This window comes from Sciscionella marina DSM 45152 (assembly GCF_000379465.1).
Classification (GTDB): Bacteria; Actinomycetota; Actinomycetes; order Mycobacteriales; family Pseudonocardiaceae; genus Sciscionella; species Sciscionella marina.
On record NZ_KB905447.1, the window covers coordinates 227,633 to 282,669 of the forward strand.

At 68.9% G+C, this 55,037-nt stretch carries 60 protein-coding genes and 1 pseudogene (2 of these 61 running past the window's edge); 36 read left to right on the forward strand and 25 right to left on the reverse strand.

All coding sequences use genetic code 11. From position 1 onward, the window contains the following. From A37U_RS0138680 to A37U_RS0138695, 4 genes are all read left to right on the forward strand, one after another. Nucleotides 1–555, forward strand: the 3' end of a protein-coding gene (locus tag A37U_RS0138680; RefSeq protein WP_020502020.1) for a S9 family peptidase. Its footprint begins 1,374 nt before the window's first position; 555 of the gene's 1,929 nt are visible here — the last part of the coding sequence; the start codon falls outside the window, past its left edge; the stop codon is at nt 553–555. Then, nucleotides 552–1,463 carry a S66 peptidase family protein gene (locus tag A37U_RS0138685; RefSeq protein ID WP_020502021.1) on the forward strand — a complete coding sequence of 304 codons (912 nt, stop codon included), beginning with the start codon at nt 552–554 and terminating at the stop codon, nt 1,461–1,463. The genes A37U_RS0138680 and A37U_RS0138685 overlap by 4 nt, the downstream gene beginning before the upstream one ends. Nucleotides 1,464–1,682: 219 nt before the next feature. After that, nucleotides 1,683–2,552 carry a helix-turn-helix transcriptional regulator gene (locus tag A37U_RS0138690; RefSeq protein WP_020502022.1) on the forward strand — a complete coding sequence of 290 codons (870 nt, stop codon included), beginning with the start codon at nt 1,683–1,685 and terminating at the stop codon, nt 2,550–2,552. 116 nt (nt 2,553–2,668) lie between these two features. Next, entirely contained in the window at nt 2,669–3,520 is an 852-nt protein-coding gene (locus tag A37U_RS0138695; protein ID WP_020502023.1) for an oxidoreductase, read from the forward strand. 15 nt (nt 3,521–3,535) lie between these two features. On the opposite strand, the gene A37U_RS0138700 is transcribed toward A37U_RS0138695, so the two are convergent. Together A37U_RS0138700 and A37U_RS0138705 are read right to left on the reverse strand one after the other, a co-directional pair. Then, entirely contained in the window at nt 3,536–4,477 is a 942-nt protein-coding gene (locus A37U_RS0138700) for a zinc-binding dehydrogenase (RefSeq protein WP_020502024.1), read from the reverse strand. Nucleotides 4,478–4,511: 34 nt separating this feature from the next. Continuing rightward, on the reverse strand, nt 4,512–4,868 hold the full coding sequence (locus A37U_RS0138705; protein WP_020502025.1) for a hypothetical protein: 357 nt from the start codon (nt 4,866–4,868) through the stop codon (nt 4,512–4,514). A 587-nt stretch (nt 4,869–5,455) separates the two neighbouring features. On the opposite strand from A37U_RS0138705, the gene A37U_RS47555 reads away from it, so the two are divergent. The 4 genes and pseudogenes from A37U_RS47555 (at nt 5,456) to A37U_RS0138720 (ending at nt 7,486) form a co-directional block, all read left to right on the forward strand. After that, entirely contained in the window at nt 5,456–6,484 is a 1,029-nt protein-coding gene (locus A37U_RS47555; RefSeq protein ID WP_157183309.1) for a tyrosine-type recombinase/integrase, read from the forward strand. Nucleotides 6,485–6,505: 21 nt separating this feature from the next. Continuing rightward, a pseudogene (locus A37U_RS50720) lies at nt 6,506–6,691 on the forward strand (MerR family transcriptional regulator); the annotation flags it as partial. A gap of 64 nt (nt 6,692–6,755) precedes the next feature. Next, nucleotides 6,756–6,914, forward strand: coding sequence for a zinc-binding dehydrogenase (locus tag A37U_RS50725; RefSeq protein ID WP_276143830.1), 159 nt, complete (start codon nt 6,756–6,758; stop codon nt 6,912–6,914). Between the two features lie 98 nt (nt 6,915–7,012). After that, nucleotides 7,013–7,486, forward strand: coding sequence for a DUF4396 domain-containing protein (locus A37U_RS0138720; protein WP_020502028.1), 474 nt, complete (start codon nt 7,013–7,015; stop codon nt 7,484–7,486). Between the two features lie 23 nt (nt 7,487–7,509). Here A37U_RS0138720 and A37U_RS0138725 read toward each other — a convergent pair whose 3' ends face one another. Then, nucleotides 7,510–8,559, reverse strand: a complete 1,050-nt coding sequence (locus tag A37U_RS0138725) for a phosphotransferase family protein (protein WP_020502029.1) — start codon at nt 8,557–8,559, stop codon at nt 7,510–7,512. Between A37U_RS0138725 and A37U_RS0138730 the strand changes: the two genes are divergently transcribed. From A37U_RS0138730 to A37U_RS0138750, 5 genes are all read left to right on the forward strand, one after another. Continuing rightward, complete coding sequence (locus tag A37U_RS0138730) at nt 8,558–10,051, forward strand: amidohydrolase (protein WP_083934231.1); 1,494 nt, start codon at nt 8,558–8,560, stop codon at nt 10,049–10,051. The genes A37U_RS0138725 and A37U_RS0138730 overlap by 2 nt on opposite strands. 294 nt (nt 10,052–10,345) lie before the next feature. Next, nucleotides 10,346–10,750, forward strand: a complete 405-nt coding sequence (locus A37U_RS0138735) for a helix-turn-helix domain-containing protein (protein ID WP_020502031.1) — start codon at nt 10,346–10,348, stop codon at nt 10,748–10,750. Continuing rightward, entirely contained in the window at nt 10,743–11,546 is an 804-nt protein-coding gene (locus tag A37U_RS0138740) for an alpha/beta fold hydrolase (RefSeq protein ID WP_020502032.1), read from the forward strand. Before A37U_RS0138735 ends, A37U_RS0138740 begins: the two co-directional genes overlap by 8 nt. A gap of 4 nt (nt 11,547–11,550) precedes the next feature. Continuing rightward, on the forward strand, nt 11,551–12,087 hold the full coding sequence (locus A37U_RS0138745; protein WP_020502033.1) for a hypothetical protein: 537 nt from the start codon (nt 11,551–11,553) through the stop codon (nt 12,085–12,087). Then, entirely contained in the window at nt 12,088–13,248 is a 1,161-nt protein-coding gene (locus A37U_RS0138750; RefSeq protein WP_020502034.1) for an MAB_1171c family putative transporter, read from the forward strand. Between the two features lie 2 nt (nt 13,249–13,250). On the opposite strand, the gene A37U_RS0138755 is transcribed toward A37U_RS0138750, so the two are convergent. Beyond that, nucleotides 13,251–14,480, reverse strand: a complete 1,230-nt coding sequence (locus A37U_RS0138755; protein ID WP_020502035.1) for an SGNH/GDSL hydrolase family protein — start codon at nt 14,478–14,480, stop codon at nt 13,251–13,253. A gap of 120 nt (nt 14,481–14,600) precedes the next feature. On the opposite strand from A37U_RS0138755, the gene A37U_RS53300 reads away from it, so the two are divergent. The 4 genes from A37U_RS53300 to A37U_RS0138775 all read left to right on the forward strand — a co-directional run bounded on the left by A37U_RS53300 (nt 14,601) and on the right by A37U_RS0138775 (nt 18,186). Next, nucleotides 14,601–14,939 carry a cysteine hydrolase family protein gene (locus A37U_RS53300; RefSeq protein ID WP_020502036.1) on the forward strand — a complete coding sequence of 113 codons (339 nt, stop codon included), beginning with the start codon at nt 14,601–14,603 and terminating at the stop codon, nt 14,937–14,939. After that, on the forward strand, nt 14,900–15,157 hold the full coding sequence (locus A37U_RS53305; RefSeq protein WP_020502037.1) for a cysteine hydrolase family protein: 258 nt from the start codon (nt 14,900–14,902) through the stop codon (nt 15,155–15,157). Before A37U_RS53300 ends, A37U_RS53305 begins: the two co-directional genes overlap by 40 nt. Nucleotides 15,158–15,232: 75 nt before the next feature. After that, the gene (locus A37U_RS0138770) at nt 15,233–15,826 is read left to right on the forward strand and encodes a TetR/AcrR family transcriptional regulator (RefSeq protein WP_020502038.1); all 594 of its coding nucleotides are present in this window, start codon (nt 15,233–15,235) and stop codon (nt 15,824–15,826) included. A gap of 47 nt (nt 15,827–15,873) precedes the next feature. Beyond that, nucleotides 15,874–18,186 (forward strand): MFS transporter, encoded by a 2,313-nt coding sequence (locus A37U_RS0138775; protein WP_157183310.1) that lies wholly within the window; start codon nt 15,874–15,876, stop codon nt 18,184–18,186. Between the two features lie 24 nt (nt 18,187–18,210). Here the strand turns inward: A37U_RS0138775 and A37U_RS0138780 are convergent, their stop codons facing one another. Continuing rightward, complete coding sequence (locus tag A37U_RS0138780; protein ID WP_020502040.1) at nt 18,211–19,191, reverse strand: CobW family GTP-binding protein; 981 nt, start codon at nt 19,189–19,191, stop codon at nt 18,211–18,213. 119 nt (nt 19,192–19,310) lie between these two features. Here A37U_RS0138780 and A37U_RS0138785 point away from each other — a divergent pair, with 119 nt between their 5' ends. Further along, on the forward strand, nt 19,311–19,934 hold the full coding sequence (locus A37U_RS0138785) for a hypothetical protein (protein WP_020502041.1): 624 nt from the start codon (nt 19,311–19,313) through the stop codon (nt 19,932–19,934). Here the strand turns inward: A37U_RS0138785 and A37U_RS0138790 are convergent. Next, nucleotides 19,921–20,244, reverse strand: a complete 324-nt coding sequence (locus A37U_RS0138790; RefSeq protein ID WP_020502042.1) for a putative quinol monooxygenase — start codon at nt 20,242–20,244, stop codon at nt 19,921–19,923. The genes A37U_RS0138785 and A37U_RS0138790 overlap by 14 nt on opposite strands. Beyond that, the gene (locus A37U_RS52395; RefSeq protein ID WP_020502043.1) at nt 20,241–20,396 is read right to left on the reverse strand and encodes a hypothetical protein; all 156 of its coding nucleotides are present in this window, start codon (nt 20,394–20,396) and stop codon (nt 20,241–20,243) included. The genes A37U_RS0138790 and A37U_RS52395 overlap by 4 nt, the downstream gene beginning before the upstream one ends. Before the next feature lie 34 nt (nt 20,397–20,430). Between A37U_RS52395 and A37U_RS54260 the strand changes: the two genes are divergently transcribed. From A37U_RS54260 to A37U_RS0138810, 3 genes are all read left to right on the forward strand, one after another. Beyond that, entirely contained in the window at nt 20,431–20,727 is a 297-nt protein-coding gene (locus tag A37U_RS54260) for a non-oxidative hydroxyarylic acid decarboxylases subunit D (RefSeq protein ID WP_240437813.1), read from the forward strand. A 161-nt stretch (nt 20,728–20,888) separates the two neighbouring features. Next, the gene (locus A37U_RS0138805) at nt 20,889–21,818 is read left to right on the forward strand and encodes an NAD-dependent epimerase/dehydratase family protein (RefSeq protein ID WP_026198070.1); all 930 of its coding nucleotides are present in this window, start codon (nt 20,889–20,891) and stop codon (nt 21,816–21,818) included. Nucleotides 21,819–21,890: 72 nt separating this feature from the next. Beyond that, a complete protein-coding gene (locus tag A37U_RS0138810) occupies nt 21,891–22,658 on the forward strand; it encodes an SDR family NAD(P)-dependent oxidoreductase (protein WP_020502046.1) in 768 nt (255 codons plus the stop codon). Nucleotides 22,659–22,661: 3 nt separating this feature from the next. Here the strand turns inward: A37U_RS0138810 and A37U_RS0138815 are convergent, their stop codons facing one another. From A37U_RS0138815 to paaZ, 7 genes are all read right to left on the reverse strand, one after another. Next, nucleotides 22,662–23,744: a branched-chain amino acid aminotransferase gene (locus A37U_RS0138815; RefSeq protein ID WP_020502047.1), complete on the reverse strand. Its 1,083-nt coding sequence runs from the start codon at nt 23,742–23,744 to the stop codon at nt 22,662–22,664. 49 nt (nt 23,745–23,793) lie between these two features. Next, on the reverse strand, nt 23,794–24,846 hold the full coding sequence (paaE, locus tag A37U_RS0138820; RefSeq protein ID WP_020502048.1) for a 1,2-phenylacetyl-CoA epoxidase subunit PaaE: 1,053 nt from the start codon (nt 24,844–24,846) through the stop codon (nt 23,794–23,796). Beyond that, nucleotides 24,846–25,355 (reverse strand): 1,2-phenylacetyl-CoA epoxidase subunit PaaD, encoded by a 510-nt coding sequence (paaD, locus tag A37U_RS0138825; protein ID WP_020502049.1) that lies wholly within the window; start codon nt 25,353–25,355, stop codon nt 24,846–24,848. Before paaD ends, paaE begins: the two co-directional genes overlap by 1 nt. After that, complete coding sequence (paaC, locus tag A37U_RS0138830; RefSeq protein ID WP_020502050.1) at nt 25,352–26,263, reverse strand: 1,2-phenylacetyl-CoA epoxidase subunit PaaC; 912 nt, start codon at nt 26,261–26,263, stop codon at nt 25,352–25,354. Before paaC ends, paaD begins: the two co-directional genes overlap by 4 nt. An 88-nt stretch (nt 26,264–26,351) precedes the next feature. Further along, on the reverse strand, nt 26,352–26,645 hold the full coding sequence (gene paaB / locus A37U_RS0138835; protein ID WP_020502051.1) for a 1,2-phenylacetyl-CoA epoxidase subunit PaaB: 294 nt from the start codon (nt 26,643–26,645) through the stop codon (nt 26,352–26,354). Continuing rightward, nucleotides 26,642–27,583 (reverse strand): 1,2-phenylacetyl-CoA epoxidase subunit PaaA, encoded by a 942-nt coding sequence (paaA, locus tag A37U_RS0138840; protein ID WP_020502052.1) that lies wholly within the window; start codon nt 27,581–27,583, stop codon nt 26,642–26,644. Before paaA ends, paaB begins: the two co-directional genes overlap by 4 nt. Beyond that, nucleotides 27,580–29,616, reverse strand: a complete 2,037-nt coding sequence (gene paaZ, locus A37U_RS0138845; protein ID WP_020502053.1) for a phenylacetic acid degradation bifunctional protein PaaZ — start codon at nt 29,614–29,616, stop codon at nt 27,580–27,582. Before paaZ ends, paaA begins: the two co-directional genes overlap by 4 nt. 179 nt (nt 29,617–29,795) lie before the next feature. Here paaZ and paaI point away from each other — a divergent pair, with 179 nt between their 5' ends. Genes paaI through A37U_RS0138860 form a run of 3 tightly spaced genes read left to right on the forward strand, consistent with a single transcriptional unit; the run spans nt 29,796 to nt 32,114 of the window. Next, entirely contained in the window at nt 29,796–30,188 is a 393-nt protein-coding gene (gene paaI, locus A37U_RS0138850) for a hydroxyphenylacetyl-CoA thioesterase PaaI (RefSeq protein WP_020502054.1), read from the forward strand. 4 nt (nt 30,189–30,192) lie between these two features. Then, nucleotides 30,193–31,512, forward strand: coding sequence for a phenylacetate--CoA ligase PaaK (gene paaK, locus A37U_RS0138855; RefSeq protein WP_020502055.1), 1,320 nt, complete (start codon nt 30,193–30,195; stop codon nt 31,510–31,512). After that, entirely contained in the window at nt 31,509–32,114 is a 606-nt protein-coding gene (locus tag A37U_RS0138860) for a TetR/AcrR family transcriptional regulator (protein ID WP_020502056.1), read from the forward strand. The genes paaK and A37U_RS0138860 overlap by 4 nt, the downstream gene beginning before the upstream one ends. Nucleotides 32,115–32,126: 12 nt before the next feature. Here the strand turns inward: A37U_RS0138860 and A37U_RS0138865 are convergent, their stop codons facing one another. Then, a complete protein-coding gene (locus A37U_RS0138865) occupies nt 32,127–34,007 on the reverse strand; it encodes a primary-amine oxidase (RefSeq protein WP_020502057.1) in 1,881 nt (626 codons plus the stop codon). A gap of 139 nt (nt 34,008–34,146) precedes the next feature. On the opposite strand from A37U_RS0138865, the gene A37U_RS0138870 reads away from it, so the two are divergent. From A37U_RS0138870 to A37U_RS0138885, 4 genes are read left to right on the forward strand one after another with little or no spacing between them, the layout of a single operon-like run. Beyond that, complete coding sequence (locus tag A37U_RS0138870; protein WP_020502058.1) at nt 34,147–34,734, forward strand: TetR/AcrR family transcriptional regulator; 588 nt, start codon at nt 34,147–34,149, stop codon at nt 34,732–34,734. Between the two features lie 43 nt (nt 34,735–34,777). After that, nucleotides 34,778–35,083 carry an ArsR/SmtB family transcription factor gene (locus A37U_RS0138875; protein WP_020502059.1) on the forward strand — a complete coding sequence of 102 codons (306 nt, stop codon included), beginning with the start codon at nt 34,778–34,780 and terminating at the stop codon, nt 35,081–35,083. Continuing rightward, nucleotides 35,068–35,457, forward strand: coding sequence for a VOC family protein (locus A37U_RS0138880; protein WP_020502060.1), 390 nt, complete (start codon nt 35,068–35,070; stop codon nt 35,455–35,457). The genes A37U_RS0138875 and A37U_RS0138880 overlap by 16 nt, the downstream gene beginning before the upstream one ends. Further along, nucleotides 35,458–36,024, forward strand: coding sequence for a GNAT family N-acetyltransferase (locus A37U_RS0138885; RefSeq protein WP_020502061.1), 567 nt, complete (start codon nt 35,458–35,460; stop codon nt 36,022–36,024). It abuts the gene before it with no gap. Here the strand turns inward: A37U_RS0138885 and fahA are convergent. The 4 genes from fahA to A37U_RS0138905 all read right to left on the reverse strand — a co-directional run bounded on the left by fahA (nt 36,021) and on the right by A37U_RS0138905 (nt 40,981). Then, a complete protein-coding gene (fahA, locus tag A37U_RS0138890) occupies nt 36,021–37,205 on the reverse strand; it encodes a fumarylacetoacetase (RefSeq protein WP_020502062.1) in 1,185 nt (394 codons plus the stop codon). The two genes, A37U_RS0138885 and fahA, sit on opposite strands and share 4 nt — an antisense overlap. Next, nucleotides 37,202–38,050 carry a hypothetical protein gene (locus A37U_RS0138895; protein ID WP_020502063.1) on the reverse strand — a complete coding sequence of 283 codons (849 nt, stop codon included), beginning with the start codon at nt 38,048–38,050 and terminating at the stop codon, nt 37,202–37,204. The genes fahA and A37U_RS0138895 overlap by 4 nt, the downstream gene beginning before the upstream one ends. Then, nucleotides 38,020–39,210, reverse strand: a complete 1,191-nt coding sequence (locus A37U_RS0138900; RefSeq protein ID WP_020502064.1) for a homogentisate 1,2-dioxygenase — start codon at nt 39,208–39,210, stop codon at nt 38,020–38,022. Before A37U_RS0138900 ends, A37U_RS0138895 begins: the two co-directional genes overlap by 31 nt. Before the next feature lie 121 nt (nt 39,211–39,331). Then, entirely contained in the window at nt 39,332–40,981 is a 1,650-nt protein-coding gene (locus A37U_RS0138905; RefSeq protein WP_020502065.1) for an AMP-binding protein, read from the reverse strand. A 115-nt stretch (nt 40,982–41,096) separates the two neighbouring features. Here A37U_RS0138905 and A37U_RS0138910 point away from each other — a divergent pair, with 115 nt between their 5' ends. After that, a complete protein-coding gene (locus A37U_RS0138910; protein WP_026198072.1) occupies nt 41,097–41,924 on the forward strand; it encodes an enoyl-CoA hydratase family protein in 828 nt (275 codons plus the stop codon). On the opposite strand, the gene A37U_RS0138915 is transcribed toward A37U_RS0138910, so the two are convergent. Further along, nucleotides 41,887–42,759 carry a helix-turn-helix domain-containing protein gene (locus A37U_RS0138915; RefSeq protein ID WP_020502067.1) on the reverse strand — a complete coding sequence of 291 codons (873 nt, stop codon included), beginning with the start codon at nt 42,757–42,759 and terminating at the stop codon, nt 41,887–41,889. The two genes, A37U_RS0138910 and A37U_RS0138915, sit on opposite strands and share 38 nt — an antisense overlap. 100 nt (nt 42,760–42,859) lie before the next feature. Between A37U_RS0138915 and A37U_RS0138920 the strand changes: the two genes are divergently transcribed. Beyond that, nucleotides 42,860–43,567 carry an SDR family NAD(P)-dependent oxidoreductase gene (locus tag A37U_RS0138920; RefSeq protein WP_020502068.1) on the forward strand — a complete coding sequence of 236 codons (708 nt, stop codon included), beginning with the start codon at nt 42,860–42,862 and terminating at the stop codon, nt 43,565–43,567. A 1-nt stretch (nt 43,568) separates the two neighbouring features. Here the strand turns inward: A37U_RS0138920 and A37U_RS0138925 are convergent, their stop codons facing one another. From A37U_RS0138925 to A37U_RS0138935, 3 genes are read right to left on the reverse strand one after another with little or no spacing between them, the layout of a single operon-like run. Then, entirely contained in the window at nt 43,569–43,871 is a 303-nt protein-coding gene (locus A37U_RS0138925) for a hypothetical protein (RefSeq protein WP_020502069.1), read from the reverse strand. A 22-nt stretch (nt 43,872–43,893) separates the two neighbouring features. Then, complete coding sequence (locus A37U_RS0138930; protein WP_020502070.1) at nt 43,894–45,021, reverse strand: acyl-CoA dehydrogenase family protein; 1,128 nt, start codon at nt 45,019–45,021, stop codon at nt 43,894–43,896. Then, the gene (locus tag A37U_RS0138935) at nt 45,018–47,396 is read right to left on the reverse strand and encodes a bifunctional salicylyl-CoA 5-hydroxylase/oxidoreductase (protein ID WP_026198073.1); all 2,379 of its coding nucleotides are present in this window, start codon (nt 47,394–47,396) and stop codon (nt 45,018–45,020) included. The genes A37U_RS0138930 and A37U_RS0138935 overlap by 4 nt, the downstream gene beginning before the upstream one ends. 66 nt (nt 47,397–47,462) lie before the next feature. Between A37U_RS0138935 and A37U_RS0138940 the strand changes: the two genes are divergently transcribed. Further along, the gene (locus A37U_RS0138940) at nt 47,463–48,221 is read left to right on the forward strand and encodes an SDR family NAD(P)-dependent oxidoreductase (protein WP_026198074.1); all 759 of its coding nucleotides are present in this window, start codon (nt 47,463–47,465) and stop codon (nt 48,219–48,221) included. A gap of 50 nt (nt 48,222–48,271) precedes the next feature. Continuing rightward, the gene (locus tag A37U_RS0138945; RefSeq protein ID WP_040590014.1) at nt 48,272–48,679 is read left to right on the forward strand and encodes a RidA family protein; all 408 of its coding nucleotides are present in this window, start codon (nt 48,272–48,274) and stop codon (nt 48,677–48,679) included. A gap of 206 nt (nt 48,680–48,885) precedes the next feature. Here A37U_RS0138945 and A37U_RS0138950 read toward each other — a convergent pair whose 3' ends face one another. After that, entirely contained in the window at nt 48,886–49,713 is an 828-nt protein-coding gene (locus tag A37U_RS0138950) for a PaaX family transcriptional regulator (RefSeq protein WP_020502074.1), read from the reverse strand. A gap of 41 nt (nt 49,714–49,754) precedes the next feature. Between A37U_RS0138950 and A37U_RS0138955 the strand changes: the two genes are divergently transcribed. Next, a complete protein-coding gene (locus A37U_RS0138955; RefSeq protein ID WP_020502075.1) occupies nt 49,755–51,152 on the forward strand; it encodes an amidase in 1,398 nt (465 codons plus the stop codon). On the opposite strand, the gene A37U_RS0138960 is transcribed toward A37U_RS0138955, so the two are convergent. Further along, a complete protein-coding gene (locus tag A37U_RS0138960; RefSeq protein WP_020502076.1) occupies nt 51,153–52,169 on the reverse strand; it encodes an Lrp/AsnC family transcriptional regulator in 1,017 nt (338 codons plus the stop codon). Between the two features lie 129 nt (nt 52,170–52,298). Between A37U_RS0138960 and A37U_RS0138965 the strand changes: the two genes are divergently transcribed. The 3 genes in view from A37U_RS0138965 to A37U_RS50740 are tightly spaced (at most 33 nt apart) and all read left to right on the forward strand, a layout consistent with a single transcriptional unit that may run on beyond the window. After that, complete coding sequence (locus tag A37U_RS0138965; RefSeq protein ID WP_026198076.1) at nt 52,299–53,489, forward strand: M20 metallopeptidase family protein; 1,191 nt, start codon at nt 52,299–52,301, stop codon at nt 53,487–53,489. A gap of 7 nt (nt 53,490–53,496) precedes the next feature. After that, nucleotides 53,497–54,816, forward strand: coding sequence for an MFS transporter (locus A37U_RS0138970; RefSeq protein WP_020502078.1), 1,320 nt, complete (start codon nt 53,497–53,499; stop codon nt 54,814–54,816). A gap of 33 nt (nt 54,817–54,849) precedes the next feature. Continuing rightward, nucleotides 54,850–55,037 carry the start of a nitrilase-related carbon-nitrogen hydrolase gene (locus A37U_RS50740; RefSeq protein WP_205623120.1) on the forward strand. The gene runs 550 nt beyond the window's last position, so only the first 188 of its 738 coding nucleotides appear in the window; its start codon is at nt 54,850–54,852; the stop codon falls past the right edge of the window.

Consider the following 55,037-nt stretch of genomic DNA (forward strand, 5'->3'; position numbering starts at 1 on the left):
TGGGGCGTTGTCGACCTCGCCGATTGCGCCACTGTCGTCGCGGCGCTCGGCCGGGAGGGCACCGCCGATCCGGGCCGGTTGGCGATCCGCGGTGGTTCGGCGGGCGGATACAGCGCGGCGCACGCGATCGCGACCACCGGCACCTACCATGCGGCGACCGTGCGCTTCCCGGTGATCGACATGCTGCGCTTCGCCGAAGGAGACACCCACGACTTCGAGTCGCAGTACCTGCACTCGCTCGTCGGCGCGCTCCCCGGGCACGAGCAGCGTTACCGGGACCGTTCGCCGATCACCCACGTCGGAGAGGTCCGCGATCCGGTGCTGGTGCTGCAGGGCGACGAGGACGCGATCTGCCCACCGGAACAGGCGCGGGCGTTCAGCGCGGCGCTCGGCGGCACCGGGATCCCGCACGCCTATCTGGAGTTCGCCGGGGAACAGCACGGTTTCCGCAAGGCCGCCAACATCATCACCGCGATGTGTGCCGAACTGTCCTTCTACGGCCAGGTGTTCGGTTTCGTCCCGCCCGCCGTGGAACCGATCGAGCTGCGGAAGTGAGCACGCGCCTGCCGCGGTTGCGCGCCGGTGACCGGATCGGGCTCGTCGCCCCCTCCGGACCGCTGCCGCCGGGACAGCTCGCGGAAGGCGTGGCACACCTGCGGTCCTGGGGCCTGGAGGTCGTGCTGGGCGCGCACCTGAACACGCGGCACGCCGAGCTCGGCTATCTGGCGGGCACCGACGCCGAGCGGGCGCGGGATCTGCACGAGCTGTGGACCCGGCCGGACATCCGCGCCGTGTGCTGTGCGCGGGGCGGCTACGGCGGCCAGCGGATGGCGACCGCGCTCGACCTGACCGCGCTGCGGGCGGCGGGGAACCGCTTGCTGATCGGGTCCAGCGACGCCACCCTGCTGCACGAGCACCTCGCCGCCCGGTTCGGGTTCGCCAGCCTGTTCGCGCCGATGCCGGTCACCGACGCGTTCCGCACCGAACCCGAGGTGCGTGAACACCTGCGCCGTGCGCTGTTCGAACCGGCTCCGGTCGTGCTGCATGGCGCGCCGATCGGCCCCGTCCGGCCGGTGCGCGGGAGCACGGTCGGCGGCACCGCGAGCCTGCTCGTCTCCACCGTGGGCACCCCGCTGCAGGTGCGTCCGCGCCCCGGTTCGATCGCCCTGCTCGAGGACGTGACCGAATCCCCCTACCGGCTCGATCGCATCCTCACCCAGCTCGTGCAGTCCGGCTGGTTCGACTCGGTGGCCGGGATCGGGATCGGCAGCCTGCACAACTGTGGTGAACCGGCCGCGGTGCGGGCGGCGGTGTGCTCGGTGCTCGAACCGCTGGGCCTGCCGATGCTGTGGGGACTCGAATTCGGGCACGCACCGGGGCAGCACACCGTGCCGCTCGGCACGCCCACGGTCCTGGATCCCCGCGCGGGAACACTCACGATCGAACCGGCCCTGACGGCATAGGCAGGCGATCGGAGGTGCACCCCTTCGGCCGTCCCCGAGCGACAGCGATCGCGCCGCCAGCGTCAGCACCGAGTACTTCGGTACCGCCCCAACCCCAGTGCGGGCCCGGCCTGCGAGACGAAGATCGCGATCACGACCTGTTCGCACGACCCGCTGTGTAGTACTGGCAGGGCCAGCCAGGCCCTTGGTGAGCGACTCCGCGGAGAGCAGACTTCAATCATGGGCAACAACGACTTGGCCGGATTCCTGCGGGCCCGCCGTGCGGGACTGACACCGGACGAGGTCGGTCTGCCGGTCGAGTTCGGCACCGGTCGCCGGGTCACCGGTCTGCGGCGCAGTGAGGTCGCGCAGCTGGCCGGGGTGAGTACCGAGTACTACACCCGCCTGGAGCAGGGCCGCGCCCGGCAGCCCTCCGAACAGGTGCTGCATGCCCTCGCCGAAGCACTGCGGTTCGACGACATCGAGCGGCGGCACCTGTTCGCGCTCGCGGGCGGCGCCGCCGGGCGCAAGGACCGGTCCGAGCACCCGGCACGGCTGCGACCGGCGCTGCGCCAGGTGCTGGACTCGATGGATCTGGCTCCCGCCTTCGTCAACGACCGGAACCTCACCGTCCTCGGCGGGAACACGTTGTGGGCCTTGCTGTTTCCCGATGTGGCCGCCATGCCGCGCCGGGAACGCAGCATGGCGCGCTGGACGCTGCTGGATCCGCGCGCTCGCCTGGTGTGGCGCGACTGGGAACGGGTCGCCCGCGACTACGTGCACGGCTTACGGCTGGCCGCCGCCGCACAGCCGCGAAACCAGCACATCGCCAACCTGATCGGTGAGCTGATGATGCGCTCCCCCGAGTTCCCGGCCTGGTGGTCGGAACACCGCGTCCAGGAACGCAGCACCGGCCTCAAACACCTCCGCCACCCTGTCGCCGGTGACCTGGAACTGCAGTACGAGATCTTCACCTCGGTCGCCGATCCGGGCCAGTCGCTGGTCGTCTACAGCGCACCGTCCGGCTCGCCATCTCAGGAACGCCTGCGGCTGCTGGCCAGCTGGGGCAGCGAGCCGGCCACCACGGGGGACACCGCCGCCGAGTCCTGACGCTCACCGGACACACCGACACCACCCGGACCCGGCCCCGCCGTATCCGCGGGGTCGATGCCGCCGTGCCCACGCACGCCCTGCGGCCGGACACCCATCCACGAAAGGAACCCGTAGTGAGCAAGACATTCCTGATCACCGGCGTCAGCACCGGCCTCGGACTGGCGATCGCCCGCCGAGCCCTGGCAGCCGGGCACCGGGTCGCCGGCACCGTGCGCACCGAGCAGCATGCCGCCGAATTCCGGGCGCTGGATCCCGACCGAGCCCGCGCCTTCATCCTCGACCTGTCCGATACGGACCGGATCGAGACCACGGTGCGGGCCGCCGAAGCGGAACTGGGACAGATCGACGTGCTCGTGGCCAACGCGGGCTACGGGCTCGAAGGCACCTTCGAAGAGTCCTCGATGGCCGAGCTGCGCCACCAGTTCGAGATCAACGTATTCGGCACGGTCGCGACCCTCAAAGCGGTTCTGCCCGGCATGCGGGAACGGCGGGAGGGCCAGATCTTCGTCATCACCTCGATGGGCGGGCACACCACCTTCCCCGGGCTCGCCTTCTACGAGGGCAGCAAACACGCCATGGAAGGCATCACCGACACCCTCGCCCAGGAGGTCGCCCAGTTCGGCGTGCGGGTCACCGCCGTGGCTCCCGGCGCGTTCAAGACCGACTGGGCGGGCAGGTCGCTGGTCCGCGCACCACGCAGTATCGCCGACTACGACGAACTGTTCGACCCGATCCGCTCCCGCCGCCAGGCCCTCGCGGGTCAGGGCATCGGTGACCCCGACCGTGCGGGCGAGGCCATCCTCACGCTTCTGGACGTGGAAAAGCCGCCCGTGCATCTCCTGCTCGGCTCGGACGCACTGCGCCTGGTCACCGCCGGGCGCCGGCGCGTCCAGGAGGACATCGACACCTGGGAGGAACTCAGCCGCTCCACCGACTCCACCGAAGGCGGGGTGACAGTCGGCTGAGCACGGCCGCCCCGGTCAGCCGACGACCAGCAGCGTCTTCCCGGTCGTGGCACGGGATTCGATCGCCGTATGCGCCTTCGCGGCCTCGGCGAGGGCGAACCGCTGCCCGATCACCGGATGCAGCACTCCGGCGGCCGCCTGCCGCAGCGCCGCCCGGGTGAGGGCGCGCATATCGTCCGGATCGGGCACTTTCCAGGACAACACGGTCGGCCCGGCGTCCTCGGGCACCTCCGCGGGGCGGCCACTGGATCCGCCGTACGGCACGAACCGGCCGCCTTCACCGAGCGCGGTGAAGGCGGCCTCGCCGAGTTCCCCGCCGACCCCGTCGAACACCACATCCACCGGCCCGATCCCGCCGGCCCAGCCGGGCTCACGGTAGTCCACGCCATGCGCGGCACCGAGTTCCCCTGCCATGGCGAGCTTCTCCGGGCCTCCCGCGGCGGCGATCACTTGCGCGCCCGCCTCCGCGGCCAGCTGGACCAGCAGGTGGCCCACCCCGCCGGCCGCGGCGAGCACGAGCACCCGTTCCCCTTTCCGGATGCCCGCTTCACGCGCCACATAGTTCGCGGTGCGCCCGTCCGCGAGCAGTGCGGTCGCCTCGTCCAGACCGAGCCCGTCCGGTACCGGGATCAGCCCCGCGGCGGAGACCGCGACCTCCTCCGCGTACCCGCCCGTTCCCCCGGTCGCGGTGACCACGCGGGAGCCGAGCCAATCGGGATCGGCTCCCGGTCCGAGCCGCGTGACGATCCCGCCGACCCCGTTACCCGGAACGAACGGCGGCCGCAGCCCCGCGAACGGCCCGATCGCCTGCCCCGCTCTGGTGACGGTCTCCACGAAGGTGATGTTCGCGAACGACACCCGAACCACGACCTGTCCGGTCTCCGGGACCGGATCCTGGGCGGTTCCGATCCGCAGCATCTCGGCGGGCCCGAACTCCCGCAACCACACGGCATCCATACCCGGAAGCCTGGTTCCTCAAGTGTGGTCGAGGTCAATGAGCAGGCGGGGAGAGCTGGCTCACCTCGGTGCCCGCGACGCCCGCGACGTCCGCGGTGTCCGCGACCTCGGCGGCGAGCCGTTCCAGGGTCCCGCTGATCTCCGACTGGGCCTGTTCGACGGCGGCCGCGATCCGGGCACGCTCGTGCCCGGAAAGTTCCTCCTGCTGCTCGCAGGCGTAGCCCACTTCGACGGGCACGATCGCGGCGACCGGACGGCGGTTCGCGCCGCGGACGATGAACGTGACATGCCCTGCTCGGGCGTCGTCCCACACATCCATCTGCTGGCTCTTCAGCTCCGTGGAGGTCAGTTCCCGAGGGGCGATCTTCTGGCGCGTGACTCCGGTAGGCATGGTCGGATCGTACTACTCGACGGCCGAGAAGTCCGTGACAGACTTTTCGCCTCATAGCTCGACCTTCTGGTCCGTTTACTGCATAATCCCGGTTATGTGGTTACCAGACCAGACCTCCTCATAACGGACCTAAAGGATGACACGGACCAGATGCACCTGTCAGACACATGTCTCTACACACCAGAAAAACGATACAACGATCACGCTGCGGCATTTATGGTAACGCCATCAGAAGAATCTTGAAGTGCTACTAGTCTATTGTCAAAATAGAGGTTTAAAACTTCAAATAGCTACGTCCTGGTTATTGTAAAGCCGATGCATCAACAGTTCATGAACAGACATTCCGGTATGACACTGTATTCGAGCATGCTGTTCTGAAACCGTTGACGGACCATGACAGAAATCTGCGTCGGTTGCGTTGAAGAGTGTTCATAATCAATTGGTTAGGATTCTTATCGAACGGACCAGACAGACGACTCGTTCATCGCACTCCAATAGTCGGACCACTAGCGCTAACGGTCCGCTATGATGCCGATCCAAGAGTGAAGATCTCCGGTACGTTTGTCCAAGACGGGGAGGCCGCGCCGATGACCGATCTGCCGTTCCGGCCCGGACCGGCAACGGAACCCCCACGGCCGGTGGAGGTCTACCTGGCGCCCACCGGGTATCGCCTCGATCAGCTCGTGGTGTCCTTCCTGGCGGATCCGCGATTCGGGGCGAACACCGCCGAGGCCTATCGCCGTGACCTGCGGACTTTCCTGCAGTGGTGCGACCGGAACGAACTGGACCCGCTCACCCTGGGGCTGCCCGAGGTCAATGTGTTCAGCACCTGGCTCAAGCAGACCCCGAGCGAGCGCACCGGCAGGGTTCGTTCGGATCGCACGATCGCCCGTGCGGTGAACGCGATCTCGAGCTTCTACACCTACCTGAACCGTGCCGGGGCGATGCACTATCAGCCCGCCGCCGGGGCCGGGCGCCCCAGAGTAGAGCGAAAGCAGTCCAGGACCCGCCCGCTCACCGAGCAGCAGGCTGCGGACCTGTGCCGGCTCGCCCCGGGCAAGGCCCCGCGCACCTGGCCGCCGGGGTGCGCCCAGCTGACCATGCACCTGCTGGTGGACCTCGGCGCGCGGGTTTCGGAGATCTGCAACGCGGACCTCGGGCATCTCGGCTACCGGGTGGACGGCACCGGCACCGAATGGCGGGTGATCGAACTGCACATGAAGGGCGGCAAACTGCGCTACCGGCCCGTCCCACTGCAGCTCGCTCCCCTGCTCGACAGCTGGCTCGCCGAACGGATCGCGGCACCGCACCAGCGGGCGCTGCTCGTCGACCGGGACGGTGACCGCATCACCCGCGCCCAGGTGGGCACCCTGGTGAAAACCCTTGCCGCGGCCGCGAATGTGCCACAGCCACACGAGATCAGCCCGCACTCGGCGCGGCACGCCTTCAACACGATCGCCCGGCTGCGCGGCGCCTCCCTTGAGGGGCGCCAGCACGCGCTCGGTCACGCCTCGCCGGAGACAACCCAGCTCTACGACCACGCGGGCGAGTCCCTGGCCTCCGATCCGGCCCATCTGGTCGCCTCCGCGACGTTCACCGCACCGGCCGAACGGTAGGCCGAGCGTGAGCTTCCGGCCATGCGGATCGGCGAACTGTCCAAGCGCACCGGGGTGAGCCCGCGCTCGCTGCGGTACTACGAAGAGCAGGACCTGCTGACCAGCTCACGCTCGGAAACGGGGCAACGGCACTATTCCGCGGCCGGGATGCAACGCGTCCGGCTGATCCGGCAGTTGTTCGACGCGGGTCTGTCCAGCCGGATGATCGCGATCGTGCTGCCGTGCGTGGAAACCCCGGCGATGCGGGCGTGGGCGTTTCATCGAGCGTCACCTGGACCGCGAGAGCCTCGAGCGGTCCGCCCGACTGGCGCTGGACGGTGCCCTCGCGCCGGTGATCACGGCGGTCCATCCACCCTCCGCCGCTGCGGCCGCCCTCGCGACCGTCGAGAACGGGCATGCTTCGGGAAAGGTCGTCATCACGATGCCCTGAGCGGGACCGGGCTTCCGGCAACCTCCGGAGACCTCGATCACGAAGCTGTCATACCTATACCCCCTAAGGGTATATTGACGAGATCGAAGGAGGTCGTTATGCCCGAGGTTTCCGCCACTTGGCAGAACACATCCTGGAAGAGCGCCGCACAGGCCACCCTGCACTGCCTCACCGGCTGCGCCATCGGTGAGGTCGGCGGCATGGTTATCGGTACCGCGGCCGGGCTGAGCAACGGTGCGACGATCGTGCTCTCGGTCGCCCTCGCCTTCGTGTTCGGCTACGCCCTGACCATGCGCGGGGTCCGGCGCAGCGGCCTGAGCCTGCGCCAGGCACTGCGCATCGCACTCGCCGCGGACACGGTCTCGATCCTGGTGATGGAGCTGATCGACAACCTGTTCATGGTGATCGTTCCCGGGGCGATGAGCGCGGGCCTGCTCACCGCGCTGTTCTGGTCGTCCCTGGCCGGTTCGCTCGTGCTCGCCTTCCTCATCACGACCCCGGTCAACCGCTGGATGATCAGCCGGGGCAAGGGGCATGCCGTGGCACACGCACACCACCACGGCCACGCCTGAGCGGGCCGCATTCGAGACCGGGCTCAGTGCTCGCCGGTGCGCGCCGCGAGCCCGTTCTCGATGAGCCGCAGCACGATGTCCCCCATCTGTTCGAAGCCGGCGCCGACGGTGCCGCCGGTACTGAACCGGTAGTGGATGCCTTCGAGGATCACCGCGAGCTTGTAGCAGCCGAGCGCCACGTACCAGTGCAGTTCGCCGATATCGGTGCCGGAATAGCGCGCGTAGTGCTCGGCGAGCTCGGCGAAGGTGGGAAACCCCGAGCGCTTGGTCAGTCCGCCGGTGATCGGGTCCGCCGAGTTGTCCGACTCCCCCGTCCCCGTCCAGTAGACGTACAGCAGGCCGAGATCGGCGAGCGGATCGCCGAGGGTGGCCATCTCCCAGTCGAGCACGGCGGTGATCTCCAGCGGATCCGCCCGCACCAGTGCGTTGTCCAGGCGGTAGTCGCCGTGCACGATCGCGGCCCTGCGTGATTCGGGAAGGTTGGCGCGCAGCCAGGAAGCCAGTTCCTCGATGCCCGGCAGTTCCCGGCTGCGGGAGGACTCGAGCTGCTTGCCGAACCGGTCGAGCTGGCGGCGCAGATAGCCGTCGGGTTTGCCGAATTCGCCGAGACCGACCCGGTCCGGATCGATGGCATGTAACTCCGCCAGCACCTCGACCAGGCGCAGGGAAACCGCGCGGGCCTGTTCGTCGGACATCCATGCGGCGTCCTCGAGGGAGCGCATCGCCACCCCGTCGACCCGCTGCATGAGATAGAAGGGCGCACCCAGCACCTCGGCCTCGGTGCACAACAGTTCGGTGTGCGGCACCGGAACCAGGGTCGTTTCGAGGGCGCTCAGCACCCGGAACTCGCGGCCCATATCGTGCGCGGTCGCCAGCACATGGGACAGCGGCGGACGGCGCAGCACCAGCTCCCGCTGCCCATCGGTGACCACGTACGTCAGGTTCGACCGCCCGCCCGCGATCAGGTGCCCGGAAAGTTCCCCGGTGAACAGGCCCGGTCGCGCGGTATCCAGGTATCCACGGAGTGCGGCAAGATCAAGTCCGGGCAGCGCGGACGCGGTGTCCTCTGTCATGGACGGACACGGTACCGACCAGCCGGTATGTCCGGCAAGAGAGGTGGTGCACGAGGTGGGCGATGCGGTGCTGCTGCGCGGTGTGCGAGTCGGAAGCGAGGGGGCGGTCGCGGATGTGCGACTGGCCGATGGGCGGATCGCCGCGATCGAGGAACCCGGTGCCGGGGCAGAGGGCGCCGAGGTGTTCGAGGGCGGCACCCTGCTCCCCGGGCTCGTCGACGGGCACGCGCATCTGTTGCAGTGGGCGCAGTTCCGCAGGCGGATCGACCTGTCCGGCGCCGCTTCGGCGGACGCAGCGGCGCAGCTGATGACCGCGGGGCCGCCGGACGGTGAGCTACTGCTCGGCGCCGGGTTCACCGACGGTCTGTGGCCGGACAGCCCGCACAAGAGCACCCTAGACGTGGTCGTCGGCGATCAGCCCGCCGTGCTGTTGAGCAGGGATCTGCACACCCTCTGGTGCAACTCCCCCGCCCTGCGGCTGCTCGGCAGGGACCATCCGAGCGGGGTGTTCGTCGAGGACGAATGCATGCGGATCACCGCGGAACTGCCCCGGCCCGCACTCATGGTCACCGACAAGTGGGTACTGGAGGCCACGGAGGCCGCTGCCACGCGCGGGGTCACCGCGATCAGCGACTACGAGTTCACCGATACGGTGGCCGACTGGACCCGGCGCCTGGAGATCCGCCCGCCGGGCACCCGGGTGCGATGCGTGCTCGCCAGGTACCTGCTCGAGCAGGCGATCGAGCGCGGACACCGCACCGGGATGCCGATCGCCGAACTGCTCACCGTCGGCCCGTACAAGCTGTTCGTGGACGGTTCGCTGAACACCAGGACCGCGTTCTGCCTCGAGCGGTACCCGGGAACAGAGAGCACCGGCGAACTGGTCACGCCGCCGGACGAACTGGAACCGCTCGTGCATCGCGCGGTAACCGCGGGCATCACCCCCGCGCTGCACGCCATCGGGGACGCCGCCACCCGGATCGCCCTGGACGCCTTCGAGCGCTGCGGGAGCGGCGGGCGGATCGAACACGCTCAGCTGGTCGCCGAGGCGGACCTGGCGCGGTTCGCGCGGCTCGGGGTGACGGCGAGCGTGCAGCCGGGGCACTGTCCGGACGACCGGGATGTGGCCGAGCGGTACTGGGCGGGTCGGACCGCGCATGCCTACCCCTACGCGGCGCTACACCGTGCGGGCGCCCGGCTGGAGTTCAGCTCCGACGCTCCGGTCGCCCCGCTCGACCCTTGGGATGCGATCGCCTCGGCGGTCACCAGGACCGATGACGAACGGCCGCCGTGGCATCCGGAGCAGTGCCTGCCGCTTCCGGTGGCACTGGCCGCGGCGGCGGGCGGGCGCACCGCGATCCGCGAAGGGGACCCCGCCGACCTCGTGCTCACCTCGGTCGATCCCGCCGAGCTCGATCCGCGGGGACTGCGCGAGATCCCGATCCGCGCGACCTTCCTGGCCGGCGTGCCCAGCTACCGGGCCGAAGGCTGAGCAGCACGCCGAAGACGCCGGTGCCGATCACCCCCATCAGGTCGGCACCGGCGTCTTCGGTCGGTGTCCCGCTCCCACGTACCGATCGGGACATCCGCGCCGGCGACTGTCACCGGCACTGACGGACCAGCAGGGGCGCCGGTCCGCGCGAAGGAATACCGTCAATCTGACTGGTATACTTGACACCGCTCGATTAACGTAGGGTGTACTTGACTGAATGTCAAGTATGCCGTACATGCGAGGTATCGCGTATGGGTCGCACGACGCCCGTGCGCGTGAGAGAGGGGTAAGCGGATGGCCGGGGAACAGGGATCGGAGAACGCCTTCGCCACCAGACTTCAGCGTCTCTTTGCAAGCGTACGGCGCGAGGACGGCACCAAATACGGTAAGGCGGAGGTCGCGGCGGCCGTGGGAATTTCGCGCGGATACCTCTACGAATTGCTCAACGGCAAGTACGATCCGGGCTACACACTGGTAGAAAGGATCGCCGGCTTCTTCGAGGTTCCGTTGGAGTACTTCAGTTCTTCCGCGAAGGGGCAGGAGCTGAACCGCCAGTACGAGCTGCTGGCCAAGCTGGGGGCGGAGAAGGTCGACCGACTGGCCACCCGGGCCAGTCAGCTCTCCCCCGAAGGCCTGCGCTCCGTACTCGAATACATCGATTTCCAGGCCAGCCGAGACCGAGGAGAGGCCCGTGAGTGAAGTGCGGTCGGGAACCGTGGATGTGCGTGGCGCCCAGCTGTACTACGAGGTTCGGGGGCAGGGCGATCCGCTCTTGCTGATCCAGGGTGGGATCAGCGACGCCGCCGCCACGGCACAACTGGCCGCCGAGCTCGCCGAGCGGTACCAGGTGATCAGCTATGACCGCCGCGGGATCTCGCGCTCGACCGCCGCGGGGGACGTGCCGGTCACGATGCCCCAGCACGCCGAGGACGCGGCCCGGTTGCTGGAAGCCTGCACCGATCGGCCCGCCCGGGTTCTCGGATCCAGCATCGGCGCGGTGATCGCACTGCACCTGGCCGCCGAACATCCCGGGCGGGTGGCGACCGTGATCGCCCACGAGCCGCCGCTGTCCAGCGTGCTGCGTGAGCAGGACCGCGAGGCGGAACTGGACACCGTCGCCGAATTGGCCCGTACCGATGTCCGTGGCGCGATCCGGCACATGGTGACCATCTCCGCACACCAGGGCGAACCCGAGGAGGGCGCCCGGCCGGGAAAACCCGCCGGGGACCCGAACGCCAACCTGGAGTTCTTCTTCGCGCACGATTTCCCGGCTGTGCGGGCCTCGGCACTGCGCGCCGAGCAGCTCGCCGCGGTGCCGGTGACCGTCCGGCCGACCGGCGGCAGTGAGGGGGCGAGCCGCTGGGAGTACCGGTGCGCGCAGCAGCTCGCGAAGGAGCTGGACGGCACGTTCACCGAGGTACCGGGTGGCCACATGGCACCGAGCAGTCATCCGCGGGGTACCGCGGAGGCGGTACGGCGACTCCTCGCCGAGTGATCCCGTGCGGGCGGACAGCGGGCGGCGCTGGCGCAACGATCTGCAGCTGCGGCAGGGCGTCAAGCAGTTGCTGCGGGAACTCGAGATCGGGGCGCCGCTCGATGTTCCGCTGCTGTGCGCCCGGCTGGCCGAACACCGCGGGCGCCCGATCCGGCTGATGCCCTATCCCCTGCCGACTCCGGGCGCGTTCGGCCTGTGGATCGGGACTGCCGAGGAGGACTACGTCCTCTACCAGCGTGATACGACTCCCGCGCACCAGGAACACATCATCCTGCACGAGCTGGGCCACATCCTCAGCGACCACGGCAGCGATGAGGACGATGATGACATCTGGGCGCAGATCTTTCCCGACATCCCCATCGAGGTGGTGTTGCGGGCGTTGCGCCGCGAAGGGTATGACGCGGTCGCCGAACGCGAGGCCGAGATGGTCGCGACCGTGATCAAGGAATGGGCGGTCCTGCTCGACCGGCTCGACACCAGGCGCAAACACCGGGCGGATCCGGTCAGCGGTGCGTTCGACGATCACCAGGGGTGGCTGTAGATGGTGGCCGCCCTCATCATGTGGTGCGCGGCCCTCGCCGCCGCGGTGTGGAAGGGTTCGCAGCTGGCGCGCATGCCAAGGGATCGCGGCCTGTTGATCGTCACCATCTGCACGGTCCTGGTCGTGGCCGCGCTCACCGCGCAGCTCATGGTCAGCATTCCCGTCCTCGCCGGAAGTTTCCCCCGGCAGGCCCCGGTACTGATCGAGTTCGTCCTGCTGACCCTCTTCTTCGCGTTACTGCTCGGACTCTTGCGGTCGGTGCGCGCCTCGCCGACTTCCGGGGCGCGCGGCTATGTCGAGCTCGGCGTGGCGCTCGCGGTCAGCGCAGCCCTGACCGTGATCTTCTTCGGCACGGCGCTGACCGGTGGGGCGAACTACGGCGACTACACCGAGACCGCGGGCCCCGCAGGGGTGCTCGCCTTCCACCTGATCGGGAACCTCTACATGGCCTACGCGACCGCGTACGGCGCCTGCCTCGCCTGGTCCGCGGCTGCGGTATCGGTCACGCCACCGACAAGGCTCGGGCTCCGCGTCGCTGCCGTGGGACTGGTCATCTGCTGCCTCGGTACGCATCTGCCGCGGGTGCTCTCCACCGGCGGACGGCTGCTCCTGCGCACGTCCCTCGTCCCGGGCACCTCCGTGTGGACCTCGCCGCTGCTGGCGATCGGAGTCGGGGTCTTCTTCCTCGGAGTCGGCTATCCCGGCGCCCGAACCGGTATCGCCAAGGCGCGGATGTGGGTCGAGGCGCGGCGTCACTACGCCCAGCTGGGTCCGCTGTGGACGGTGCTCTATCGGCAGTTCCCCACCATCGCGCTGTTCCCGCCGTCCGGTCCGGCCAGGGAACGGCTGCGGCTACGGCACATGCGGCTGCGTTATTACCGGCGGGTCATCGAATGCCGCGACGGATTGGTGTGTCTGAGTCCGTACATGGCCACCCCGGTGCGCGCAAGCGACTCCCCCGCCCGGCAGGCGAGTCTGATCCGCGAGGCGCTGGAACATGAAGCGCTGGACCGCTGCGCCCCGGACGGGCACCTCGCCGCCCCATCGGTCATCGCACCACCCGAGGGCACCGGAATGGACAGCGATGTGCGGGCGATTCTCGCACTGTCCCGGGCACTGGACCGAGCCGAGCGCGCGAAGGCCGGACAGTCCACCGCTTAGGATCACAGCTTTCCGAGATCGATCGCCCCGGCCATCACGCGATAGCCGCGATCGTTCGGGTGCAGCGCGTCCCCACTGTCATAGGCGGGATTCAGCTTCCCCGGATGCGCGGGATCGCGCATCACCCGGTCGAAGTCGGCCACCGCGTCATAGGCGCCGGAATGCCGGATCCAGTCGTTGACCCGTTCCCGGACGAGTTCGCCCTGCGGGCTGTAGTAGTCCGCCCCCTGGAACGGGAGCAGCGTCGCACCGAGCACCGTGATTCCGCGTGCCCGTGCCGCATGGATGAGCCGCTGGTATCCCGCGATCAGCTGCCGCGCGGTGACCCTCGTGTTCGGCAGGAGACATTCCGAGGCCTGCGCGCTCGCCCCGATATCGTTGATCCCCTCGAGGATGATGGTGCTGCGGACACCCGGCCGGTCGAGCACATCACGGCCGAACCGGGCCAGCGCCCGCTCGCCGAAACACGGGGAATCGTGCAGCACCCGGTTCCCGCTGAGCCCGGAATTGAGCACGGTGTCGGTACTGCCCGCCGCCCTGAGCCGTTCGGCGAGCTCGTCCGGATACCGGTTGTCGGCGTCCACCGTCGAATTCGTCCCATCGGTGATCGAGTCCCCGAACGGCACGACCGCGGCCCGCTGTCCGGCCGTGCGCACATCCACCCCGTCCAGGAAGTACCAGGAGGTGCCGCGGTCGGTGAACGCCGAGACCCCGGTGTCCGCCGTGTGGTCCCCCTTCGCGCGATAGCCGGTGGCGCGCGCTTCCGGGTGGTTGGTCGCCGGTCCGGTCGCTCCCGCGAAGTACAGGTTCACGGTCAGGGAATCCAGCGGGTGCACCGGGATCGTGGCCGGATCGCTGCGCAGCCGGGCACCCTCCGGCAGCACGGCGGAACGGGAACCGCCGAAGGTGAGCGGGCGCGGATCGGTCACCGCTCCCGCCTTACCGGCGTACCCGATACTCGCCCCGGTCAGCCGAAGCGGCGTGGTGCCGTATCGGTTGGACAACCGCACCCGGACCTGTGGTCCGCCCGCATCGACCCGGATCACCTGACGGATCGTGTCGTTCCGGAAACCCTTCGCGGATCCGTTGTCGACCGAAGCGGGCAGCGGCGCACTGTCCGGGACCGCCCATCCCGCGCTCCAGGACTGCGCGGGCATGGGTGCCGCGCTCGCACCACCACCGGCGACCAGAAGCGCACCGAACACCGCGGCCAGATACCGAAATCGACGCATTTCCGCACCCCAAACGCAGTCCGAAGAGTCTCCGGAGATCCTAGGCGAACACGGTGGAAAACGGAATGTCCCAGGAATTGAGTTGAACTCAACCATACTTGAGGTTCTATCGTCGGCAGCATGACCAATGCGCTGATCGTGGTGGACATGCAGAACCTGTTCGTCGAGCTCGTGTCGGGAGAATTTCCCAAGATCGTGTACGCGGTGAACGAGCAGATCGCGGGTGCGGTCGCGCGAGGTGATCCGGTGTTCTACAGCCGGGACTACGCGCCGGTGGACCTGCCCGAGGGCGATCCGCGGGGGCGGACCCTGCTGCATCCGGAACTGGATGTGCGCGGCGAGGTGTTCGAGAAGGGGCCGGGCAACCGGGGTAATTTCTCCGCGTTCCTGCTCGCTCCGGTGCTCGAACCGCAGCAGCCGTGCGCCGAGGGGCCCTCGGTCCACTGCTCGGGGCGCTGACCCAGTTCCGGCCGGATGCGGTCACCGTGGCCGGTATCGCCGCGGACGTCTGCGTCGCCGCCACCGCCAGGGATGCGCTGCGCCTCGGTTACCCGGTCACCGTGCCGCTCGAGGCGACCGCTTTCGTGCACGCACATCCGGACGGGGACGCCGCCTCGGTCGCCGAGTTGCGCGCGGCCGGGGTCATGGTGACGCAGGACGCACACCGAAACGGTTGAGTTTCGATAGGGGCGGGCGTAGCGTAGTCAAGTGTACGAAACCGTTTCGGTTCGTTAGGGGCGAAGGGAGCAGCCGTGGAAAGCAAGACCGCACGCAAGACCCGGCTGACTCCGGAACGCGAGGCCGAGCTCTACGAGGCCGTGCTCGCCGAACTCTGCGAGATCGGTTACGAGCAGCTGACCATGGACGCGGTGGCCGCGCGCTGCCGGTGCAGCAAGGCGACGCTCTACCGGCAGTGGAGCGGTAAACCGCAGCTGGTCGCCCAGGCGGTACGGCACAGCAAGCGCGGGGAACTGTTGTCCTACAAGGACACCGGCTCACTGCGCGGTGATCTGCACGTGATCGCGAGCCGGTTCGCCAAGGCCAAGGCGAAAAAGGACCTCGCGGTCGTCCGGGCGATCTCGCCCGCGATGCGCGACTGCGCGGACCTGCGGGACGCGATGCGCGAAACCATCTTCGAACCCGAGCTGGGGGTCATCCGCTCGGTGGTGGACCACGCGGTGGCACGCGGCGAGCTCACCGAGGGGGCGAAGGCCAACGACTATCTGCCACATCTGCTTTTCGGCGCCGTGTTCACCCGCCCGTTCATCGAGGGCCGCGAACCCGACACCGCCTACCTGCGGCGCTACGTGGACGACGTGGTGCTGCCCGCGCTCACGCGGAACTGAGAACCACCGGCGCGATGAAGCGCCAGACATCGAACCGGAGGACCCGTATGTCTGCTACGACCATGGAACACGCGCCGCCGGGCAGCAGAGCGCCCGGTACGCGCAAACACACGCCGAGCCGCTGGTGGGCGCTCGCGGTGATCGGGCTCGCCCAGCTGATGGTGGTGCTCGACGCGACGATCGTGAACATCGCGCTCCCCTCGGCACAGCACGACCTCGGCTTCACCAATGACGCGCGCACCTGGATCGTGACCGCGTACTCGCTCGCTTTCGGCAGCCTGCTGCTGCTCGGCGGGCGGCTCGCGGATCTGTTCGGGCGGCGCAACACCTTCATCATCGGCATCATCGGTTTCGGCGTGGTCTCCGCGCTCGGTGGTGCCGCGAACGGGTTCACCATGCTGGTGATCGCCCGCGCGCTGCAGGGAATGTTCGGCGCCCTGCTCGCTCCGTCCGCACTGTCCCTGCTCACCACCACGTTCACCGATCCGAAGGAACGCGGCCGCGCGTTCGGTGTGTTCGGTGCGATCGCCGGTTCCGGTGGCGCGATCGGGCTGCTGCTCGGCGGGGTGCTCACCGAGCACCTGGACTGGCGCTGGACGATGTACGTGAACTGCGTGATCGCGGTGGTCGCCATTCTCGGTGCGCTGGTGTTCATCCGCCGCCAGACCCCGGTCGATCGACCGAAGCTGGACCTGCTCGGCACCGGTCTCGTCGCCGCGGGGCTGTTCTCCCTGGTGTTCGGGTTCTCCAACGCGGAGACCTACGACTGGAGCGACCCGATGTGCTGGGCGTTCCTCGCCGGGGGCGCGGTACTGATCGCCCTGTTCGCGTTCTGGGAGACCCGTGCGGCTCATCCACTGCTGCCGCTGCGCATTCTCGGTGATCGCAACCGGGCGGGGTCCTACCTGAGCGTGTTCATCTCGGGTGCGGGCATGTTCGGGGTGTTCCTGTTCCTGACCTACTACCTGCAGACCACGCTGCACTACACGCCGATCCAGACCGGGCTCGGTTTCCTGCCCATGGTCGGCATGATGATGCTGGTCTCGCAGCTGTCCACGAACGTGCTCGTGCCCTACGTGGGCCCGAAGGCCACGGTCCCGGTGGGGATGGCGCTGGCCGCGGGTGCGCTCGTGCTGCTGACCGGTCTCGGCCCGGACAGTTCCTATGCCGCGCACGTGCTGCCCTCGCTGCTGATGCTCGGGGCGGGCCTCGCACTGGTCATGCCGGTCGCGATGAGCCTGGCCACGCTCGGGGTCGCCAGCCACGACCAGGGTGTCGCCTCCGCGATGGTGAACACCATGCAGCAGGTCGGCGGTTCCATCGGTACCGCGCTGTTCAACACGATGGCGGCCACGGCGGCGGTGGACTATTTCGCCGAGCATCGCACCGATCCCGATGTCGCCGTACAGGCCGGACTGCACAGCTACGCCTACGCGTACTGGTGGGCCGCGGGCTTCTTCGCTGCCGGGCTGCTCATCGCGGTGCTGATCTACCGCAAGGGCCGCCCCTACGGCCAGCGCAAGAAGGAACAGGAGACCACGCAGGAGGTCCCGGCCGACGTCGTGGAGCCGAAGCACGCACTGCGCGCGGAGACCAATGGCAGCGGGGTTTCGGTGCACGGCAAGGTATTGCGCGGCAGGCAGGAGCCGGCCGCCGGTGCGGTGGTCACGCTCATCGACCAGGCCGGGCGCCAGATCGACCGCATCACCGCCGACCAGAACGGGCGGTACGCGGTGCTCGCGCCGACCAGCGGGAACTACGTGCTGCTCGGCGCCTCGCAAGGCCACGAGCCGAGGGTCACCCCGCTCACGGTGGGCACCACCCCGCACGCCTTCGACATCCTGCTCAGCGAGAACACCGGTGAGCTCGAGGGCAGGGTGGTGGACCGTTCGGGGCCGATCGCCGGTGCGCTGACCGTGGTCACCGATGAGCAGGGCACCGTTTCCGGGTCCGCGCTCACCGCGACTGACGGCGGCTACCGGCACACCGAGCTCGTGCCCGGCATCTACACGCTGACGGTGACCGCGGACGGCTACCAGCCGACGGCGGGACCGGTCACCGTGGCGGCCGGTGAGCCGACCAACCGGGATGTGGAACTGCGCGATGCCACGCGGTTGCACGGCACGGTACGCGATGCCGGCGGTGCCCCGCTGCACGATGCGCACGTCGCACTGCTGGACGAGGCGGGCAGCCTGGTGAATCGGTACCGGACCGGCGAGGACGGCGGCTTCGCCTTCGCCGACCTTCCCGGAGGCAGCTACACCATCGTGGCCAGCGGCTACCCGCCGGCCTCCAATGCGGTGACCCTCACCGGAACCGGGCGCGACGACGTGGAGCTCACGCTGAGCCACGCGGACTGAGCGATCGTGTTGCGGTACGCGCCCTCAGTGCGCGTACCGCAACACATCCAGCAGATCCTTCTCGGTGCGCGGGTCCTCGGCGAGGCATCCGCGCAGCCGTTTCTCGATGTCCCCCGCATCCAGCGCGCGGCCGATCAGCACCAGATCGGTCGCGCGCTGTTGTCCGCGCGGCCACGGCTCCCGGCGGAACCGCAGATGCCGCCCGACGGTCTGCAGACCGAACCGGTCCGGGTATCCGGGCACGTCGAAGTAGGTGTATCCCTTGACCCGGAACAGCTCCGGCGGCCGGTCGCGCAGGAATTCCATCAGCAGCACGGGATCGAGCGGTTCTTCGGCGTGGAAGGACACCGATTCGTAGGTCTCGTGCGCATGTCCCGCGTGCGAGTCCGGTCCCTCGAGCTCGTCGAAGGACAACTGCCGCGGACCGGTCTCAGCGCTGCGGTCGAACAGCAGCTGCGGATCGAGCGCGCCGCCCACGGTCTCCACGATCGGCACCGCGGTGCCGATCCGCTCCCGCACCCGGTGCAGCGTGGCCTCGTCGGCGAGGTCGATCTTGTTCAGCACCACGAGATCCGCGAACGCCAGATGCCGTTCCAGGTCCGGGTTCTGCTCGGCGACCCATTCGAATTCGGCGGCGTCCACCACCTCGAGCATGCCGCCGTACTCCAGCCGCTCCCCCGCGTTCGCCAACACCAGGCGCACCACGGCCTGCGGTTCGGCGAGCCCGCTCGGTTCCACGAGCACCACGTCGACATCCGCCTCCGCGAGCCCGGCGAGCGTGTCGCCCATGTCCTCGGTGTCGATCGCGCAGCACAGACAGCCGTTGCCGAACGAGACCATGGTGTCCACCTGGGCCGAGATCGCCATGGCGTCGATGTTGATCGCGCCGAAGTCGTTCACCACGACCCCGACCCGCACCCCGTTCCTGTTGTGCAGCACGTGATTGAGCAGGCTCGTCTTGCCGGAGCCGAGGAACCCGGCTACCACGATGACCGGAACCCGCACTCTTTCCTCCTCGCTTGATCCTCCGGGCCGCAACGGTACCGTCCGATTCCCGCCAGCACGCCACCCGCCGGTGCTGCCACGCTGATCCGGTCCACCCGAGCTGGAGCGAGGTGTGCACCATGCCGCTGCCTAACCGGGTCACGCCGTACGGGGAGATCCTGCGCGCCCCGGAACGCGGCACCCTGCTCGGCAACCGTGGCCGGCTGCACCGGATCACCTCCGATGGCGATCGCGAACTCGTCCGGACCCACCGCACCCGGAACTGGCTCATCTGCCTGCTCGAGTTCAAGGGGCGGCGGCGCACCGTCATGGGGCCGCGTTCCTATACCGAGCTGTTCTTCCTGGACGAGGTCACCGCGCTGGCCGCGGGACACCGGCCGTGCGCCGAATGCCGCAACCGCGACCTCGACCGGTTCAAGCGCGCTGTGGGCATCACCGCGGCCGCACGGATCGACCAGCGCCTCGCCGCGGACCGGATGACCGCACAGGGCACCCGACGCACCCGGCCGATGGTCTTCGCCGAACTGCCCGAGGGGGCGGTGTTCGACTGGCAGGGTTCGCCCTGGCTGCGCTGGCACGGTGGCGTGCTGCGCTGGAGCCTCGGCGGCTACCGGGAACGGCGCACCGATTCCCTGGCACCCGCCGAGGTCCCCGTTCTCACCCCGCTGCTCACCGTGCAAGCTCTGCGCGGGGGCTATGTCCCCGGCGTGCACCCCAGCGCGGAGGACCTCAGTCGATCTTGAGCTCGCCCATCTCGCTCCACCACGTCGCGCCCTCGATCTTGGTGCTGACGATGTCCGGGGTCCGGCGCACCATGGGGCGCATGGTCTCCAGGCCCGCCCGGAAGTGCTGCGAGTTCACGTGCGCCTCGGCCGCATCGTCGGCGAAGGCCTCGACGAGCACGAAGGTGTTCTCCTCCTCGACGCTGCGCGACCACTCGAACCACAGGTTGCCCGATTCCGCCCGGGTGGCCTTGGTGAACGCGTCCACGCTGTCCAGCCAAGTGTCCGCGTACTCGGCCTTGACCCGGAATTTGACCACGATGAAAATCATCGCCCCAGTTTAGGCGGCCCGGTCCAGGCGGTTCCGCCGCCCGCCGCCCTGCCGAGCAGTTCGCGCAGCTGCTCGCGCTCCTCGGAACTCAGCCGGGACAGCAATACTTCGTCCACGCCGTCGGCGAGCACTTGCATCAAGACCGTCGTCATGGTCGACCTTCGATCTGCCGGAGGCAATGTGGGCGTGGTCCACGAAGATGAGCCCGGCAGGCGATCCGGTGAACATCCCGGATCTCCCGGTGCTCTCCCTCGATCCCGGTTCCCAGCCGGCCGGGATCGCGAACAAGCGGAGCAGAAGATCGAACGGCTCGCCGTCTCCCCCGTTCCCGGGGCCGGGGAGGTGTACTGCCGCGCCCGCTGTGGGTACAGCCCGCGCAGCACCGATCCGGACCAGTATCCCGAGCGGTTCCGGCTCACCGCGGAGGAGCTCGCCGCGGCCATCGAGGTTCCCGCGATCCCGCCGTTGCGGAGCCGGTCATGAGCGACACCCTGATGTGGAGGTGCGCGCATCTGTGTCGGCGCACAGGACCGGGTCGTGGTGACCGCGCTGGTCCGGTGAACCCGTACGGTTACCGGATCCGCCGCAGGAATGGCTCGCCCGGCCGATAGCGCAGCGGCCGTTTCAGCGGTATAGCTGAAACGGTGCGCGTGTTCGTGACCGGGGCGACCGGGGCTATCGGCGGTCATGCCGTCCCCGCGCTGGTGCACGCCGGTCACGAGGTGACCGCGCTGGCCAGGTCCGGGCAGAAGGCCGCGGTACTCGCCGGGCATGGCGCACGCCCGGTATCGGTCTCGCTGTTCGACGCCCGCGCCCTCACCGCGGTGTTCACCGGTATGGACGCGGTGGTCAACCTCGCCTCCGCGATGCCGAGCACGCTGCGTTTCCCGCTCTATGGCGCCTGGTGGGAGACCGAACGGGTACGCACCGAGGGCTCGGCCGCCGTGACCGAGGCGGCGCTCGCGGCGGGTGTCGGCAGGCTCGTCCAGGAATCGGTCGCGATGCTGTACCGGCCGGGCGGGAGCACCTGGATCCACGAGGACTGGCCGCTGGACGAGTACCCGCAGACCCGGGGGAACCTGGCCGCCGAGGCGAGCGCGCGCCGGTTCACCGCGGCCGGCGGCATCGGAACCGTGCTGCGCCTCGGACTGTTCTACGGACCGGGCGCCGCGCACGCCGAACAGCTCTATGCCCTGGCACGGAAGCGGATCGGGGTGCGGTTCGGGCCGCCGGGGAACTACGTCTCGCTCATCCATCTCACCGATGCGGCACGGGCCGTCGTCGCCGCGCTGACGGCACCGGCGGGGCCGTTCAACGTGGTCGACGACGAACCACTGACCCAGCGCGAACAGCTGGCGGCGCTCACCACCGCTGCCGGTCGCACCCCGCTGCTGCGCGGTCCGGGACGTGCCGGGCTGCTGCTTGGTTCCCGGCTGACCTCGCTGACCCGCTCACTGCGGGTCAGCAACACCGCCTTCCGTGCGGAGACCGGCTGGGCGCCGCGCTATCCCAGTGCCCGGGCGGGATGGCTGGCCACGGCCGCGGTACTGGACCGGCAAATTAGGCAAGGCTAACCTAAAAGAGGAGATTCGGGATATAGTCGACGGCCGGAAAGGCGGACTCCGCGGCGCGATCAAGGAGTGGGTATGGGGAGCCTCAGTGGCAAGATCGCATTGGTCACCGGTAGCAGCCGGGGAATCGGGCGAGGGATCGCCGAACGCCTGGCCAGGGACGGCGCCCTGGTCGGCGTGCACTACGGCAACAACGAGGCGGCCGCCAAGGAGACCGCCGCGCTCATCTCCGCGGCGGGTGGCCGGGCCTTCATCGTCGGTGCGGAACTGGGCGTGCCCGGCGATATGGACACACTCATGGCCGGACTCGTCGCCGGGCTCGAGGCGCACGGCGAATCCACGATCGACATCCTGGTGCACAACGCGGGGCTCAACTTCATGGGCCGCTCGATCGAGGTGCTGACGCCCGAGGAATTCGACCGGATGATCGCGGTCAACGTCAAGGCCCCGTTCTTCCTGACCCAGCGGCTGCTGCCCCGGTTGCGCGAGGGCGGCCGGATCATCAACATCTCCTCGGTCTCCACCCGGGTGGCCTCCTCCGGGGACAGCATCGGTTATCCGCTCAGCAAGGGCGCGCTGGATGTATTCAGCCATGCGCTGGCCAAATACCTCGGTCCGCGGCGAATCACCGTGAACGCCGTGGGAGTGGGCTATACCGACACCGATATGACCGCCGAGGTGCTCGCCGACCCGGCACACGTCGAGCGCAACGTCAGCAGGACCGCGCTCGGCCGGATCGGTCAGGTGCCGGACATCGCCGACGCGGTCGCCTTCCTCGCCTCCGACGAGGCACGCTGGATCACCGGGACCAAGCTCGATGTCAGCGGGGGCGTCGGACTGTAGGGCTCATGGGACCGGGTGCAGCCAGTCGTCCGGGTCCTCGGCGCGGCCGTACTGGATGTCGAGCAGATGCTCGCGCAGGCCGAGCGTGATCTTGCCCGGAGCACCGGCGCCCACGGTGAATTCCCCTTCCCGGCCCCGGAACCCGGTGATCGGGGTGACCACCGCCGCGGTTCCGGCCGCGAACACCTCCGTGACGGTGCCCTCGCGGCAACCCGTGCGCAGCTCGGCGAGCCCGATGGCCCGCTCGACCGGGGTGAGCCCGTGCTCCTCGGCGAGCGCGAGCAGGCTCGCCCTGGTGACGCCTTCGAGGATGGTGCCGAGTTCCGGGGTCACCAGCTTGCGGTCCGAGGTGACCAGGAAGATGTTCATGGTCCCGGATTCCTCGAGCCTGCTCCGGTCCGCCGCGTCCAGGTAGAGCACCTGATCGCAGCCGTGTTCCCGGGCTTCCTGTTGCGCGGCAAGGCTTCCCGCGTAGTTGCCGCCGCACTTGGCCGCCCCGGTGCCGCCCTTGCCCGCGCGGGTGTACTCTTCGGTGATCCACAGCTTCACCCCGGAATCGCCGGAGAAGTAGCCGCTCGAGGGGCTGGCGATCACCGCGTAGCGCGCCTCGGTGGCCGAGCGGACGCCGAGGAAAGCCTCGCTGGCGAACAGATACGGGCGCAGATACAGGCTCTGCTCCCCCTCGCCCGCGGGCACCCAGTCCGCGTCCGCGCGCACCAGCGCCTCGAGGCTGCGCACGAAATCCGTCTCGTCGAGCGGCGGAAGGGCCAGCCGTCGCGCCGAATCGGCAAACCGGCGGGCATTGCGCCACGGACGAAACAACCGGATCCCGCCGTCCTCGTGCCGGTAGGCCTTGAGCCCCTCGAAGATCTCCTGCGCGTAGTGCAGTACCCCCGCCGCGGGGTGCAGGCTGAACGGGGCGAGTGCGGTCACCCGCCGGTCGTGCCAGCCCGTGTCCGCGGTCCAGGTGGCGACCGCCATGTGATCGGTGAAGTACGCCCCGAAACCGGGATCGGCGAGAATAGCGGCACGCCGGTCGGCCGGGGTCGGGTCCTGGTGCGGCTCGAGCGGGAAATCGGCAGTCATGGTCCCGATTCTAGGCTGGTTTCCAGGTTTTCCTTGCCGTTGACAGTTCTCAGGCGTCGAAGTCCACGGTGATCCGCTCGGAAACCGGAAGCGACTGGCAGGTGAGCACGAAACCCTGGTCGACCTCCGCCTCCTCCAGCGCGAAATTGCGCCGCATATCCACCTTGCCCTCGGTGACCTTCGCGCGACAGGTGCCGCACACCCCGCCCTTGCAGGCGAACGGCAGATCCGGCCGGGCGCGCTGGGCACCGTCCAGGATCGGGCTGTCGTACCCGATCGGTGCGGCGGTGGCGCGCCCGTCCAGCAGCACGGTCACCTCGCTCTGTGCCCCGTCCGGTTTCGGTTCCTCGTGCCGCACCGGGGCGGGCGGTTCGGCGTCCACATAGAACAGTTCCTGATGGATCCGTTCCTTGGTCGCCCCGGTTTCCAGCAGCAGCGCCCGCGCCTCGGTGACCATCTCGAACGGGCCGCACAGCCACCAGTGGTCCACCTCGGCTGGGATGATCGCGAGCAGTTCGCGCAGCTTCGCGGCATCGAGGCGCCCGGTGAACAGTTCCGCCTCGCGGGGTTCCCTGGACAGCACGTGCATCAGTTCGAGCCGAGCCGGATAACGGTCCTTGAGGTCGGCCAGTTCATCGGCGAACATCACCGTCTCGGCGCGCCGGTTGCCGTAGAGCAGGGTGACCGTGCTCTCCGGGTCTCGCAGCACCGTCGCGGCGATGGAGAGCACCGGTGTGATTCCGGAACCCGCCGCGATCAGCACGTGATGGCCGGGGCTGGCCAGATCCGGGGTGAACCTCCCGGTCGGCGCGCCCACCTCGATCTGCTCGCCTGGGCGCACCTCGTTGACCAGCCAGGTGGAGAACAGCCCCTCGGGCACTTCGCGCACGCCGATGCGCGGTGCGGATCCGGCGGGCGCGCAGATCGAGTAGGAGCGCCGTTCCTCGCGGCCTGCCACGGTGCGCCGCAGGGTCAGCGACTGGCCTGCGCGGAAGGTGTAGGTCTCGGTCAGTTCCTCGGGCACCTCGAAGGTCACCGCGGCCGCGTCCCCGCACAGCCGATCGATGCTCGCGACCTTGAGCTGATTGAACTCCCTGCCCATCAGAACTCCTTGAAGTACTCGAACGGTTCGACACAGCTGTGGCAGCGGTAGAGCGCTTTGCACGCGGTCGCGCCGAACCGGGACAGCTGCTCGGTTTCCGGCCCGCCGCAGTAGGGACAGCGCACCGCGCGCACCGGGGCGCCGAGGGTGAGCGGAACCGGTCCACCGGACCTGGTCGGCGCCTGGCCAGGCGGGGCGATCCCGGCCTCGGCGAGCCTGCGCTTGCCCTCGGCGCTGATCCAGTCGCTGCTCCACGGCGGATCGAGAACGGTGCGCACCTGGACCTCGGCGAAACCCGCCGCACGCAAGGCATGCACCAGATCGTCGCGCATCGTGTCCATCGCCGGGCAGCCGCTGTAGGTCGGCGTGATGGACACGATCACCCGTCCGTCGCATTCGGACACATCACGCAGCACGCCGAGATCGGCGAGGGTGAGCATCGGCAGCTCGGGATCGGTCACGGTGGCGGCGATCGCGTAGGCGCCGCGCAGCGGGGTCACGGTGCTCACCAGCTCGCCTCCGGATGTGCGCGTGCCACGCTCTGCAGTTCGGCGAGCACGTAGCCCATGGCCTCGGTGTGCAACCCGTCCCGGCCGGTGCGCCCGGCCACCCCGGCCAGCGGCGCGCGCTCCGGAAGGCGCAGTCCCGCGGCCTCGAAGACCTGCGACAGCACCGCATCGAACTCTCTGCGGGTCTCGGCGGGATCCACCGCGACCCCCGCGAGCGCGCGCTCCACCTCATGGGTGGCGAACAACTCCCCGACCAGTGGCCATATCCCGTCCAGTGCGCCCTGCATCCGCCCGTGCGAGAGCTCGGTGCCATCGCCGAGCCGGACCACCCAGTCCGCGGCGTACTCCCGGTGATAGGTCAGCTCGGGCACCGCTTTCGCCGCGATGGACGCGAGCACCGGATCGCGCGATTCCCGCAGCCGCTGCATGACCGCGAGCCGCCAGGTGCCGAACACCAGCACCGTGGCGAGCAGTTCGGCGAAGTCCCCGTGCGCGTGCTCGGTGAGCCGGACATTGCGGAACTCGGGCTCGGCGCGGAAGAACGCGTACTCGTCCTCGCCACGACCGGATCCGTCCGCCCGGCCAGCCCGTGTCAGCAGCAGCCGCGCCTGACCGAGCAAATCGAGGCCGATATTGGCGATCGCGACCTCGTCCTCGAGCTCGGGTGCCCTGGTGCACCACTGCTGCAACCGGTGCGAGGCGATCAGCGCGTCATCGCCGAGCATCAGGCAGTAGGCGGCAAGGGCGGCACCGTCCACATCGGACGGCACGCTGGTGTCCACACCGGACAGCGGGTCGTCGCGGCGCTGCTCGGGGGACACCCCCGCGCCCTCGGGCTTAGTGCCGAACGCCCAGCGCGCATCGTCCTGCGCCTCCGCGAGTGCCTCGTAGGCATTGTCGAAACTCATGGCTCACCTTCTCCCGCGCCGCGCTCCTCGCACGCGGGGCTCGCTACGATGCTCGCCCGGTCGGCGATTTCGCGGCACATGGCCGCCTCTACATGTGGGGGACGTTGTCGGGGATCTCGTAGAAGGTCGGGTGCCGATAGACCTTGTCCCCGCTCGGCGCGAAGAACGGGTCCTTCTCGTCCGGGCTGGAGGCGGTGATGTCCGCGGCGGCGACCACCCAGATGCTCACGCCCTCGTTGCGCCTCGTGTAGAGATCCCGCGCGTTGCGCAGCGCCATCCGGTCGTCCGCCGCGTGCAGCGAACCGACGTGCACATGGTTGAGGCCGCGCTTGCCGCGCACGAACACCTCATACAGCGGCCAGTCCTTCCGCACTTCACTCATGCCGCGCTCCTTTCCCGATCACGCTGCTTGGCGGCGTGCGCCGCGGCGGCCTCCCGGACCCAGGCCCCGTCCTCGTGCGCGGCGCGGCGCTTCGCGATCCGCTCGGCATTGCACGGGCCGTTGCCCTTGAGGATCTGCTTGAACTCGTTCCAGTCGATGGCGCCGAAGTCGTAGCTCCCGCACTCGGCGTTCCAGGACAGTTCCGGATCGGGCAGGGTGACCCCGAGCGCCTCGGCCTGCGGAACGCTCATGTCCACGAACCGCTGGCGTAGCTCGTCATTGGTGTGTCGCTTGATTTTCCACGCCATGGACTGCTCGGTGTTCGGGGAGTCCGCGTCCGGCGGGCCGAACATCATCAGCGAGGGCCACCACCACCGGTTCGTGGCCTCCTGCACCATCTCCCGTTGCGCCTCGGTACCGCGCATCATCGTCATCAGCAGCTCGTAACCCTGGCGCTGGTGAAAGGACTCCTCCTTGCAGATCCGGATCATCCCGCGGGCGTAGGGCCCGTAACTGCTGCGGCACAACGGCACCTGGTTGCAGATCGCCGCCCCGTCCACCAGCCAGCCGATCACCCCGACATCGGCGAAGGTGACCGTCGGGTAGTTGAAGATCGAGGAGTACTTCTGCGCCCCGCTGATCAGCTTCTCGGTCAGCTCGGTGCGGTCCACGCCCAGGGTTTCCGCCGCGGAGTACAGGTAGAGTCCGTGCCCCGCCTCGTCCTGCACCTTCGCCAGCAGGATCGCCTTGCGCCGCAAGGAGGGCGCGCGGGTGATCCAGTTGGCCTCCGGCTGCATGCCGATGATCTCGGAGTGCGCGTGCTGGGAGATCTGGCGGATCATCGTCTTGCGGTAGCCCTCCGGGACCCAGTCGCGCGGTTCCAGCCGCTGATCCCGGGCGATGGTGTCCTCGAAGCTCCGCTCGAGTTCCTCCGTCATTCCGCCGCCTCCTTGCTGACCAGGGTGAGCAGGTCGTATTTGGCCACCGATTCCTCGTTCTGGTTGGTGACATCCACATCCCAGCGGACCTCGCCGTAGTCCGCGTTCTCCCGGGGCGTGATCCGCTTGGCCGTCAGGGTCACGGTGAGGGCGTCGCCCGGCTTGACCGGGGTGAGGAACCGCAGGTTCTCCAGCCCGTAGTTGGCCAGCACCGGACCGGGTTCCGGGGAAACGAACAGGCCCGCCGCGAAGGAGACCACGAGGTAGCCGTGCGCCACGATCCCGCCGAAGAGTTCGTTGGCCGCCGCGGCTTCCTCATCGGTGTGCGCGTAGAAGGTGTCCCCGGTGAACTCCGCGAAATGGTCCACATCCGCACGGGTCACCGTGCGCGGCGCGGTGACCACCGAGTCCCCGATCCGCAGCGTGGCAAGGGATTTCCGGAACGGGTGCGGGCCGTCGGCCTGCCGCTGCGCGCCGGGGACCCACTGCCCGCCGACCGCGGTGAGCACATCCGGGGAACCCTGCACGGCGGTGCGCTGCATGTGGTGCAGCACGCCGCGGATCCCGCCCATCTCCTCGCCGCCGCCCGCGCGGCCGGGCCCGCCGTGCACCAGCGCGGGAAGCGGCGAACCGTGCCCGGTGGACTCCTGCGCGTCGGTGGCGTCGAGCACGAGCACCCGCCCGTGCCATGGCGCGAGGCCGCGCACCACGGTGGCCGCGAAGGCCGGATCCCCGGTGACCACCGAACCCGCGAGGCTGCCCCGCCCGCGCGCGGCGAGCTCGATCGCCTCCTCGGCCGACTCGTACGGGATCAGCGTGGCGACCGGTCCGAACGCCTCGACCTCGTGCGGTTCGGCGCGCCCGGTGTCCTCGGCACGCAACAGCACCGGAGACACGAAGGCCCCCTGTTCGGCGTCCCCTTCGGTCACCTCGGCCCACTCCGGATCCCCGTACACCACGTAGGCCGCGCCGAGCAGTGCCTTGAGCGAACGGCGTACTTCCTCGCGCTGCTCCAGGCTGGCCAGCGCCCCCATCCGCACACCTTCGGCATCCGGTTTGCCGACCGTGACCCGCCCCAGTCGCTCGGCGGCCGCCTCTCCGACCGCGTCGATCAGCGCGGCGGGCACGATGGCGCGCCGGATCGCGGTGCATTTCTGGCCCGCCTTCACGGTCATCTCGGTGACCAGCTGCTTGACGAACAGGTCGAACTCGGGTGTGCCGGGCTGCGCGTCCGGGCCCAGAATCGAGCAGTTGAGCGAATCGGCCTCGGCGTTGAACCGCACCGCGCCGCGGGCGATCGCCGGGTGCGCGCGCAGTTTCCGTGCGGTGTCCGCGGAACCGGTGAACGAGACGACGTCCTGTTCGGTGACGTGGTCGAGCAGATCGCCCGCACCGCCGCAGATGAACTGCACGGCCCCCTCGGGCAGGATCCCGGATTCCACGATCAGTTCCACCAGCCGCGCGGTCAGATAGGCGGTCTGACTCGCGGGTTTGATCACGCTCGGTACCCCGGCGATGAACGCGGGCGCCAGTTTCTCCAGCGGGCCCCAGACGGGGAAGTTGAAGGCGTTGATCTGTACCGCGACCCCGGGCAGCGAGGTGGCGATGTGCTGGCCGAGGAAGGTGCCGCCCTTGGAGAGTGGTTCGATCCCGCCGTCCAGATAGACGATGTCGTTCGGCAGCTCCCGCTTGGTCTTGCTGGCGTAGCCGAGCAATACACCGATCCCGCCGTCGATGTCGAACTTGGAATCCCCGAGGGTCGCCCCGGTGCGCGCGGAAAGGGCGTAGAGCTCATCGCGGTGCTCGCGCAGGTGGCTGCCGAGCGCCTTGAGCAGGGCGGCCCGCTGGTGGAAGGTCAGCTCGCGCAGCGCGGGGCCGCCGACCCGGCGCCCGTAGTCGAGCACCGCGCCCATATCGAGGCCCGCCGAGGAGATGCGCGCGACCTCCTGCCCCGTCGCCGCGTCGCGCACCGGCGTGCCGTCCGCGGGGACGTGCCATCCGCCTCGCACGTAGCTGCCTGCCACCGGAGCCATCCGCACCGACCTCCAATTACCAACCGAATGTTCAGGAAATAGGGTAACGCCAGCCGGCCGATCGCGAAACCCCGTACTTGACAAGCGGCAGGGATCGGGCAGACATTGATAACCGTCCAATCGGTCAGTTCACAAGGCGGTGTTGGCTCTTGTCTCGTCCGGAGACCGCGGTGCGGTCCATGTACGACAACGACCTCGCCTCCCAGGCGCTCGGGATCGAGCTTGGCGAGGTGGGCACCGGTACGGCGGCCGCGCGGATGCGGGTCACCGAGCGGATGGTCAACGGGCACGACATCGCGCACGGCGGCTACCTGTTCCTGCTCGCCGATTCCGCCTTCGCCTTCGCCTGCAACAGTCATGGCCCGGTGACCGTGGCTTCCGGCGCCGAGATCAATTTCGTGACCTCCGCCCGGCTCGGCGATCAGTTGCTCGCCGTCGCCGAGGAACGCACTCGCTATGGGCGCAACGGGATCTGCGATGTGACCGTGTACCGCGAGAACGACGGCGAGCGCGAGGTCATCGCGGAGTTCCGGGGCCGCAGCCGGGTGATCGAACGGGAGCAGAGGAGCTGACACCATGACCGCCACGAGAAGGCTCGGCGACGCACCGGCACCGGATTCGCTCAGCGATGCCGAGCGGATGAGCGTGGACGAACTGCGGTCCCGTCAGCTGGAGCGGCTGCGCTGGACCCTCGAACACGCCTACCGGAACGTCCCGTTCTATCGGGAGCGCTTCGATGCGTTCGGGGTGCGGCCCGAGGACTGTAAGGAACTCGAGGATCTGGCGAAGTTTCCCTGCACCACCAAGAAGGATCTGCGCGACCACTACCCCTTCGGCATGCTCGCCGTTCCGGAGCGGCAGCTGCGCCGCATCCACGCCTCCAGCGGCACCACCGGGAAACCGACCGTGATCGGGTACACCGACGGGGACCTCGAGGTCTGGGCGGGGGCGCTGGCCCGCTCGATCTTCGCCGCGGGCGGCCGGGCCGGGGACAAGATCCACAATTCCTACGGCTACGGACTGTTCACCGGTGGACTCGGCGCGCACTACGGCATCGAAAAGCTCGGCGCCACCGCGATCCCGGCCTCCGGGGGGATGACCGCGCGGCAGGTGCAGATCATCACCGACTTCCGCCCGGACGGAATCATGGTGACCCCGTCCTACATGCTCACCCTGCTCGACGAGTTCGAACGCCAGGGGGTGGATCCCGCGTCCAGCCCGCTGCGCTACGGAGTGTTCGGCGCGGAACCGTGGACCGAGCAGATGCGCCAGGAGATCGAGCAGCGGCTCGACCTGCACGCGGTGGACATCTACGGCCTCTCCGAGGTGATGGGGCCCGGCGTCGCCCAGGAATGCGTGGAATCCAAGGACGGCCTGCACGTGTGGGAGGACCACTTTTACCCGGAGATCGCCGATCCGGTCGAGGGCACGGTACTGCCCGACGGGGAGTACGGCGAGCTGCTGTTCACCTCGCTGACCAAAGAGGCTATGCCGATCATCCGGTACCGCACCCGGGACCTGAGCACGCTGCGTCCCGGCACCGCGCGGCCCGCGTTCCGGCGCATGGACAAGGTCACCGGGCGCAGCGACGATATGATCATCCTGCGCGGGGTGAACATCTTCCCGACCCAGATCGAGGAGGTCGTGCTCGGCGTGCAGGGCATGGCGCCGCATTTCCAGATCAGGCTCTCGTCGAAGGGGCGGATGGACCACATGGAGGTACACGTGGAGGCGAGCCCCGCGACCGATGCGGACCGCCGCCGCGCCGCCGCCGGGGAGATCGCCGCCCGCATCAAGGACGGGATCGGCATCAACGCCGGCGTCGAGATCGTCGATCCGGACACCCTGGAACGCTCGGTCGGCAAGCTGCGCCGGGTCGTGGACAACCGCACGTGACCACGGCGGCGAAGCGCGGAAGGCCCGGCTACGACCTCGAGTCCCTGCTCGCGGTCGCGGTCACACTGTTCAACGAGCGCGGCTACGACGGCACCAGCATGGAGGACCTGGCGCGCAAGCTCGGCATCACCAAGTCCGCCATCTATCACCACGTGCCGAGCAAACAGGAGCTGCTGCGGCTCGCTGTGAACCGCGCCCTGGACGGCCTGTTCGCCCGGGTCGGTGAGCTGGATTCGTTGCCGGACAAGGCGATCGAGCGCCTGGAGTATCTGGTGCGCGGCAGCGTGCGGGTGCTCGCCGAGCAGCTGCCGTTCGTCACCCTGCTGCTGCGAATCCGGGGTAACACCGAGGTGGAGCGGGCGGCGCTGGCCCGGCGCAAGCAGTTCGACACGATCGTCGCGGACTTGGTCGAGCGGGCCGCGCGGGACGGGGACCTGCGCGGCGACGTGGAACCCGCGACGGCCGCGCGCCTGCTGTTCGGCATGGTCAACTCGCTGGTCGAGTGGTACCGCCCGCGCAGCAACGGGGAGCTGGACGGCACCGCCCTCGCCGATACCGTCGCCGCCGTGGCCTTCGACGGCCTGCGTACCCGCGATCGGTGACCGGCGCCCGGATCACGAACTCGCGCAGTGCGGCGTTCCGGCGGGCACATCCAGGCTCGGGTTGCGGTCGAAGAACCCGTACGGTTTCAGGGTGAATCCGCAGCGGTCGACCGGCATGATCGGCCAGTCCTCCGGGCGCGGGAAATGGGTGAGCCCGAAGGTGTGCCAGACGACCAGATCGGTGCCCTCCAAGGATTCGTCGCCCGCCACGTATTCCGGCAGCCCGGTGCCACCGCCGCTCTGGTTGACGAACTCCCCCGCCGGCCACCGCTGCCCTTCCCGGTACCGGCTGACCCACAGATGATGGCGGGCGAACGCGGCGCGGGTCGCGATCGAGGAATCCGGATCCGCGAGCATCGTCGGCTGCCCCTGCGGACAGAGCGCGTAGCCGACCGGTTGCTCGAGCCGGTTGGTGCGTTCGGGGTTCACCACGTGCCAGACCCGGCCCGCTCCCGGATCGGCGTCCCGACACGCCGCGAGCTCCGAGCTCAGGCGGCGGCTCGCACTGGTGAACGCGTTGCCGTACGGATTGTCCGGGCCGCGCGGAACCCTTGCCGCCTCCACCTCCTCGACGGCATTCGACTCGCCGTCCACCATCATGTCCAGCCGCGCACAGAACAGGTGCTGGTGATACGGCGCGCCGAGCCCGGGGGCCACCTCGCTCGCCCAGCGATACCCTTCGCCCTGGTATGCCGAGGTGAACACCACCCCGGTCGCCTTGCACTCCAATTCGATCGTGCCGTCCAGGTAGAGGTACCAGTAAAAGCCGTAGTCGTAATTGCCGACAGTGACGAAGAAGGAGATCACCAGCCGCCGCTGCCGCTGAGTGCGCGCCGATCCGGTGAACACATCGGTGTGCTTGCTCAGCACTCCGACGTCCTCCTCGTGCATGCAGACCGCGTTCTCGATCGTGCAAGGCTCCCCGTGGTCATCGGCGAGCACCGCGTCGAAGTAGTGGATCTCGCCGAGACAGTCGCATCCGAGCCGCAGCGAGTTGGTCTGCTTGCCGAGCAGGTACTCCCCCGCGTCGAAGTAGTTCTGCCAGAACCGGACCGGGCTCGGATCACCGTAGGGCACCACCATCTCCGCGACCGAGGCGCGGTACACGATCGGGCGGCCACCGAAGCCGAGCTGGTGCAGCACCAGTCCCTCGCGCGGGTCGAACCCGATGCGCAGGTCCCATTCGTGCCAGTGCACCGCGTCCCCGTCCACAGCGAAACTGGGCCCCTCGGGCTGTTCGATGTGGATCGGGCGCAGATCGGTGCGCGGGGCCCCGGCCTGCTCCGGATCGTCGAAATTCCCTTCCTCGCGCGGGACCGGATGCACGGCGTGGTCGATCACCTCCAGCACCCGCCCGGCGATCAGGTCCACATAGGCGACCAGTCCGTCGATCGGGTGCGCCCAGGGGTGATCGGATTCGCGGTGCCGCAGGAAACCGAGCACCCGCAGCATCCGCTTGCCGCGCTCCCCCTCGATGCCGAAGCTGCCCGCGGACAACGGGCAGGCGCACACCAGATCCGTCGGCTCGATCCCGCGCCGGGCGAGTGCGGCGGTCCAGCGTTCGTCGGCGGCCACGATCTCTCCGACCCGCTCGAATTCCCCATCCAGAATGGGCGGTTGCCCCTCGGTGGCCACGTCGATCTCGCGCACCGATTCCACTGCCCCCGCACCGAGCGAGACGATCGCGTGCCGTGCCGTTCCGGTGGCCGTGTCCAGCAACAGCGCCTCGGTCCTGCGCTCGGTTTCGCGCGCACCGAGCACCGCGGACTTCGGCGGTTCGAGCAGGCCGAGGTACGGGAACCGGGTGCTGTCCGTGACGAGCCCGGCCTTGTCCAGGACGGTCCGGGTGTCCCGGATCTCCGCCGCGCTCAGTCGGTCGAGTGGGTGGGCCATCGTGCTCGCTCCTCCGATGCTGGTGTGTCCTCATTGCCACGTAGCGATGCCCGTTTATTCTACGGTCGTCCGGTCAAAAATCAAGAGAGGTCGCCGATCTCCCGGAACCTGCCGCGCTCCCGGCGCCTAAGCTGCACCCATGCCCAAGCTCGTCGACCACGAGGCCAAACGCCGGGAGATCGTGCACGCGGTACTGCGGATCACCAAACGGGGCGGCCTGCACACCGCGACCATGCGGGAGATCGCCGCCGAAGCGGGCCAGGCCAACGGCGGCATCGCGCACTACTTCCGGAACAAGGAGGAACTGCTCGTCGCGGCGTTCGAGCACATCTTCAGCGAGACCAACCGCAGGGCCTACGCCGCGATCGGCGAGGCCGAAGGGCTCACCGCGGTGCGCAGGCTGTGCCTGGAGATCATGCCGCTGGACGAACAGCGGATCGCCGAAGCGCGCATCGCGGTGAGCTTCTGGGGGCGTGCGGTGCACGACACCGAGATGTCCGCTCTGCAGGATGCCGATATGCGCGCCTGGCGTGCACAACTGCACAGCTACCTCGCTTCCGCGCGGGATAACGGCGAGGTCCGCGCGGATGTGGAGCTCCAGCCCGTTGTCGACGAACTGCTCGCCACCACCATGGGGTTTCAGGCGAACGTGCTGATGAATCCGGAGGCGACCACCCCGCAGCGGCAGACCGCCGTGCTGGACGCGATCCTCGCCCGGCTCGGTTAGGCCGAATTGACAGGCAAGTGAGCACTTGCGTAACGTTCTGTTCGTGGGAGATGTGTTCCGGGCGTTGGCCGACCCTACGCGGCGAACCATTCTCGACGAGCTCACCGGTCGGGACGGCCAGACACTCTTCGAACTCTGTGCTCGGCTGACCACCAAACACGAGCTCAGTTCCTCGCGGCAGGCGATCTCGCAGCATCTGGATGTGCTCGAATCCGCCGGCCTTGTCGAGGCGCGGCGCGAGGGCCGGTACAAGTTCCACTACATCGACACCGCACCGCTGAGACAGATCGTCGAGCGGTGGCCGGAGAAGAACACACCGGAGAGGGGATCGACATGCGGATCAACCTGACGAGCGTGCTCGTCGACGACCAGGACAAGGCCCTGCGGTTCTACACCGAGGTGCTGGGCTTCGTGAAGAAGCACGACATTCCGATGGGCGGGCCCCGCTGGCTGACCGTGGTCTCCCCGCAGGAGCCCGAAGGCACCGAACTGGTACTCGAACCGAGCGGGCATCCGGCGGTGAAACCGTTCAAGGACGCGCTCGTCACCGATGGCATCCCCTACACCTCGTTCGCCGTCGAGGATGTGCACGCCGAACACGCCCGGCTGCGCGAGCTCGGCGTGCGGTTCACCCAGGAACCGGTCGACATGGGCACGGTGACCACCGCCGTACTCGACGACACCTGCGGGAACCTGATCCAGATCGCGCATCAGGCAGGCTAGGTGATCCTCGAGACGGATCGCCTGCTGCTCCGGCCCTGGCGGGTGGCCGAGGCGGTGGTGCAGCGGGAGTTGTGGAGCGAACGCGATCCACGCGTGCCGCCGCATCGCCGGATCGACGCCGCCGGGCGCCCCACTCTCGCCGAGCTCGAGGAGGCGATCCGCACCGAGCAACTGTGGGCCACCGGACTGCCCGCGATCGAACGGAAAACCACCCGGGATGTCATCGGCTATTGCGGGCTGCTCGACAACGACCGGGGACCTGGTGCGGAACCGGAACTCGCGTTCGAGCTGCTGCGCCGGGCCTGGGGGCAGGGATACGCGACCGAGGCCGCGTCGGCGGTGCTGGACTGGGCCCGGTCGTCCGGATACGCACGGCTGCGGGCCACCGTCTGGGACTGGAACACCGCCTCGCGCCGGGTGCTGGCCAAGCTCAGGTTCACCGAGACCGCGCGGAAAGAAGCGCACCCGGTGCACGGGACCACCCTGTTCACCACGCGAGAGCTCTGCACGAGGACTGGTTGCGCCACACCGGATGGGCGGCGGACTGTCTACCCGGACCGGTTCTAGGCGGGCAAGATGCGCCCGCTCACCTCGCCGAAGCCGATGCGTGCGCCGCCGGGACCGGGCGCGGTCGCGGCGATGCGCACTTCATCGCCGTCCTCGAGGAAACTGCGCACCGCACCGTTCGCGAGCTTCAGTGGCTCCTTACCGCCCCAGCTCAGCTCGATCAGGCTGCCGCGCTGGTCCTCGTCCGGGCCGCTCACCGTCCCCGAGGCGTACAGGTCTCCGGTCCGGGTGGCGGCACCGTTCACCGTGAGGTGCGCGAGCATCTGCGCGGGGGTCCAGTACATCGTGGCGAACGGCGGCCGGGACACGAGTTCCCCGTTGAGCCGGACCTCCAGGGTCAGGTCCAGTCCCCAGTCCGCTCCGTCGGCGAGGTAGTCGAGTAGCGGCTGATCGCGTCCGGGTGGCGCGCACCGCGCCGATTCGAGCGCGTCGAGGGGCACGATCCACGGGGAGACCGAAGTCGCGAAGGATTTGCCGAGGAACGGGCCGAGTGGCACGTACTCCCAGGCCTGCAGGTCCCGCGCGGACCAGTCGTTGACCAGGCACACCCCGAACACGTGCTCGGCGAAGTCCGCGACGCCGATGGGTGCGCCGAGCTCGGATCCGGTACCGAGGACGAACCCGACCTCGGCTTCGATGTCCAGCCGCCGTGAGGGGCCGTAGCTGGGCAGTTCCTCGGACGGCGCCTTGCGCTGACCGCGTGGTCGCCGCACCGGGGTGCCCGAGCCGACCACGGTCCCCGCTCTCCCGTGGTAGCCGATCGGCAGGTGTTTCCAGTTCGGCGTGAGCGGATCCGAGTCGGGGCGGAACATCCGGCCGATATTGCTCGCGTGGTGTTCGCTGGCATAGAAGTCCACGTAGTCGGCGACCTCGAAGGGCAGCCGCATACGCACCGTGGACACCGGGTGCAGTGCCGCCTCGACCGCGCTCCGGCGTTCTTGCCCGGTGAGCAGTTCGGTGATCCGGGCCCGGGTTTCCTGCCAGTGCGCGCGGCCGCGGGCCATGAACCCGTTGAGCACGGGTTCGGCGAACACCGGATCGTCCAGCACCGCGGCCAGATCGAGCACCGAGTCGCCGATGCGCACCCCGGCCCTGGCGGGTTCCCCGGCGGTGGAGAACACTCCGTAGGGCAGGTTCGCGAGCCCGAACCGGGTGTCGTTCGGGAGGTCGAGCCAGGTCATGAGGTCCCTTCTGGTCGGTGGTCGAGCACGCCGAGCGCGCGCAGATCGGCGAGCGGTTCGGTGATGGAGCAGGTGCCGAGGGAGAGCATGCGGGATCGGACACGGTCCCGTCCCGCAGCGCCGAGCGCATGCCACCGCTCGGCGAGCCGGTCCCCATCGCGGTCGGCGAGCAGCGCCGCGAGTTCCGCGGTCACCGCCCCGTCCAGTGCGGCACCGGTGGCGAGCAGCACATTCAGAAATCCATGCTGCTCAAGGGATCCCTCGGTGTTGCGGACCGCGTGATGCAGGCCGGCGGTGCACTTGAACGCCAGCCCGCGGGCCACGCAGCCGGTGATCGCCGCGGCCAGTTCCAGCTCGTCCGGGTAGGCCTGCGCGGTCCCCCCGCCGGTGCGGAACTTGGCCCGGTGCCCCGATTCCGCCACCGCGTCCAGGATCGCGGGCCGACGGTCATCGCGGGGCACCTCGAGGAAAACAGGGCCCCCTGGCGGCGGCTCCAGCTGGGAAACTCGTGCCCCGTCGGGAAAACCGACCTCCACCACGGCCACGGTGACCCCTTCTATGGCGGTGGCTTCCCGGACCGCGGCGGCCACGGCCGCGGGCCCCTCGGGCACCGTGAGACTCAGCGCGATCGGCCGTCCGCCCAGCTGTGCGGGCAGTTCCGCGAGCCGGGGCGCGGGGAACACGAACGGGCCGAGAAGCGCGGCGTAGTCGGCCGCGCGATGCGTGTGGTGCGCGGGCACCGCCTCGGTGAGCGGCAGTTCTCCTGGCGGGAAGAGCGCGGCGTCGTCGAGCAGTCCGCGCAGTTCCTGCGGGATCACCGTGGTCCCCGTCCCGACCAGGTCCAAGCGTAGCCCGGATCCTCGGCGACCGTGCCGCCCTCGCCGAGTTCCATGGGCCGGAAGGTGTCCACCATGACGGCGAGCTCATCGAAGTAATCCACTCCGATGCTGCGCTCGTAGGCACCCGGTTGCGGGCCGTGCGAATGGCCGCCGGGATGCAGCGAGATCGACCCCTGCCCGATGCCGGATCCCTTACGAGCCCCGTAATCCCCGCCGCAGTAGAACATGATCTCGTCGGAGTCCACATTGGAGTGGTAGTAGGGAACGGGGATCGACAACGGATGATAGTCGACCTTGCGCGGCACGAAGTTGCAGATGACGAAGCCCTCGCCCTCGAAGACCTGGTGCACGGGCGGCGGCTGGTGCACTCGCCCGGTGATGGGCTCGAAGTCCTCGACGTTGAAGGTGTATGGGTACAGGCAGCCGTCCCAGCCGACCACGTCGAAGGGGTGCCGCGGATACACGTACCGGGTGCCGACGATCCCGGTGCTGCCGCGGTGTTTCACGAGCACCTCGACATCCGTGCCCTCGGCGAGCAGCGGTTCCCGTGGACCGTGCAGATCCCGTTCGCAGTACGGGGAGTGCTCGAGCAGCTGGCCGAACTTGGACAGGTACTTGCGCGCCGGGAGGATATGCGAATTGGCCTCGATCGCGTAGGCCCGCACCATCCCCTCGGGCAACCAGCGGTGCGTGGTGGCGCGCGGCAGCAGCACGTAATCCCCGGCGCGGAAGGAGAGCGCGCCGAACACCGTCTCCACGGTGCCCTCCCCTTCCTCGATGTACACGCACTCGTCGCCGATCGCGTTGCGGTACAGGGGAGACTCCCGACCGGCGACCACATAGGAAATCCGCACATCCGCATTGCCGAGCACCAGCCTGCGCCCGGTGACCACATCCGCGGCCTTCCACTCCTGCCCGGGGAACAGCTCGTGCAGCTTCAGGTGCCGCGGCAGCAGCGGGTGGTTCGGCGTGGTGCCCAGCGCGGGCAGTTCCCAGTCGGTGGCGTCCACGATCGCCGAGGGAATCTCGCGGTGGTACAGCAGCGAGGAATCACTGGAGAAGCCTTCCTCCCCCATCAGCTCCTCGTAGTAGAGCCCGCCGTCCTGCCTACGATGCTGAGTGTGCCGTTTCGGCGGTACCTCGCCGATTCGCCGGTAGTACGCCACTTCTCGCTCCCTTCCTCGCGAGCGCGCCAACTAATCAAGATATTAACTAGTTGACGTGCATAGTAGCGCGCGAATCCGGAGAACAAAAGGAGACGGCTGTGCGAGGTAGTACAGAGATTTACTAGTTCGCCGGAGCGGCCCGCGGGACGGGTGTCTGGTGCGCGGGAGCCTCGGAGCGCAGCCGGTAGCGCTGCAGCTTCCCGTTGCTGGTACGCGGCAGTTCGGCGCGGAATTCGATCGCCCGTGGGTACTTGTACGGCGCGATCACCCGCTTGCAGTGCGCTTGCAGTTCACCGATCTTCGCTTCGTTCCCGGGAACCCCTTCGGTGAGGACCACGAAGGCCTTGACGATGTGCCCGCGGCGCTCGTCCGGCTCCCCGATCACCGCCGCGTCCACCACATCCGGATGCCGCAGCAGCGCCTGCTCCACCTCGGGCCCGGCGATGTTGTACCCGGAGGAGATGATCATGTCGTCGCTGCGCGCCTGATACCAGAAGTATCCCTCGGCATCGCGGATGTAGGTGTCCCCGGTGAGGTTCCAGCCATCGCGCACATAGGTCCGCTGCCGCTCATCGGCGAGGTAGCGGCAGCCGGTCGGCCCCTTGACCGCGAGCTGTCCCGGTGTGCCGTCCGGAACCTCGGCGCCGTCCAGGTCGAGCACGGTCGCCACGAATCCGGGGACCGGGCGACCGGTGGATCCCGGGCGGATGTCGTCCCCGGCCGCGGAGATGAACACGTGCAGCATCTCGGTGGCCCCGATCCCGTCCACGATGCGAATCCCGGTCCGCTCGCGGAACTCCCGCCACAGCGCCTCGGAGAGCTGTTCGCCCGCGGAGACACAGCGGCGCAGCGATCTCAGCTGCTCGGCCTTGCCCTCGGCGAGCATCGCCTTGTACGCGGTCGGGGCGGTGAACAGCACGCTGACCCCGTGCTCGGCGATGGCGTCCGCGAGCTCGGCCGGGCTCGCCTTCTCCAGCAGCAACGTGGCGGCACCGAACCGCAGTGGGAACACCACCAGTCCGCCGAGCCCGAAGGTGAACCCCAGCGGCGGGGTCCCGGTGTACACGTCGGCCGGGTCCGCGCCGACGATGTGCCGGCCGAAAGTATCGGCATTGGCCAGCACATCCCGATGGAAGTGCATGGTCGCCTTGGGCCGCCCGGTCGTGCCCGAGGTCGGCGCGAGCAGGGCGACGTCCTCGGACGAAGTCTCGACCGGATCGAATTCCGGTGCCACGGCGGCACATTGGGCCACCAGATCATCGGGTTCCGCGGAGCCGTAGGCCAGCACCGGAATCCCGACCGGGTCGAGTTCCGTGCGGTAGCGGTGATCGCACACGGCGAGCGCGGGGCCGGTGATCTCGGCGAGTGTCTCCAGTTCCTCGGTGCGCAGCAAAGGCATCGTGGTCACCACGACACCGCCGGCCCGGAGCACCCCGAACCACGCGGCGACCAGCCAGGGATTGTTCGGCCCGCGCAGCAGTACCCGGTTTCCCGGAACCAGGCCGTGTTTCTCGGTGAGCAGCCGCGCGATCCGGTTGGCCTGATCGCGGAGTTCGCCATAACTCCACGTCTGGCCGGGGGCGTGCAGGCAGGGGCGATCCGGGCCGGACTCGGCGATCACGTCATCGAGCAGCGCCACCGCACAGTTCAGCCGCTCCGGGTAGGCCAGCTCGGGCAGTTCGAAGCGGAATTCCGGCCACTGCTGCCGGGGCGGGAGGTTGTCCCGGCAGAACGTGTCGACGTGCGCCGAGGGATGAAGCGGTCGCACCACACCCTCCCTTCCTTGGAACGGGTACGCCCTTAGTATTACTCTTTTGTGACGACAGTCAAGAGTTCGGCATAAGAGCTAGGCTGGCGGAGACCGGGCGAACACGAAAGGTGGCGGAATGAGTCCATTTCGAGGATCGGTGGCCGAAACCGGACGCTGGGAACACTTCGGATTCACGTGCGCGGACGGGATCGCGACGGTCACCCTGGACCGGCCGGACAAGCTGAACGCGCTCACCTTCGAGGCGTACGCGGATCTGCGCGACCTGTTCCACGAACTACCCCAGCGCGGCGACGCCCGGGTGCTCGTGCTGCGCGGCAGCGGCACCGCCTTCTGCTCCGGCGGGGATGTCAACGAGATCATCGGCGAAACCCTGGCGATGGAGCCGGACCGGCTGCTCGAGTTCACCAGGATGACCGGTCAAGTGGTCAAGGCCATGCGGGAGTGCCCGATCCCGATCATCGTGGCACTGCACGGCATGGCAGCGGGTGCAGGTTCGGTGCTCGCACTGGCCGCCGATTTCCGCATCGGCACCCCGAAGGCGAAGTTCGCCTTCCTGTTCACCAAGGTCGGCCTTTCCGGGGCGGACATGGGTTCCGCCTATCTGCTGCCGCGCATCGTGGGCCTCGGCAGGGCGACCCAGCTGCTGATGCTCGGTGACACGGTGCGCGCCGAGGCCGCCGAACGTTATGGGCTGCTCACCGAGCTCGTCGAGGCCGAGGAACTCGACAACCGGGTCGGTGAGCTGGCCACCCGGCTGGCCACCGGGCCGTTCCAGGGCTATGCGCAGACGAAGGCGCTGCTGACCAGGGAACTCGACATGGACCTCGGCTCCGCGGTGGAACTGGAGGCGATGACCCAGGCACTGCTGATGAAAACGCAGGACTACGCCGAGTTCCACGCCGCCTTCAACGCGAAGCGCGAGCCTCGCTGGCAGGGTCGCTGACCTCGGCGCAACCCAGGGGCTGGGTACCGAGCACCCCGAGCAGTGCGAGCCGCTGCGCGTCCTCGGTGTCCGGCTCCGCGGTGTACACCATCACCCGCAGATCGCTTCCCGCGACGCTGAGCAGATCGCAGTCCAGGGTCACCGGGCCGACCTCGGGATGGTCCACGATCTTGCGCGAGACCTCCTGACGGCCGACGGTTCCGGAGTCCCACAGTTCGGCGAACCGCTCGCTGTGCGTGCGCAGGTCGGCGATGAGCCGTTGCAGCCGCTGATCGTCCGGATAGCGGCTCGCGGTCCGGCGCAGGTCGCCGACCAGACCCGCCTCGAACGCACGCCGTGCCTCCGGGGTGTGCCGTACCCGCGTGCCACTGCCGAGCAGGTTGCGCCACACGGCGTTGCGATCCCGGCCGCGCAACTCGCCGAACAGCGCCGTGTACATCGGGTTCGCCACGAGCAGGTTCAGCGCCGCGTCGTAGACCGCGACCGGCGTTCCGGTCAGCCGGTCGAGCATCCGCTGCACGCTCGGGGTCAGATAGGCGGGCACCGTTCCCTGACCCGGCGGAACGAGCCCGGCGAGCCGGAACAGGTGCTCGCGTTCGTTCGCGTTCACCCGCAGCGCCCTGGCCAGCGCCTCCACGATCTGCACGGAGGGATGGCTGGAGCGGCCCTGCTCCAGGCGGATCACGTAGTCGACCGAGATCCCGGCGAGCAGGGCCAGTTCCTCCCGCCGTAGTCCCGCCGCGCGCCGTTGACCGCCGAGTGGCAGGCCCACCGTCTCCGGGGACACCCGCTCGCGCCAGCCGCGCACCGCCCGGCCGAAATCCGAACCCGTCATGTCCCCAGTGTGCGCCCGCGCGCGCCACACGTCCTGGTACGCGCGGTCCCAGGATGTCCGGCCACTGGCCGGCGCACCTGCCCGAGCGCATTCTCGGGGCATGACGACAACACTGATCACCGGGGCGAACAAGGGCCTCGGCTACGAAACCGCCCGCCGCCTGCTCGCCGAGGGGCACACCGTCTACCTGGGCAGCAGGGACATGGAACGCGGCCGCCGCTCCGCTGAGACGCTCGGCGCCCGCCTGGTGCAGCTCGACGTGACCGAGGACGATTCCGTCGCCGCCGCGGCGACGACCGTCGAGGCCGAGGGCGGGCTCGACGTGCTGATCAACAACGCCGGGATCGAAGCACGCAAGCCGGACGGGAGTGTGCCCGCGCCCGCCGAAACCACCGCCGACCACGTGCGCGAGGCCTATGAGACCAACGTGTTCGGACCGGTCCGGGTCATCCACGCCTTCCTTCCGTTGCTGCGCCGCTCCGGCTCGCCGGTCATCGTGAACATCAGCAGCGGGCTCGCCTCGCTGGCCATGGCCACCGACAAGGAGTTCCCGGGATCCTGGTACCCGGGCCTGGCTTATCCCTCCTCCAAGACCGCGGTCAACATGCTCACCGTGCAGTACGCGAAAGCGTTCCCGGAGATCCGGATCAACGCCGTGGAGCCCGGTTACACCGCAACGGATCTGAACGGGCGCACCGGGACCCAGACCGTCGAGGAAGGTGCCGAGGTGATCGTCCGGATGGCCACCGTCGGACCCGGCGGCCCCACCGGCACCTACAGCCACCTGGGCGGCCCGCTGCCCTGGTGACTCAGCCGAGCCGGGCGACGGATCGCCGGATCGCGGTCCCGGCCTCACGGGCGGCGTCGTCCCGGCACCGAAGGTGCTCGGGCGATTCGGATTCCCCGTCGTGGACCGGGATCACGTTCGAGCCGGACGCCTCCAGGTAGCCGCCGATGCCCTCGACGAGCGTGGTGCGCATGGCGTCCGCATACCCGCGCCGCTCGTACAGCTCCGGCCGCGCACCACCGATTTCCGACGAAGTAGCGATTGCACGCCACTGGAATCCCTGGACAAGCCACTCGGCATGCGAACCACACTCGACGAGCTCCATGAGCTGACGAGTAGCGCGTGGATCAGCCGAGCTGGCGGGCGATGATGGAGCGCTGGACTTCGCTGGCCCCCTCGTAGATCCGCGGTGCGCGCACTTCGCGGTAGAGGTGTTCCAGCAGGTGTCCCCGGCGCAACGCGCGTGCCCCGTGCAGCTGTACCGCACTGTCCACCACGAACTGGGCGGTCTCGGTCGCGTGCAGCTTCGCCATCGCGGAACTCTTGGCGATCTGCCGGTTGCCGGAGTCGTAGGCTCCCGCCGCCGCGTACACCAGCAGGCGGGCCGCTTCGGTGCGGGTGGCCATCTCGGCGAGGGTGTGCGCCACGGTCTGCAGTTCGGCCAGCGGAGCACCGAACGCTTCCCGTTCCCTGGTGTGCGCGACCGTCGCGTCCAGCGCGGCCTGGGCCATCCCGACCGCGAATGCGCCCACGCTCGGCCGGAACAGGTCCAGAGTGCGCATCGCGACCCGGAATCCGCGGTCGAGCTCGCCCAGCAGGTCGGTGTGGGTGACCGGGACCCCGTCGAAGCGCAGGTTGCCGATCGGGTGCGGGCTGAGCATGTCCAGGTGTGCCCCGCTCAGCCCGGTCCGGTCGGCGGGCACCGCGAAGGCGCTCACTCCCCTGGCGCCCGCGTCCTTGGTGGTGCGGGCGAACACCGTGTAGAAGTCCGCCTCGGGCGCGTTCGAGATCCAGGTCTTCTCGCCGTGCAGTCGCCAGCCATCGCCATCCGGTTCCGCGGCCAGTTCGAGTGCCGCGGCATCGGAACCGGCTCCCGGTTCGGAAAGGGCGAACCCGGCGACCGCGGACCCCTCTGCCACGGCGGGAATCCAGCGCTGCACCAGTTCCGGGCTCCCCGACTGCAGTACCGGATAGCTGCCCAGCCCCTGCAGCGCGAGCGCGGTCTCCGCCTCGGTGCTCTCCCGGGCCAGGGATTCGCGCAGCAGACACAGATCCATCGCGGCGGCATCCCGCGGCTGGTCCTGTCCGGAGAACAACCGCCGCAGTAGGCCGAGCCTGCCCAGTTCGGCGAGCAGTTCCCGGTTCACCCGGCCGGGCGTGCCCTGTTCGGCAAGCGGCCGCAACCGTTCCGCGGCCACCGAGCGCACCCGTTCGGCGAACTCGGCCTGCTCGGTGCTCAGCGCGAACGCGGTCATCGCGAATCCTCCTGTCCCGGGCGCCACCTGCCGTGCGCGGTGCCCTGGTTGCCCTCCCGGATCAGCTGCAGCCGTGGCCGTGGTTCGTCCATCCGCCCGGCACGCGGTTTCCTGCTGCCCGCGGCGAACTGCTTCGGCCACTCCGCGCCCGGTCCGCTGTAGTCCTGTTCGGCGGCCGCGTGCAGTGTCCACTGTGGATCGTAGAGATGCGTCCTGCCGACCGCGCACAGATCCGCCCGCCCGGCGAGCAGGATCGAGTTCATATCGTCATAGGAGGAGATCGCCCCGACCGCGATCACCGCGACACCGTACTTGCGGCCGATCTCGTTGCGAATCCGATCGGCGTACGGGGTCTGGTAACTGCGCCCATAGGCCGGTTTCTCCGCCTTGAGCACCTGCCCGGTGGACACGTCGATACCGGCGACTCCGTGCTCGGCGAAGGCGCGGGCGATCTCCACCGCGTCCTCGGCTCCGATCCCGCCCTCGTGCCAGTCGGTCGCCGAGATACGCACGGTGACCGGCCGCTCGGCGGGCCAGACCGCACGGATCGCATCGAGCACCTCGAGCGGGAACCGCAGCCGGTTCTCCAGGCTGCCCCCATAGCGGTCGGTGCGCCGGTTGGCAAGCGGAGAGATGAACGAGGACAACAGGTAGCCGTGCGCGCAGTGCAGTTCGAGCACGTCGAATCCGGCACGCGCGGCCGCCCGCGCACTCTCCACGAACTCCTCGGTGATGGCGGCGAGCTCGTCCGGTGTCAGTTCCCTCGGCGTCTGGTTGTCCGCAGAGTACGGGATCGCCGAAGGGCCGACCACTTCCCAGTTCCCGTCCGGCAGCGGCTCGTCGATGCCCTCCCACATGAGCTTCGTGGATCCCTTGCGCCCGGAGTGGCCGAGCTGGATACCGATCTTGGCCGCGGTGTTCCCGTGCACGAAGTCCACCACCCGCGTCCAGCCCGCCTCCTGCTCCGGGGTGCGCAGACAGGCACAGCCGGGCGTGATCCGTCCGGTGCCGGAGACACACACCATCTCGGTCATCACCAGGCCCGCGCCGCCGAGCGCCTTTCCGCCGAGGTGCACCAGGTGGAACTCCCCGGGAATCCCGTCGGTGGCCGAGTACATGTCCATGGCCGAGACCACGACCCGGTTGCGCAGTTCGAGTTCCCCGAGCCGGGCCGGATGGAACATGGGCGGGCGCACCGATCCGTCCCCACCGGGGACCTCTCCGGTGAACCACTCGTCGATGCCCGCGACGAATTCGGGATCGCGCAACCGCAGATTATCGTAGGTGACCCGCCTGCTCCTGGTGAGCAGATTGAAGGCGAACTGCTCCGGTTCCTGGTGCACATAGCCCTCGATGTTCTCGAACCATTCGAGGCTGGCCTGGGCCGCGCGCTGGGTGGATTCCACGACCTGGCGCCGCTCGGTCTCGTACTCGGCCAGCGCGGTGCCGAGCTCACCGTGCTCGTGCAGGCAGGCCGCCAGCTCCAGGGCGTCCTCCATGGCCAGCTTGGTGCCCGAGCCGATGGAGAAGTGCGCGGTGTGCGCGGCATCGCCGAGCAGCACGATGTTGTCCTTGCGCCAGCTGGTGCAGCGGACGGTGGCGAAGGTGAGCCACTTCGAGTTGTTGGCCACCACCTCGTGTCCGTCGAGCACGTCCGCGAACAGTTCCCGGATCCGCGCGATCGAACGCTCATCGCTGTGCCCCGGCGGCAGCTGCTCGGGCGCGCACTCGGCGAATCCCGCGCGTCGCCACACATCCTCGTGCATCTCCACGATGAAGGTGCTCGCGTCCCTGCTGTAGGGATAGCCGTGAATCTGCATTACCCCGTACGGAGTCTGGGCGATGTAGAACTTGAACGCGTCGAACACGCGATCGGTGGAAAGCCAGATATAGCGGCACTTCCGGGGTTCCACGGTCGCCCCGAACTCCTCGGCGCTTGCGCTGCGCACCGCCGAATTCGCCCCGTCGCAGGCGACCACGAGATCGTAGTCCCTGGACAGTTGCGACAGCTCCGGCGCTTCGGTGCGGAAATGTGCGCGCACCCCGGTTTCCGCGCAGCGCCGCCGCAGGATGCCGAGCAGGCTCTTGCGGCTCACCGCGGCGAAGCCGTGCCCGCCCGAGGTGAAGGTGTTCCCGGCGAAGTGCACGTCGATGTCGTCCCAGCGGGCGAACTCCTCCTGCATCGCAGCGGCGACCTCGGGGTCCGCGTGCTCGATGCCACCGAGGGTCTCGTCGGAGAACACCACGCCGAAACCGAAGGTGTCATCCACCGCATTGCGCTCCCACACCGTCACCTCGTGCGCCGGGTTCAGCTGCCGCACCAGCGTCGCGAAGTACAGGCCCCCTGGGCCACCGCCGACGACGGCGATCCGCAATCCATCCATGACCCACAGACTATGCCGTATTTGATACGACCGTCAAGATAACGTAATATCAGCCCGGTGACGACATCGAGGATCTGCGTGGTGACCGGGGCCGGACGCGGTATCGGGCGGGCTGTGGCGCACCGGCTCTCGAACTCCGGTCACCGGGTGGTGCTCACCGCGCGCACCGGGGCACAGCTCGCCGAGGTCGCGGCGGAACTGCCCGGGCCGAGCCTGTGCGTGCCCGCCGATGCGACCGATCCGGATGCGCCGCAGGCCATCCGCGATCAGGTCGCGGCCGAATGGGGACCGATCGAGGTCGCCGTGCTCGCGGCGGGCACGGCCAGTTCCGCACCGCTGGCCAAGACCACCGACGCGCAGTGGCGCGCCGCCATGGAGATCAATCTGGACGCGCCCTTCCGCTTCCTGCGTGCCCTCGCGCCGGGGATGACCGAACGCGGCTGGGGGCGGATCGTGGTCATCGCCTCGATGGCGGCCAAACACGGCGATCCCTACGTCAGCGCCTACACCGCGAGCAAACACGGGGTGCTGGGCCTGGTGCGCTCGGCGGCCGCCGAGCTCGCCAGGAGCGGGGTGACGGTGAACGCGGTCTGCCCCGGGTTCGTGGACACCCCGATGACCGAGGAGAGCATCGCGAACATCAGCGCGACCACCGGCCGGGATGCGGCGAGCGCGCGGGCCGCGCTCGAGGCACGGCAACCGATCCGGCGGCTGATCACCGCCGGGGAGGTCGCCGAGGCGGTGGAATACTGCGTGGCCAGCGCGGCCACCACAGGGCAGGGCATCAACGTCGACGGAGGAGCCGTTCAGTCATGACGCGCGAAGACGAGGATCGAGCGAGGACCGGAGCGAGTGAGGAATCGAGCATGAGCATCGAGTACGTCAATCCGGCTGACCTCGGCAAGCCGTCCGGTTTCACCCATGCCGTCGCGGTGCGCGGCGGACGCACCGTGTATCTGGCCGGGCAGACCGCGCTCGACGCGGAGAACCGGATCGCCGGGGCCGATGTCGTCGCCCAGTTCGAGCGCGCGCTCGGCAACCTGCTCACCGCGCTCACCGGCTCCGGTGGCAGGCCGGAACATCTCGTGCAGCTGACCGTCTACATCGTCGATATGGACGACTATCGCGCGCACGCCAGGGAGATCGGCAAGGTGTGGCGCTCCCTGATCGGTGCGCACTACCCCGCTATGGCCGGAATCGGGGTCGCCCGGCTCTGGGACGCCGAAGCGCTGGTCGAGGTGCAGGGTGTCGCCGTGGTAGCGGACGAGGCCTAGTGTGGGTCTGCTGATCCACTGCCGTCGCGAGCGGGAGTCAGCGTGGCGGTGCCCGACGGGACACCCGCGACCGAGATCGACAAGGCGGAGAATCAAGCCATAGCGGCAGCCATGGTGACGGCGCGCCTTCGCCGCGTGCCGCCGCGCTGGCACGCCGCCGACGTCGCGGCGCAGCAGGCCAAGGAATTGTCAGACGCGCCCCAGGTTCAGGTCCGGCTCGCAACGTATTCGTGCGCCGGTTCCACGAGCAGTTCGTTGAGCGCGAAGAACACATCGGCAGCCTGCACCCCGGCCCAGTCCGCGGGCAGCAGCTCCACCGGAAGACCCGGATCGGAGTACGGCAACCGCCGCCAGTCGGTTAGCGCGCGCACGTAGTCGGCGAAAGCCTCGCGTTGTCCGATGGTCCGCTTGCGCCGCCAGCGCGCGAGTACCGGGGCGTGCGTCTCCAGGAATTCGGTGTACAGGCGGTGCAACTCGGTCAGGTCCCACCACTCGGCGACCTTCTGCTCGAGCGAACCGAAAGCCAGGTGCTTCGCCTCGAACACATCCGCATAGGCATCGAGCTCGAAGCGGCGCAGCACCCCGGTCGCGGTCTCGCGCAGCTGTGCGGGGGCGATCCACATTCCGGGGGCGACCATGCCGAAACCGAGTTTGGTGAGCTGGGTGCGCAGCACGTGCCTGCGCTGCCGCTGCGATTCGGGTACCGAGAACACCGCGAGCACCCATCCGTCGGCGACCGTGGCCCGCTCGGTGCGGAAGATCCGTTCATCGCCCTCGCGCAGGATCTCCAGAGCCGCATCGGAGAGCGCGTATCCGGCCGCACCGTTCTCCTTGCTGGCGTGCAGCATGCCCCTGCGCTTCAGCCGGGAGATCGAGGAACGCACCGCGGGTTCGTCCACCCCGAGCTCGGCGAGCAGTCCGACCAGCGAAGCGACCGAGAGCCAGCCGCCGTGTTCCCGGGAGTAGAGCCCGTACACGGTCACGATCAGCTGCCTGGGCGCCGCGCCGCGGCCGTTGCCCTCGCCCTCGTCCATCGCACTCGCCACGGGCAACACGATAACGGTACGGTTGCCCGATGGGTGAGATCACGTCCATGGACGCGCGCGAGCTTTCCGCACTGCTCACCACCGGGAAGGTCTCGGCCCACGAGGTGGTCCGCGCCCATCTGGACCGGATCGAAACCGTCAATCCGGACATCAACGCCGTGGTCACGCTCTGCCCGGAGCGCGCCCTCGCGGAGGCGGACGAGGCCGATCGGAAACTCCGTTCGGGGGCGGAAACCGGCCCACTGCACGGAATCCCCATCGCGCACAAGGACACCCACGAGACCGGGGGCGTGCGCACCACCTTCGGTTCCCCACTGTTCGCCGAGCACGTCCCCGAACGCGATGAGCTGGTCGTGGAGCGGACGCGCGCGGCGGGCGCGATCACCATCGGCAAGACCAACGTTCCCGAGTTCGCGATGGGTTCGCACACCTTCAATCCGGTGTTCGGCACCACCCGTAATCCACACGACACCGGCCGGTCCGCGGGCGGCAGCAGCGGTGGCGCGGCCGCGGCGCTGGCCAGCGGGATGACCCCGCTCGCCGACGGCAGCGATATGGGCGGCTCACTGCGGAATCCGGCCTCCTTCTGCGGAGTCGTCGGGCTCCGTCCCTCCCCCGGCCGGGTACCGACCTGGCCGGATGTCCTCGGCTGGCAGACCATGTCGGTGCAAGGGCCGATGACGCGGACCGTTGCCGACTGCGCGCTGCTGCTCTCCGTGCTCGCCGGGCCCGATCCGCGGTGCCCGATCGCGCTCGGGGAACCGGGCGCGGATTTCGCGGGACCGCTGGACGGTGAAGTGCGCGGACTGCGCGTGGCCTGGGCGCCCGATCTCGGCGGCCGGGTCCCGGTCGATCCGTCCGTCACCGCGACCCTGCAACGCGCGGTGGAGACCATCGCTGGGACCGGCTGCACGGTTGAGCCCGACTGCCCGAACCTCGATGGGGCCGATGAGGTGTTCCGGGTCCTGCGCGCCGCCCAGCTCGGGTACGGTCTCGCCGAGCACCTGGATGTCGTCAAACCCAGCCTCGCCGAGAACGCCCGCGCCGGACTGGCGCTCAGCGCGGCCGACGTGATGCGGGCCGAGGCGCGGCACACCGAGCTGTTCGAACGGGTGTGGGAGTTCTTCACCCGCTACGACATCCTGCTCGCACCGGTCAGCCAGGTCCCGCCGTTCCCCGCGGAGCTCGAGTACCCGGCCGAGGTCGCCGGGCAGGCCATGCACGACTACCTCGAATGGATGCGCTCGGCCTATCTGATCTCCGCGACCGGGTGCCCCGCCCTCTCCCTGCCCGCGGGATTCACCGAGGGCGGGCTGCCGATCGGACTGCAGGTGATCGGCCCGCACCGGGCGGAGGCGGCGGTGCTGCGCGCCGCGCACGCCTTCGAGACGGCACTCGGCGGAGCACCGGGTGTGGTTCGTGGGTGATCAGCCGACCGCCGCGTGCACCGCGGCCGGTTCGACGAACTCGCCGCGGCTGCGCCCGTAGCCGTCCAGCAACCAGCCCATTCGCTTGGGCATGCGCAGGGTCTGTACCGATTCGAGCAGCGTCAGCCAGGGCAGCTTCTCGTTCATCCGGTGTTCGAGTCGCATCAGGTCACCGGGAGAACGCGCCCACACCGCGAACACCAGGTTCGCCTTCCCGGAGATCGAAATGCACAGCCGCAGTTCGGGGAGCGTGGCCAGCGCTCGCACGGTGCGTTCCATCGCGCTCATCGGGACCCTGGCGAACCAGGTGTAGACGATCGCCCAACGGGACCGCAGCTGGGCTACCTCGCACCGGAAAGCGAGCACATCCGATTCGATGAGCCGGGTGACCTGGCGGCGTACGGTCGCGGGATTACGTCCGGTGCGCCGTGCGATCTGGGCCGCGCTGGCCCGCCCGTCACGCGCGAGGGCGTCGACGACCGGCAGATAGCCCTCCGGGATGTGGTTCCTCGGTTCCCCGGGCCGGGCCGTGGCGAGCAGGGCGGACTGCTGGCCCCGGTCGAGGGCGTCGAGCCGCCAGTCCCCTCCTTCCCGGTGCACCGCGGTGATCAGGTGCATCGCCACCCGCCGCACACCGGAGATCCGGGGCAGATCGTCCAGCACGAACGCCGCCAGCGCCGCCTGTTCCCTGGCGAAGGTGGTGACCACGAGATCCCGTCCGGAGGCGGTCTCCTCGATGGTGACCGCCCGCGGATCCCGGCACAGCGCGGCGATCGCCTCATCCTTGCGTGCGCCCTCCAGCTCGATCTCCAGCATCGCGCTCTGCACTCGTTGCCCGATCGCCTTGGGGGACACCGTGATCCATGCGGTCCCCGTCGAGTGCAGGCGCTCCCAGCGGGCGGCGAGTGTCGCCGGCGTCGAACCGAGCACCCTGGCGAGCTCGGCCCATCCGGCACGCGGCGCGATCTGTAACGCGTTCAGCAACGCAAGGTCATCCTCGCTCAGCTGCGGTTGCACGATTCGTCGTCCTTTCATCGGAACCTTGCACGAAATCCCCGATTCACACCGTGTCGGCGAGCACTATCGCACACTCCCCGGCGGCTGCCCAGAACCTAGGCGAGTGGTCACGTTTACAAGGAGGTATCCGTGTCGGTACTGCAAGATGCCCGGGCCATGCAAGAACAACTGGTGCACTGGCGGCATGCCCTGCACACCGAACCCGAGATCGGTCTCGACCTCCCCAGAACCCAGGAGAAGGTGCTCACCGCGCTGGACGGGCTTCCGCTCGAAATCGGGACCGGCACCAGCACCACCTCGGTCACCGCGACCCTGCGGGGCACCGGAGAGGGACCGACCGTGTTGCTGCGCGGGGACATGGATGCCCTGCCCGTGCAGGAGAACACCGGGCTCGACTACACCTCCCGCGTGGAGAACCGGATGCACGCCTGCGGGCACGATCTGCATACCACCATGCTGCTGGGGGCGGCGCACCTGCTCGCCGGGCAGCGCGACAAACTCGCCGGGGACATCGTGTTCATGTTCCAGCCCGGCGAGGAAGGCTACGACGGGGCCTCGGTGATGCTCGAGGAAGGCGTGCTCTCCGCGGGCGGCAAGGACACCGATGCCGCCTACGCCGTGCACGTGTCCTCCATGCGGTTGCCGCACGGGGTGTTCGCCACCCGCAAGGGCACCATCATGTCCGCATCGGACACCCTGCACGTCGAGGTGCACGGCAGCGGAGGACACGGTTCGGCCCCGCAGCTCACCTCCGATCCGGTCACCGCGATCAGCGAGATGGTCACCGCGCTGCAGAGCATGATCACCCGCCAGTTCGACGTGTTCGATCCCGTGGTCATCTCGGTCGGCTCGCTGCACGCGGGCGCGGTGAGCAATGTGATCCCGGAGACCGCGCGGTTCGACGCCACCGTGCGCACGTTCAGCGAGACCGCGCGCGAACGAGTGCAGGAGCGGGTGCGCACCGTGCTCGGCGGGATCGCCGTGAGCCACCGGGTCGGGCTGGAGATCGATTACCAGTCCGGCTATCCGCCCACCGTCACCGATGCCGAGGAGACCGCCTTCACCGGCGAGGTGATCGAGGAACTGTTCGGCACCGAGCGCCATCGGGTGCTCGCCGATCCGCTGGCCGGCTCGGAGGACTTCTCCCGGGTACTCGGCGAGGTGCCGGGCAGCTTCGTGATGCTCGGCGCGATACCGCCGGAGGGAGACCCGGAAACCGCGCCGTACAACCATTCCCCGCTCGCGGTGTTCGACGACCGGGTGCTCTCCGACGGCGCCGCGCTCTATGCCCAGCTCGGCCTGACCCGTACCGCGAAGTGAGGAACCGATGGGTACCGCGGCCGAGACGGCGATGCGGCGGAAAACCGTGGTCGCCGCGTCCATCGGCAATTTCATCGATTTCTTCGAATTCGGTCTCTACGGTATTTTCTCCGCGGCCATCGCGCTGAACTTCTTTCCGGGAGAAGGCGAATCCTCACTGCTGCTCACGTTCGCGGCATTCGGCGTCTCGTTCGTGCTCCGTCCGCTCGGCGCGGTCGTCTTCGGTCATTTCGGCGATCGCATGGGGCGGCGGGGCACCCTCGCGGTCACCATTCTCGGGATCTCGGTGGCCACCTTCGTCATCGGTGCACTGCCCACCGCGAACACGATCGGGCTTGCCGCGCCCATCCTGCTGGTGATCGCGCGAGTGGTGCAGGGTTTCTGTACCGGTGGCGAATTCGGCGGGGCGACCGCATTCATGGTGGAGAACGCGCCGGAACACAAGCGCGCGCTCTACGGGAGCTGGCAGATGTTCACCCAGTTCGCCGCGACCGTCATCGCCACCGCCATCGGCACGATCCTCACCGCCACGTTGTCCGGAGCGGCGCTGAACGACTGGGGCTGGCGGTTGCCGTTCCTGCTCACCCTGCCACTCGGCCTGCTCGGTCTGTATCTGCGGCTCAAGGTGGACGAGACACAGGAATTCAAGCAGGAGGCGGGAAAACGCGAACCGGCAAGCCCGCCGATCGTGGTCGTGCTGCGCGAGCACTGGCGCACCGTGCTCAAGATCGTGTGCTTCTGCATCGTCGGTACCACGGCCACCTATATGATCAGCGGGTTCTGGCCGGCGTTCCTGGTGCAGCGCGCCGGTGTCTCCCAGTCCCTGGTGTTCGCCGCGACCCTGATCGGGACACTTGCCCTGGTGATCGCGGTGCCGTTCTGGGCGATGTTCTCCGACCGGATCGGCAGGCGCAAACCGTTCCTGATCTCCAGCTCCATCGCCATCGCGGTGCTCGCGGTTCCGGTGTACTACCTGGTGCTCGCGGGCACCACGGCCTCGGTCATCACCGGGTACCTGCTGCTCAATCTCGCGCTCTCGGTGTGCCTCGGCAGTTCGGCGACCGCGATGGCCGAGATGTTCCCGACCAGGGTGCGCTATACCGGGATGTCCATCAGCTACAGCATCGGCGTCTCCGTGTTCGGCGGGGCCACCCCGCTGATCCTGACCGCGGTGGTGAACGGGACCGGTATGCAGCTCGGTGCCGCGTTCTACCTCATCGCCACCGCGCTCGTCTCGCTGATCGGGGTGCTCCGGTACCCGGAGACCGGTGGAAAGTCCCGTACTGCCAACACATCCACAGTGAAAGCGGAGCCGCAGTATGGTTGACTGATGCCATCACCGAACCGAGGAGAGCCGTTCATGAACAAGGTCCGTGCCGCCGTCGTCCAGGCCGCCCCGGTGACCTTCGATCTGGAGGCGACGCTGGACAAGGTCGAGCGGCTCGCCACCGAGGCCGGTGCGGTCGATCTGCTGGTGTTCCCCGAGGCCTTCGTCTCCGGCTATCCGCGTGGGGCGAGCTTCGGCGCGGTGGTCGGTTCCCGTTCCGC

Excerpts from the sequence above, each read along its gene's own strand:
- A37U_RS0138955 (WP_020502075.1), top strand. The coding sequence starts at position 49,755 with ATGGGTGAGATCACGTCCATGGACGCGCGCGAGCTTTCCGCACTGCTC.
- A37U_RS0138785 (WP_020502041.1), top strand. The coding sequence starts at position 19,311 with ATGCCGCTGCCTAACCGGGTCACGCCGTACGGGGAGATCCTGCGCGCC.
- A37U_RS47555 (WP_157183309.1), top strand. The coding sequence starts at position 5,456 with ATGACCGATCTGCCGTTCCGGCCCGGACCGGCAACGGAACCCCCACGG.
- A37U_RS0138705 (WP_020502025.1), bottom strand. The coding sequence starts at position 4,868 with ATGCCTACCGGAGTCACGCGCCAGAAGATCGCCCCTCGGGAACTGACC.
- A37U_RS0138790 (WP_020502042.1), bottom strand. The coding sequence starts at position 20,244 with ATGATTTTCATCGTGGTCAAATTCCGGGTCAAGGCCGAGTACGCGGAC.
- fahA (WP_020502062.1), bottom strand. The coding sequence starts at position 37,205 with ATGACCTGGCTCGACCTCCCGAACGACACCCGGTTCGGGCTCGCGAAC.
- A37U_RS0138735 (WP_020502031.1), top strand. The coding sequence starts at position 10,346 with ATGGCCGGGGAACAGGGATCGGAGAACGCCTTCGCCACCAGACTTCAG.
- paaK (WP_020502055.1), top strand. The coding sequence starts at position 30,193 with ATGACCGCCACGAGAAGGCTCGGCGACGCACCGGCACCGGATTCGCTC.
- paaE (WP_020502048.1), bottom strand. The coding sequence starts at position 24,846 with ATGGGCAGGGAGTTCAATCAGCTCAAGGTCGCGAGCATCGATCGGCTG.
- A37U_RS0138880 (WP_020502060.1), top strand. The coding sequence starts at position 35,068 with ATGCGGATCAACCTGACGAGCGTGCTCGTCGACGACCAGGACAAGGCC.
- A37U_RS53300 (WP_020502036.1), top strand. The coding sequence starts at position 14,601 with ATGACCAATGCGCTGATCGTGGTGGACATGCAGAACCTGTTCGTCGAG.
- A37U_RS0138755 (WP_020502035.1), bottom strand. The coding sequence starts at position 14,480 with ATGCGTCGATTTCGGTATCTGGCCGCGGTGTTCGGTGCGCTTCTGGTC.
- A37U_RS0138910 (WP_026198072.1), top strand. The coding sequence starts at position 41,097 with ATGAGTCCATTTCGAGGATCGGTGGCCGAAACCGGACGCTGGGAACAC.
- paaA (WP_020502052.1), bottom strand. The coding sequence starts at position 27,583 with ATGACGGAGGAACTCGAGCGGAGCTTCGAGGACACCATCGCCCGGGAT.
- A37U_RS0138970 (WP_020502078.1), top strand. The coding sequence starts at position 53,497 with ATGGGTACCGCGGCCGAGACGGCGATGCGGCGGAAAACCGTGGTCGCC.
- paaB (WP_020502051.1), bottom strand. The coding sequence starts at position 26,645 with ATGAGTGAAGTGCGGAAGGACTGGCCGCTGTATGAGGTGTTCGTGCGC.
- A37U_RS0138915 (WP_020502067.1), bottom strand. The coding sequence starts at position 42,759 with ATGACGGGTTCGGATTTCGGCCGGGCGGTGCGCGGCTGGCGCGAGCGG.
- A37U_RS0138865 (WP_020502057.1), bottom strand. The coding sequence starts at position 34,007 with ATGGCCCACCCACTCGACCGACTGAGCGCGGCGGAGATCCGGGACACC.
- A37U_RS52395 (WP_020502043.1), bottom strand. The coding sequence starts at position 20,396 with ATGACGACGGTCTTGATGCAAGTGCTCGCCGACGGCGTGGACGAAGTA.
- A37U_RS0138690 (WP_020502022.1), top strand. The coding sequence starts at position 1,683 with ATGGGCAACAACGACTTGGCCGGATTCCTGCGGGCCCGCCGTGCGGGA.
- A37U_RS0138775 (WP_157183310.1), top strand. The coding sequence starts at position 15,874 with ATGTCTGCTACGACCATGGAACACGCGCCGCCGGGCAGCAGAGCGCCC.
- A37U_RS0138930 (WP_020502070.1), bottom strand. The coding sequence starts at position 45,021 with ATGACCGCGTTCGCGCTGAGCACCGAGCAGGCCGAGTTCGCCGAACGG.
- A37U_RS0138950 (WP_020502074.1), bottom strand. The coding sequence starts at position 49,713 with ATGGACGAGGGCGAGGGCAACGGCCGCGGCGCGGCGCCCAGGCAGCTG.
- A37U_RS0138920 (WP_020502068.1), top strand. The coding sequence starts at position 42,860 with ATGACGACAACACTGATCACCGGGGCGAACAAGGGCCTCGGCTACGAA.
- A37U_RS0138810 (WP_020502046.1), top strand. The coding sequence starts at position 21,891 with ATGGGGAGCCTCAGTGGCAAGATCGCATTGGTCACCGGTAGCAGCCGG.
- paaI (WP_020502054.1), top strand. The coding sequence starts at position 29,796 with ATGTACGACAACGACCTCGCCTCCCAGGCGCTCGGGATCGAGCTTGGC.
- paaZ (WP_020502053.1), bottom strand. The coding sequence starts at position 29,616 with ATGGCTCCGGTGGCAGGCAGCTACGTGCGAGGCGGATGGCACGTCCCC.
- A37U_RS0138945 (WP_040590014.1), top strand. The coding sequence starts at position 48,272 with ATGAGCATCGAGTACGTCAATCCGGCTGACCTCGGCAAGCCGTCCGGT.
- A37U_RS0138720 (WP_020502028.1), top strand. The coding sequence starts at position 7,013 with ATGCCCGAGGTTTCCGCCACTTGGCAGAACACATCCTGGAAGAGCGCC.
- A37U_RS0138925 (WP_020502069.1), bottom strand. The coding sequence starts at position 43,871 with ATGGAGCTCGTCGAGTGTGGTTCGCATGCCGAGTGGCTTGTCCAGGGA.
- paaC (WP_020502050.1), bottom strand. The coding sequence starts at position 26,263 with ATGAGTTTCGACAATGCCTACGAGGCACTCGCGGAGGCGCAGGACGAT.
- A37U_RS0138815 (WP_020502047.1), bottom strand. The coding sequence starts at position 23,744 with ATGACTGCCGATTTCCCGCTCGAGCCGCACCAGGACCCGACCCCGGCC.
- A37U_RS0138750 (WP_020502034.1), top strand. The coding sequence starts at position 12,088 with ATGGTGGCCGCCCTCATCATGTGGTGCGCGGCCCTCGCCGCCGCGGTG.
- A37U_RS0138725 (WP_020502029.1), bottom strand. The coding sequence starts at position 8,559 with ATGACAGAGGACACCGCGTCCGCGCTGCCCGGACTTGATCTTGCCGCA.
- A37U_RS0138700 (WP_020502024.1), bottom strand. The coding sequence starts at position 4,477 with ATGGATGCCGTGTGGTTGCGGGAGTTCGGGCCCGCCGAGATGCTGCGG.
- A37U_RS0138870 (WP_020502058.1), top strand. The coding sequence starts at position 34,147 with ATGCCCAAGCTCGTCGACCACGAGGCCAAACGCCGGGAGATCGTGCAC.
- A37U_RS0138730 (WP_083934231.1), top strand. The coding sequence starts at position 8,558 with ATGGACGGACACGGTACCGACCAGCCGGTATGTCCGGCAAGAGAGGTG.